The following is a 57,671-nucleotide window of genomic DNA, read 5'->3' as shown; positions in this document are numbered from 1 at the left end:
TGGTCAGCGCGACCAGGAAGAACACGGTCGCGGCGAGCTTGGCCGGCAACTTCAGGTACCACGGCTTTGCTGGCTGCTGTCCGGACACGGCGGGCCCCCGGGCTTATCGGCTGCGCGCCGGCGCGGCTTCGACGGCCGCCTTGCCGACCGGATTGCGCGGGTCGCTGCCGCCCTCGAGTTCGTCGGTCTTGCGATCCCACGCGACCGTCTGCAGGTTGCCCCAGACGTGGCTGGAGGCACGCCCGTCGGGCTCGGCCTTCGGCAGGTCGACCACGTGCCCCATCGCCTGCAGCGCGCGCGCGACTTCAGGGGTGAACGTACCGGTCTCGGCCGAGATCCGGTCCGGCATCCACTGGTGGTGGTAGCGCGGCAGACCGGCGACGTCCTGCGCTGACAGCCCCGCGTCGTAGCCGAGCATGCCGAGCAGCACCATGGTGATGATGCGCGTGCCGCCGGGCGTGCCGAGCACCGCGATGCGCTCGTCGGAGACCATGAAGGTCGGTGTCATCGAGCTCAGCATGCGCTTGCCGGGCTTCGGCGCGTTGGCGTCGTAACCCATCACGCCGAAGGCGTTGGGCGTGCCCGGCATGAGCGCGAAATCGTCCATCTCGTTGTTGAGCAGCACGCCGGTACCCGGCGCCACCAGCCCGGAGCCGTACAGCAGGTTCACCGTCTGCGTCGCGCCGACGCGGTTGCCTTCCGCGTCGATGATCGAGAAGTGCGTGGTCTCCTCGTCTTCCAGCGGCGTGGGTGCGCCGGACAGCAGTTCGCTGGGCGTCGCCTTGTCGGGATGGATGGTGGCGCGCAGGCCGGCGGCGTAATCCGGGCTGGTGAGCAGGCGCTGCGGCACCTTCACGAAGTCCGGGTCCCCCAGGTAGAAGGTGCGGTCGCGGAACGCGCGGCGCATCGACTCCACCACCAGGTGCGTTGCCTGCGCCTCGGGCAGCGCATCGAGGTCGTACGGCGCCAGGATCTGCAGCATCTGCGCCAGCGCGATGCCACCCGACGACGGCGGCGGCGCGGTCACTACTTCCCAGTCGTGGTAGCGGAAGCGGATCGGCTCGCGCACGCGCACGCGGTAGGCGGCGAGCTCTTCGGCCGTCCATTCGCCGCCGGCGTCGCGCACGCCGGCCACGAGCTTTTCCGCCACGTCGCCGCGATAGAAGCCGTCGAAGCCGCCGTCGGCCAGCGCCTGCAGCGTCCGCGCCAGGTCCGGTTGACGGAACACGTCGCCTTCGGCGATCGGGCGGCCACCGGCCAGGTACACCTCGCGTGTGCCGGGATAACGCTCCATCACCTCGCGCCGCGCCTGGTAGCCGCGCGCCATGCGCGCATACACCGGGAAGCCCTCGCGGGCGATGCGGATCGCCGGTGCCAGGCTGCGCGAAAGCGGCAGCCGGCCATGTTCGGCCTGCAGGTGCACGAACGCGGCCGGCAGGCCGGGGATGCCGGCCGACCATGCGCCGTTGGTGGCGCGGTCGCGGTCGAAGCCGCCGTCGGCCAGCACATAGCGCTCTGGCGTGGCCGCGGCCGGCGCGGTCTCGCGCGCGTCCACGAACAGGTCCTGGCCGCTGGCGGCATCGTGCAGCAGGAAGAATCCGCCGCCGCCGATGCCGGAGCTGATCGGCTCGACCACAGACAGCACCGCCGACACCGCGATCGCGGCGTCAAAGGCGTTGCCGCCGTCGGCCAGGATCTCGAGGCCCGCATCGGTGGCCAGCGCGTGCGCCGAGGCCACGGCGACGCCCGGCGGCCTGGCCGCAGGCGCGCCGGAGGTCGCGGTGGCGGCAACGGCTTCGCCATCGGCCACGCTGGCGCACGCCGGCACAAGGGCCAACAGCAGCGACAGCGCGCCAAGGTGCAGCAGGTTGCGAAGGCTCATGCAGCGTTCTCCCGCAGCCGCATGAGCTTGGCAAGCAGCTGGTCGTGGGTTTCAGGGATGTCGGGATCGGGGTCGATGCACTCGACAGGACAGACGACGACGCACTGCGGCTCGTCGAAATGCCCCACGCACTCGGTACAGCGCGCAGGATCGATCACATAGATGGTCTCGCCCTGCGATATCGCATCGTTCGGGCATGCCGGCTCGCAGACGTCGCAGTTGACGCAGAGCTCATTGATACGCAGGGCCATGGGCTCATTGTAGACCTAGCCCGCAAGGACCGCCGCCGGGGATGCCGGCGGCGGCGCCTGGATCACTTCGCTTCGATGAAGACGTAGTCGACGCCGGCGGGGGCAACCGCGGCCGCGACGCGCTCGTTGTCGGCGGCAGCACCGATGAACAGCACGCGCACGCCCTTCATGGTGTCGGCCGGCACGTCGGCGAACGACTGCACCACGATGTCACCCATGCGGGTGGAATCAGCCGAGGCGTAGGCCAGCAGGTTGCCCTTGACGATGCCGCGGGCCACGTCGCCCTTGGCCTTGTCGAGCAGGCGCTCGTAGGCGCCGGTCTGGTCCTCGGCACCGGCCGTGGACGGCAGGAAATACACGTAGGGCTGGTTGCTGATGCCCTCCATGTTGCGCGTCACCACGTCGGAGACGTAGGCGCGCCACGCCGAGTCGTCGGAGCCGGCGGCAGGTGCGGTCAGCGCGGCCTGGACGGCGACCGGCGCGGCTTCTTCCTTCTTGCACGCGGCCAGCAGCGGGAGTACGAGGCAGGCGGTCAGGATCAGGCGGGACATCGTGTTCATTGCAGGTTCCCCATGTTTTCTGGAAGGCCGGAACGCGTGGTTCCGGAGGTCAAAGCTTGGTGCGCCGCCATTCGGCCTGCAGCGCATCGGCCACTGCCGCCGGCACGAATCCCGAGACATCGCCGCCAAGGCGTGAGATCTCGCGTACCAGCGATGATGAGATGAAGCCATATTGTTCCGCGGGGGTCAGGAACAGCGTCTCGACTTCGGGAATCAGGTGGCGGTTCATGCTGGCCAGCTGGAATTCGTACTCGAAATCCGACACCGCGCGCAGGCCGCGCAGCAGCACCCCGCCGCCGACCTCGGCAACGAAGTGCGCCAGCAACGAGCCGAAGCCCAGCACTTCCACATTGGGGTGCGCGGCCAGCGCTTCGCGGGCCAGCTCGACGCGCAGCGCCAGCGGCAGTGCCGGACCCTTGCCCGGGCTTTCGGCAACGCCGACGATCAGTTTCTCGAACAGCGGCGCCGCCCGGTCCACCAGGTCGACGTGGCCGTTGGTGATCGGATCGAAGGTGCCGGGATAGACGGCGATCCTGTTGCGTGCTGTGGTCATCGCGTCGCTGCGCCGGGTCGGGTGGCTTGGGCCGCGGCGAGTGTAGCAGCGCGGCGGCAGGCCGGGCTCAAGCGGGTCCGTTCCCGGCGGCGTCGGCAGTCGCGTGGCGATAGAGCGCGTGGCGCGCATCGCGCGTTGCGGACTCGCGGTGCAGGCGCCAGCCCGCACCGGGATCGGGTGCCACGCCGGCGGGCGATTCCAGGTACAGCCACGCGTCGCGCGCGAGCCACGGCGGCAGGCGCTGCAGCGCCGCGGCCCAGGCGCCGTCGGCGAACGGCGGGTCGACGAACACCAGGTCGAAGCGGCCGTGCACGGGCAGTCGCAGCCATTCCAGCGCGTCGGCACGCACCACCTTAGCGGCGTCGCCTGCGTGCAGGCGTTCGCAGCTTTCGTACAGCGCCTGCACCAGCGCCGGATCGCGTTCGACCAGCAGCGCTTCGGCGGCACCGCGCGACAGCGCTTCAAACCCGAGCGCACCGCTGCCGGCGAACAGGTCGAGCACGCGCGCACCGTGCAGCATCGGCTGCAGCCAGTTGAACAGGGTCTCGCGCGCGCGGTCGGACGTCGGGCGCAGGCCCGGCGCGTCGGCCACCGGCAGCTTCGACCCACGCCACTGGCCGCCGATGATGCGCACGCTGCCCGCGGGCCTGGCGCGTGGCGAAAGGGTCGGAATGTGGGCCGGTGGTACCATGCCGCGTCATTGTCCGCGCTCGCGCGGCCATGTGCACCCCCTCCCCCACACGGTCCGGTTGCCATCGCAATGGTCAGCTTTTTCCGCCGCAAGAAACCCGAAGCAGGCACCGGCGGAGGGCATGCCGGCAGGCCGAAACTGGACATCGAGGCGCTGGCGGCGGCGTTTCCGAACGCCCCCGGTACAGAGCCGTCGGGTTCCGATGCAGGCGACCACACCGACGACGCGCGCGCCGCGCCGGTCGCCGATGCGATCGACGCGACCGCCGGTACTTCGCCGTCGACGGAAGCCGAGGCAGCAGCCGAAGCCAAGGTGCAGGCGTTCATGGATGCGGCGGTCGCCGCGCCTGTTGCCGCCCCGTTGCCACCCGCGCAGGTCCCGATCGAAGCGCCGATACCGGCCACGCCCGGGTCATCCGGAACCCAGGAAAAGCCGGCCGCGGCACCCGGCAAGTCGGGCTGGCGCGAACGGCTGAAGGGCAGCGGCTTCGCCCGCGGGCTTGGCGGCCTGTTCTCGCGCAATCCGCGCCTCGACGACGACCTGCTCGACGAGATCGAAACCGCGCTGCTGACCGCCGACGTCGGCGTCACCGCCACCACCCAGCTGGTCGAGTCGCTGCGCAAGCGCATGAAGGCCCGCGAGTTCGCCGATGCCAACGCGATGCTCGGCGCGCTGCGCGGCGACCTGATCGCCATGCTCGAGCCGGTCGCGCGGCCGCTGGTGATCGACCCGGCGGTGCGCCCGTTCGTGATCCTCACCGTGGGCGTCAACGGCGTCGGCAAGACCACCACCATCGGCAAGCTGGCGCGGCGCTACAAGGACGAAGGCCGCAGCCTGATGCTGGCCGCCGGCGACACCTTCCGCGCCGCGGCGGTCGCTCAGCTGCAGGCCTGGGGCGAGCGCAACGGCGTGCCGGTGATCGCGCAGGGCCAGAACGCCGACGCCGCCTCGGTGGCGTTCGACGCGCTGCAGGCCGCGCGCGCGCGCGGCACCGAGATCCTGATCGCCGACACCGCCGGGCGCCTGCACACCCAGCAGGGACTGATGAACGAGCTCGGCAAGATCAAGCGCGTGCTCGGCAAGCTCGACAACGCCGCGCCGCACGAAGTGCTGCTGGTCATCGACGGCACCACCGGCCAGAACGCGCTGTCGCAGCTGCGCCAGTTCCACGCCGCGGCCGGCGTGACCGGGCTGGTGGTCACCAAGCTCGACGGCACCGCCAAGGGCGGCGTGGTGTTCGCGCTGGCGCGCGAGTTCGGCATTCCGATCCGCTACGCCGGCATCGGCGAGCGCCCCGAAGACCTGCGCGTGTTCGACGCCGAGGCCTTCGTCGACGCACTGCTGCCGGAAGCGCTGGGCGCGTGACGCGGCGCCGCGTTGCCGCCTGGCTGGCGGGGACGCTTGCGCTCCTGCTGCTTGCCGCCGCCATCGTGCTGTCGCTGCTGGCACAGCCGCAGCGACTTTCGCGGCTCGCGCTGGACACGGTGGGCGGCATCCTCGGGCTGGAGATCAGCGCTTCGGGCGAAGCGCGCTACCGCCTGCGCGGCACGCCCATGCTCGAAGTGCGCGACGTCGTCGCGCGCCAGCCTGGTGCCGCCACGCCACTCTTGCGCGCAGAGCGTGTGTTCCTTTCCCTGCCATGGTCCACGCTGCGCAACCGCGCCGCGCCGCTCGAGCTCGACCGCATCGAACTCGACGCGCCCCGGCTTGATGTCGCTGCGCTCACGGCCTGGCTTGCCACGCGGCCACCCGGCGACGGCCGGATCCCCACGCTGCGCAATGGCCTGCTGGTCAACGACGGTCGCATCGACGGCGACGGCTGGCACGTCGAAGCGCTCGGGCTGTCCCTGGACGCGCTGCGCGCCGGCGCGCCGCTGGCCGCGAAGGCACGCGGTCGCCTCGTGCTTGCGCCGCCCACGGCGGTCCAGTTCGACCTGCGCATCGCTGCCGAACGGGTCGAGAACGGCAGCGGCGCCGCCGTCACCGGCCGCGCCACGCTGGACAACGGCAGCTGGCGGCTGCCCGCCTACGTCACCGCCTCCGGGCCGCTGCGCTACGACGCCGGCACGCTCCGCGTGCAGCCGCTGCGCTTCGGCGCAAGCGCGCGCTACGACGGCGGCGACAGCGCGCTGCCATTCACGCTCGGGCTGCATGGGCCGCTGCGGCTGCGCAACGGTGCGTGGTCGCTCGCGCCGGCCGACGTGGTGTTGCAGGGTGAAGGCGTGGTGCCCACGCTCGATGCGCGCGGCCGGATCGCACTGTCGCGCGCACTGCTGCTGGAGCTGTCCGGGCGCATGGCAGCATGGCCGCAGGCCTGGCCGGCGCTGCCGCCGCCGCTGGACGCACCGGACACCCCGCTGCCGTTTTCCATCGCCTACGCCGGCAAGGCGACGCTTGGCGACCCCGTGGCCGTGCAGCTTGCGCGTGGCGACGCGCGCGCCGAAGCCGTGTTGCGCATCGCCGAAATCCTCGCCTGGTCGCAGTCCGCCGCGGACGACTCACCGCTGCCGCCGCTGCGTGCGCGCGCCACCGCGCCGCGCATCGAAGTGCCGGGTGGCGTGCTCGAAGGCGTGGAAGTGACGATCGAAGAATCGCCGTGAGCGAAGTTGCCGACAGCGGCTTCGCGCCGCGGCTCCTCGCGTGGTTCGACATCCACGGCCGCCATGACCTGCCCTGGCAGCACCCGCGCTCGCCGTATCGGGTGTGGCTGTCGGAAATCATGCTGCAGCAGACCCAGGTGCGCGTGGTGGTGCCCTACTTCGAGCGCTTCGTGGCCGCCCTGCCCGACCTGCCGGCGTTGGCCGCCGCGCCGCTGGACGACGTGCTCGGGCTCTGGTCGGGTCTGGGCTACTACGCGCGCGCGCGCAACCTGCACGCCGCGGCGCGCGCCTGCGTCGAACGCCACGACGGCGAACTGCCGCGCGACTTCGACGCACTGCTGGCGCTGCCGGGCATCGGCCGCAGCACCGCCGGCGCGATCCTGTCGCAGGCCTGGGGCGACCGCCACGCGATCCTCGATGGCAACGTCAAGCGCGTGCTGGCACGCGTCCACGGCGTCAGCGGCTGGCCGGGCCTGCCCAAGGTCGAGAAACAGCTCTGGCAGCACGCCGAGGCGCAGCTGCCCGACGCGCGCCTGGCCGACTACACCCAGGCGCAGATGGATCTCGGCGCCACCCTGTGCACGCGCCACGACCCGGCGTGCATCCTCTGCCCGCTGCACGACGGCTGCGTCGCACGCATCCAAGGTCGCGTCACCGAGCTGCCCACGCCGAAACCCGGCAAGGCGCTGCCGCAGCGCGAAGCCGTTCTGCTGCTGCTTCGCGACAGCGAAGGCCGCGTGCTGCTGCGCCGCCGCCCGCCGGCCGGCGTCTGGGCCCAGCTCTGGTCGCTGCCGGAGGCCGACGACCATGACACCGCGCGTGCGCTTTTCCACGCCCATGTCGACGGTGACTACGCGCAGGGCGAGGCCCTCGAGCCGATTGCCCACGCTTTCAGCCACTACCGGCTGAGGCTGCTGACGCTGCGCTGGCGCGCAGTCGCCCCCGCCGCCGCGGTGGGCGACAATGACGACCTGCGCTGGGTATCGCTAGACGCGATCGATGCCCTCGGGATCCCGGCGCCCGTCAGGACACTGCTCGACGCGCAGTTCGCCGAGCAGCAGGAGGATCCGCCGCCATGAGCCGCACCGTGTACTGCGAATACCAGAAACAGGACGCCGAAGGCCTCGCCTTCGTACCGTGGCCGGGCGAACTGGGCAAGCGCGTCTTCGCGCACATCGGCAAGGCCGGTTGGGCGGCATGGCTGGCGCACCAGACCATGCTGATCAACGAGAACCGGCTGTCGCCGCTGGATCCCGCGCACCGCGCCTTCCTCGAAGGCGAGATGGAGAAGTTCCTGTTCGGCGGCGGCGCCGAAACGCCCGCCGGCTACGTGCCCGAAGACGCTTCCTGATCTTCGCGGGCCGCCTTCTCGGCGGCCTTGACCTTGCTGGTGTCGAGCGGACGGATCTCGCTGATGCGGCACGGGATCTGCATCGAACCCTGGCCGCTTGCCAGCACCTTGTCGAAGCGCGCCGAAACGCGCCCGGCCTGGCTGCTGGTGACCGCGATCACCGGGGTGAATTCGATATCCGGGCAAGGCCCGTCCAGGTCCAGCAACCAGGCGCGCCTCGGGCTGGTCCACAGCGCGATCGCGCCGTCGCCCAGCGGCGTCCAGCCGGTGATGCTCCCGTGGAACGGGAAGCTGTTGACCGGCAAACCCGCCGCGGCGCGATAGATCGCGAGCTTTTCCGCGGCGCCGACTCTGCCACCCGTCGCACAACCCGACACCAGCAATACCGCCGCCAGGGCCATGCCCATCCGGGCAATCGTTTTCGTGGACATCGTCGCCTCCCGCCGCAGTGCGGCATCTACATCCGTAACGCCATCATGCAACGCGCGGAATGCGCCCGGAGCGACACCCCACAAGCAGGTTCAGCTGCCGTGATGCTTGCCGCACGCGCCCCGCCGCCGTATCATTCCGCGCTCGCCAGTGGCCGGGTAGCTCAGTTGGTAGAGCAGGGGATTGAAAATCCCCGTGTCGGGGGTTCGATTCCCTCCCCGGCCACCATTTGCGGTGGACAGTGAAGCGAGACAGGACAAGGGCTGCGAGCAATCGCGGCCTTTTTTCTTGTCTGTCGTCCGCGTATCCCTCTCCGATCCATACCCTTCGGATATCCCTCAACGGGCCGGTGCGTTCGTCCGCACAGGACGCGCTCAGGGACGCGGCAACCTTCCCGGACAGGGGACGATCCCCCTCGACGATCAACCGGGCTCCTGGGCGACTGGGGAGCGATCCCGGACGCCTCTGGGGGACAGGATCGAGGGGGAGCTCCCGGACGTTACGGGGGCGGATCGTCTAACCCTGCGTGGGGGCTCTTCCTACCCGACGACGCGGCCCGTCGCAGCGGGCGCGACCGCAGAGGCGCAGGCTTCAACACCGGCAAACTGGCCCTACAGGCGCGAGTGTGATGAAGTCGACCCCTACGTTGATGCAGGGGAGGCATCGAATGCGGACAGACCTACGTGGCCTTGTGGAGCGCATCGACCTAAGCGCGCCACGCGGTCTGATCCCGCTGTTCGAGGCAATCTCCAATTCCATTGATGCCATCGAGGAGCGAAAGCTAACGCCTTCAGATGGACGAATCCGAATTCGCTTGATTGAGCGCCATGACCTCGCCACCGAGGGACATGACCCCACGATCCTGTTTGATGGGTTCGAGATTTCCGATAACGGCATCGGCTTCACCCAGCGGAACATCACATCCTTCGGCGAGGCCTACACCCTTAGCAAGGTGAAACTTGGCGGCAAGGGTGTTGGCCGCTTCATGTACCTCAAGGTCTTCCAGCAGGTGGAAGTCAGGAGTGTGTTCGAGGCCGAAGCCGGAGGCCTCCTGCGCGCGTTCCGGTTCAACATCGACGATGAAATGGCGGGCTCAGATACGACGAGCCCAACAGACGAGCCAGTAGGAACGACCATCGTCATGCAGGGCTTGGACCAGAAGTACCAAGCCGCTTGGCCGCGCGACCCAGAAACGATAGCCAAGCGCATCATCGAGCACTTCCTAATCCGGTTCGCTGCGCGGCTTTGCCCCCGCATCATCCTTGAGGCGTCTGGCTTCGAGGCAGTCAACGTTAATGACCTGTACGACCAGACGGTTCAACCCCATATCCAAGAACGCTTCTTCACCGTAGGGAAGAACACTTTTGCTGTTCAGGCCTTCCGGAACAAGGATGGGCGCGCCAAGCATGAGTACCACCTCTGCGCTAACGGTCGCGAGGTCACCACGGCTCGACTACGCGATCTCATGCCCGAGCTGCCGGAGAAGCTGACCGACGACCAGCAGGCTTCTTATGCGCTCATCGTTCTCGTCACCGGCGAGTACCTTGATGACCACGCGAATCGCGAACGAACGAGCATCCTGTTCCAGTCGGATGATGCACTCGATCTTGACCGCACGCTGCTCTCGAAGGCCGAGCTTACGAAAGCGTTGGCAGAATCACTCCGAGAAGTCTTGGTCGAAGACCTAAAGACGACCAACACGGAGAAGGTGGCGCAGATCGAACGCTTCGTTGAGAAGGCACCGGAGTATCGCGTGCTGATGCGCGAGCGGTACCGGACTCTCATTCAGAAAAAAATTCAACCTGGGCTTAGTGATGAAAAACTCGATGAGGCTCTGCTACACCTCCGCCGCGAAATAGAGGATGGCGTAAGGAAGGAAGAGCGGCACGTCGCAGCTCGAATGGAGACCGAATCGTTTGATGCCTATGAGCAGCAGATCAAGAAGCTCATGGAAGACATGAACGATGTTGGCAAAAGCAAGCTAGCGGACTACATCGCGCATCGCCGCGTCATCCTCGACCTCATCGGGCATAGCCTGAAGCGCGCCTATGAGGACGACAAGTACCCGCTCGAACGGGTGCTACACAAGATGATTTTCCCAATGGGCGCTACATCGAAGGACATTTTCTTCGAGCAGCAGAACCTGTGGCTGATTGATGAACGCCTCTGCTTCCATACGCTTCTCACCTCGGACAAGAAACTCAACAGCGTGCGCGGATTGGAGGGTACTTCAGGAAAAGAGCCGGACATCTTCTCGTTCTTCTACGACACTCCTGTTGGTGTTTCGGAACCGGGTGATGGCTCTGGCGGCGTGGTCATCATCGAGTTCAAGCGACCCGGCAGGGACGATTACAGATCAGACCCAACGGAGCAGATCACGCAACGGTTCTATGAGATCAGCAACGGCGGGGTCAAAGACGTGGATGGGCGCCCGATCAATCCGACCAATTTGCGCTACGTCGGGTATCTAATAGCCGACATTACCCCGACCATGCAGCGGCAGGTAGACATGCTCTACAACAAGACCGCTGACGGCGAAGGCTACTTCAAGACGCTGGCCGGCGGTCGCGGCTATGTCGAGATCATTTCGTATGACCGACTGGTTAAGGACGCGATGCGTCGAAACCGCGTGCTGTTCGACAAGCTTGGTGTTCATAAGGATTGAGCTCGCCGTCTGGGGGCAGTTCATCGCGATAGGAAAGGAGAATTGGATGGTTCCGGGTGACGATGACGATGATGGCCCCATGCTCAAGCCGCGCGTGGCTGGTCGAAAGAAGACCGCAAAATCTGCTGCCAAGAAGGCAGCCAGGAAAGTTGTAGTCGTTATCAAGAAAGCTCCAGCCAAGAAAGCTGCTAAGAAAGCAGCAGCGAAGAAGGCTGCGAAGAAGCCTGCTGCAAAGAAGGCTGCGAAGAAGCCTGCTGCAAAGAAGGCAGCCAAGAAAGCTGCAAAGAAGCGTGCCTAATGCCCAGCCTTGATGATGCCAAGAAGAAGCTAGACGAGCTCTCCGCTCAAGTCTCGACCATTGTCAGGACTGTAGCCGCAGGCGTCCTCGCGATCGTCTGGCTATTCCTATCCGGCGACTCGGACAGCCCTCCATTGCTGTCAGCCGTTCCCGCATGGCTAATGGCCTTGATTGCGTTACTCGCGATCAGCTCCATTACCTTTGACTTGCTTCAATACGTCACTGCTTACGAGCAGGTGAGCAAGGCGCGAACGGCCGCAAAGAAGGCCGGGTTGCAGGAGGTTGACTACTCCGATTCGCCACTGAAGGACTGGCGTTACCGGTTCTATGCATGGAAGTACTACGCCGCAATCGCCTCCGCCGTACTTCTGATCGCGTCCGTTGGGTGGGCGGTGGTTGATGACTTGTTCTTCTAACTTGTTTGCGGCTCTTAAACCCCAAAGAGGCGCTTGTTGAGGAACAACAGATCTGCCGACCTGGCCGCGTCCGTCTCCGACAGACCGAAGACAGCGATGGCGAGGGCCAACACCAGGTCATCGTGCTCCCCTTCGCGGGCATTGAACGTCGCGTTGCCCGCGTCCGTGTATTTGACCCGGAACTCCTGCAACTCGCGGGTCAGCACGGCTGCATCGGGTAGCGCGCGCGGGATGCGGAGGTCGCCGGAATGCAGCAGCGCCTGTAGACGGCTGACCAGCGTCACCTTCGACACCGAGAACCCGAACTCCGTCTCCGTCGTCTCCCGACCGCCAGTGATGGTGATGGCTTCGCCCCGGAGTAATCCGGCGCACGTCTTCCGCGCCGCTGCGCTTCCTTTTGGCATGCTCGGCGATGTACTTCTCAGAGAGCTGGGGAACGGTGATTTCCCGCTTGTCGCGCTCGCGGGCCTCTTCGGCATCCTTCCGGGCCTTCACCTTCGCCGCGGCAGGGTCGCCCCCTAGCTCGATCTCTTTCCGGAGCTTCAGAAAGACCTCACGGGCGGCCGCGGCCGACAATGCGGGCCAATGGCCGAAGACGTAGCGACGGGATTCCTTCGTCTTGGTGGTGTAGACGCAGCGGAAGGAAATGCTCCCTTTGGCAGTCACGCAAATAGCGAACCCCGGTAGAGGGGGTTCGTCTCGTAATCCAGACGGCTGCACCCTGGCGGCGGGAGGGGAACGCTCTTTAGGTACTTCTCTGTGATGCGGAATTGCTCGGCAGATTTCGTGGCCATTGCCTGTTCCTCTGTGGTCTAGGGTCATATCCCTCGCGTATCCCTGAAGGACACGGACGGGACGCGAATGCATCATCCTTCAAACGGACGGGGAACGCATCATTTTTCCCTTATTAATCAGTATCTTATAGCAACTTTACAGAGGAATTTTCAGGCAAAGCAAGGTTAGGGAGTGCCCGTGGACTCCTTGAAAATCCCCGTGTCTGCACGGCATTCGCCCTGCGGGGCTTTTCGTTGGTGGACGTGGGAAAATCCACGACATGAATGATTCCGGGCCGCAGCCCACGGCCCAACAGGCCACCGCCACCACGCGCGTCCTCACCGAAGCACTGAAGACCGACATCCGCGCCGCCTACAGCAGCCTGCAGGACAACACGCCCGGCTTCAGCACGCGGCGTGCGCAGAGCCACATGATCGGCGTGGTCTCGCGGGCTCTGGCTACCAGCGGCGGCATCGGCATTGCCGAAGCGCCGACCGGCGTCGGCAAGAGCCTCGCCTACCTGACCGCCGGCGTGCCGATCGCGCTGGCCACCGGCAAGAAGCTGATCATCAGCACCGGCACCGTCGCCCTGCAGTCGCAGCTGGTCGAGCGTGACATTCCGGCGTTCCTCGCCGCGACCGGGTTGCAGGCACGCGTGGCGCTGGCCAAGGGCCGCACGCGCTACCTGTGCACGCGCAACGCCGCCGAAATGCAGGGCGGATCGAGCCAGGATGCGATGTTCCCCGACGAGGAGCCGCTGTACGACCGTCCGCTGTCCCCGTTCGAGATCGAAGCCGCGACGCGCCTCCTCGAGGCATATACCGATCGCCTGTGGGACGGCGACCTGGATGCCGCGCCGGAAGTCGTCAGCCCTGCCCTGCGCAGCCAGATCACCACGCCGGCATCGGCCTGCGCGGGACGTCGCTGCGGCTATGCCGCGCAGTGCCCGGTGCTGACCGCGCGCACCACCGTGCGCGAGGCGCAGATCGTGGTCACCAACCACGCCCTCCTGCTGTCGTCGCTGTCGCTGGGGGATGCGGAAAACAGCCAGCCCTTGCTGGCGGCGCCCGCGGACATGCTGCTGGTGCTCGATGAAGGCCACCACGTTGCCAGCGTCGCCATCGACCAGGGCGCGGCGCGCCTGCCGCTGGGCGACATGGCCAAGCGCGTGGCGCGGATGCAGGGCCTGGTGACCGCCAGCTACCGTCTGGTCGGCAAGGAGACGATCGGCACGCTGCTGCCGAGCGACGCCGTCGAGCTGGCGGCGCGCGTCGCCAAGGCGCTCAAGGCGTTCCGCGTCGAACTCGAACACGCCTGGACTCCCGAACCCGGCGATCGCGATCCGATGTGGCGCGCGCCGCACGGCCGCCTGCCGGTGGACTGGATGCCCGCCGTGGAAGAGCTCGGCGACGACACCCGCAGCCTGTTCAACTGGGTGCACGCCGCGCAGCAGATGGTCGCCAAGTCGAAGCAGGATGATCCGGCCAAGGAGCGCCTGCAGCGCAACCTGGGCATGGCCCTGGAGATGGTCGAGGAACAGCACGCGCTGTGGTCGGGCTGGCGCCGCGAAGACCGCGAGGGTTCGCCGCCCATGGCGCGCTGGCTGACCCAGGCCCGCGACGGCGACCTGGTCTGCCACTGCTCGCCGGTCTCGGCCGCGCAGGTGCTGCGCCAGCTGCTGTGGAAGGACGTCGACTCGGTGGTGATGACATCGGCAACGCTCACCGGCGGCGGCGATTTCCAGGCGTTCGCCATCGATACCGGGCTGCCGGATCACGCCGAGATGGTGAGCCTGCCCTCGCCGTTCGACCTGCCGCGCCAGGCGCAGTTGATCATCCCGAAGTTTCCGGCCACGCCCGATGACCGCGAAGGCCATCCCGCGGCCGTCGCCGACTACCTCGAGCGCGAGCTGGACTGGGGCAAGGGCAGCATGGTGCTGTTCACCTCGCGCTGGAAAATGGAAAAAGTCGCGGAGCTGATGTCGGATGCGCGCCGCAGGCAGATCCTCGTCCAAGGCATGGGCAACAAGTCGCAGACGGTTGCCGACCACGTGGCACGGATCGCCGCCGGCAAGGGTTCCGTGCTGTTCGGCCTGAACTCGTTCGGCGAGGGCCTCGACCTGCCGGGAGAGGCGTGCACCACGGTGGTGATCACCCAGGTGCCGTTCTCGGTGCCGACCGACCCGCAGACCGCCACCTTGAGCGAATGGCTGGAGAGCCGCGGCCACAACGCCTTCAACCTGATCGCGGTGCCGCACGCGCTGCGCACGCTGACCCAGTTCGCCGGGCGGCTGATCCGCACGTCCACCGATACCGGGCGCGTGATCATCCTCGACTCGCGGCTCCTCACCCGGCGTTACGGCAAGCGCATCATCGACGCGTTGCCGCCGTTCGAGCGCGTGATCGGCTGAGACGCCGGCTAGGGCTTGGCGGGTCCGCGCGGCTTCGGATCGGATTCGGTCGTGCGTTGCGTGCCGCCGTGGAAGTTGCGATCCACATCGTCCGGCGCTTCCGGCGATACCGTGTTGCGGTCGCCGGACCCGTGCGGGTATTCGCGCTGTTCGCGGTGTGCGTCCTCGCCTGCGGGACGGTCCTTGCGGACGTCGGGCTTCTTGTCACCGTGGGTCATGAGATTGGCCTCGCTTGCGGGGTATCCGATGCTCGTCCAAGGCGCGTGCGCTGCGCGTCAATTCCACGACACGAGCGCGTGTACGCGCCTCAACCACGCGGCCCGCCCATCACCGGCAGGATCACGCCGTTGACGTACGACGACATCACCGGTGATGCCAGGAACACATACGCCGGTGACACTTCCTCGGGCTGCGCCGGGCGTTTCATGTCGCTGTCCTTGCCGAACTCGGCGACGTCCTCGGGCGCCTTGTCGGCCGGGTTGAGCGGTGTCCACACGGGACCTGGGGCGACGCAGTTAACGCGGATGCCGCGCTCCAGCAGGTTGGACGCCAGCGACATCGTGAATGCGTGGATGGCGCCCTTGGTGGCCGAGTAATCCAGAAGCTTTGGGCTGCCGAAGATGCCGGTCTCCGAGCCGGTGTTGATGATGCTGGCGCCGCGCTCCATGTGCGGCAGCGCGGCGCGCGCCATGTGGAAGTAGCCGGCGATGTTGGTCTGCAGCGTTTCCTGCAGATGACGGTTGCCCAGGTCTTCCAGGCGCTCGACGTGCTGCTGGAAGGCGGCATTGTTGACCAGCACGTCCAGCCGGCCGAATGCCTTCACCGCCTTGCGCACCGCCTTCTTGCAGAACTTCGGGTCGCGCACGTCGCCTGCGATGACCAGGCAGCGCCGGCCTTCGGCCTCGACGTGGCGCTTGGTGAGCGCGGCGTCTTCGTCTTCGTCCAGGTGCATCACCGCGACATCGGCGCCTTCGCGCGCGAACAGCACCGCCACCGCGCGACCGATGCCGGAATCGCCGCCGGTGATGATGGCCGCCATGCCCTCGAGCTTCCCGCTGCCGACGTAGTCGGGCGCCTCGAACCGCGGCGCGAGCGCCAGCGCATGCTCGTGACCCGGCTTGGGCAAGTGCTGCGCGGGCATCGGATTCTCGGGCTGTCGACGCGTGCCGGCCTGTGTCGCTTTTTTGGCGGCCTTTTTGCCCGCCTTCTTCGACACGCGCCTGGAGGCGGCGTCGGCCTTCGACTGGATGTCGCGCTGGCGCGCCACCGTGGCGCTGGTGCCGTCGTCGCTCGCCACCGTCGCAGCCGTGGCTGCCTTGCGCTTGGTCGTCTTCTTCGCCATGTCCTTGCTTCCAGGTCCGCTGGTGGCCCGAGACTGCCACCACCTCCGTGGTCACTCCGTCATGCAGGCCCTCACCGCAGGCACGCGTCACGCCGCGCGCGTCACTCCCAGCTCGGCAGTTCCTGCTCAAGCGTTGCGAATCCTTCCCACGGATCCTTGCGCAAGCGCGCGGCCCGCTGCTTCGCCTTGGCGAGGTCGAACGCCGCGGGCCCGGCCACCTTGCCCAGCTCGTCCCAGCGGATCGGCGCCGCCACCGGCGCGCCCTTGCGCGCGCGCAGCGACCACGACGCCACGCTGGTGGCGCCGCGGGCGTTGCGCAGCCAGTCGATGAACATCTTTCCGGAGCGCTTGGCCTTGGACATGGTGGCCACGTAGCGGTCCGGTGCCTGCAAGGCCATCGCTTCGGCAAAGCCACCGCAGAACGCGCGCACGTCGTCCCAGTCCGGGCCGCGCGTGATCGGCGCCACCACGTGCGCGCCCTTGCCGCCCGACAGCCGCACGAAGCTCTCGAGGCCGGCTTCGGCGAGCCGCGCGCGCACATCGCGCGCCGAACGCACCACGTCCGCCCAGCCCAGCCCTTCGCCGGGGTCGAGGTCGAACACCAGCCGGTCCGGCAACTCGGGATCGTCGACCCGCGAACCCCAGGGATGGAACTCCAGCGTGTTCATCTGCACCAGGTCGATCACGCCGGCGATATCGTCGATGTAGAGGTACGGTTCCTTGCCGCTCTTCTGCTTCAGCACGATCGAGCGCACGTCGTCGCCGAGACTCTCGGCGTGGTGCTTCTGGAAGAAGCACTGGCCCTTGGTGCCGTCAGGGCAGCGCAACAGCGAAAGCGGGCGCCCGGCCAGTTCCGGCAGCATCCAGTCGGCGACGCTGCGGTAGTACTCGGCCACGTCGCCCTTGGTGTACTTGGCGCCTTCGAACACCACCCGGTCCGGGCTGGTGATGCGCCCAGCCGTCACTTCGTCCCTCGCCACCTGCGGTTCCTCCACGTCTCGCGCCGCCTTGTCGATGCGCAGGCGCTTGAAGGCCGCCTGGCGCAGCAGGCCCTCCTTGGCCCAGCCGCGGAACGCCACTTCGGCCACGAGCTCGGGGCGCACCCAGTGCACGGTGCGCAGCGGCAGCGCGATATGGCCGGGCAGCTCCACCGTCGCCTGCTTCTGCTCCAGCTTGCGCAACCGCACGGTGAGGTCACGCAGCATGGCGTCGTCGAAGCCGGTGCCCACGCGCCCCACGTAGCGCAGCCCGCCGCGCTCGCGCGTGGCCATCAGCAGCGAGCCGAAGCCGGTGCGGCTGCGCTTGGGATCGGTGTAGCCGACTACCACGAACTCGTCGGCCGACTCGTGCTTCACCTTCAGCCAGTCGTTGCCGCGGCCACCTCGGTAGAGACTGTCGGCACGCTTGCAGATGACGCCCTCGATGCCTTGGCGTCCGGTCTCGGCGAACACCTCGGCACCATGGCCGACGACGTGGTCGCTGTAGGCCAGCAGGTGCGGCGCCGCGGGCAGCAGCGACTTCAGCAGCGTCTTGCGCTCGGTCAGCGGCGAGTCGCGCAGGTCGATGCCGGCCAGGCCGACGAGATCGAATACCAGGTAGCGCAGCGCGGCCTTCGAGGTGCCGTCGATCACCCGCTGCAGCTCGGAGAAATCGCTGTGGCCGTCGGGGCCGAGCACCACCAGCTCGCCATCCAGGCAGGCGTCGGACACCGGCAGCGCGGCGACGGCTTCGGCGACTTCGGGGAAGGTCTTGTCCCAGTCCAAACCACCGCGAGAGCGCAGGCGCGCCACGCCATCGACCATGTCGACCATCAGCCTGTAGCCGTCCCATTTGATCTCGTGCAGCCAGTCGTCGCCCGGCGGTGCCGCACCCCGCAGCGTGCAAAGCTGCGGCTCGAAGCCGGCGGGAACGCCCGTGCCCTTCGCGCCCGAAAGCGCCAGCGCGGCCTTGCGCCAGCGCGCGTCGGCCTTGCGCGGGGCGCGGGGCTTGGCGGGCTTGGCGGGCTTGGCGGCCTTCGCGGCCTTGGTGGTCTTCGCGACGGGGCGCGGTTTCGACGGCGCCTCCACCAGGTCGTCGGCCTCCATGTCCGCGGCATGCGCGTCGCTGCGCTTCATCAGCAGCCATTGCGCCTGGCGCCCCGCCTTCTTCGTGCGCACCAGCTTCCACGCACCCTTCAGCTTGCTGCCACTGAGGGTGAAGTCGAGCTTGCCCGCGGCGATGCCCTCGAGCGGGTCGCCGTCGCAGGCCCAATGGCCATGGTCGAAGACATCCACGTGGCCGGCGCCGTAATGCCCTTCGGGGATGTCGCCGGCAAAGCTGGCGTAGGACAGCGGATGATCTTCCACCTCCACCGCCAGGCGCTTTTCCCCGGCGCGCAGCGAAGGGCCTTTCGGCACGGCCCAACTCTTCAGCGCGCCATCGGCCTCGAGGCGGAAATCGTAGTGGCGGCTGCTGGCGTGGTGCAGCTGCACCACGAAGATCGGGCGGTGGCCGACGCTGGTCGGGGCTTCACCCGACGGCTCGGGGGTCCCGTCGAAGCGCCGCTTGCGGGCGTATTCGCGCAGGCTCACGGCGCAGCCTCACCCGGCCTTGAGGGCAGGACCCTTCTCGGCCTTGCGCGCAGCCGCCTTCTTCGTGGCCACGGCCTTCTTCGCGGGAGCCTTCTTCGACGCGGCCTTTTTCGCCGCCTTCTTCGCAGGCGCCTTTGTCGCGGCGGCCTTCTTCGCGGCTGGCTTGCCGTCGTCGACCGCGGCCTTCTTCGCGGGCGTGCGCTTGTTGCTGCCGATGCTCTTCTGCAGCAGCGCCATGAAATCCACGACGTTCGTCGCCGCGCCCTCGGGCGCCTCGAACTCGCTTTCAGGCGGCTTCGCCACCGTGCCGTCGGCCTTCATCTTGTCGCGGATGACCTTTTCCAGCCGCTCGCGGAACTCGTCCTTGTAGCCCGCCGGATCCCACTCGCCGCTCATCGACGCGATCAGCTGCTTGGCCATCTCCAGCTCCTTGGGGCTGATCCGGTAGTCGGCGGACTTGCCCTCCGGCAGGCGGTAGTCCGCCGGTTCCACCAGCTCCTGCGGGTAGCGCAGCAGCATCAGCATCAGCGCGTCGTCGCGCGGCAGCACCGCGGCCAGGTATTCGCGGGTGCGGATCACCACCCGCGCGATGCCCGCCTGCGCGGTGGCCTTGAGGGTCTCGCGCAGCAGTACGTAGCCTTTCTCGGCCTTCTTGGCCGGTACCAGGATGTAGGGCTTCTCGTAGTACTCCGGCGGGATGGCGGAGGCGTCGACGAAGGTCTCGACCTCCACCGTCTCATGGCTCTCCGGCGCGGCGGACTTGATGTCTTCCTGCTCCAGCACGACGTAGCTGCCCTTGTCGTACTCGAAGGCCTTGACGATGTCCTTCCAGGGCACTTCCTCGCCGGTCTCGGCGTTGACCCGCTCGTAGCGCACCGGATTCTTGTCGCGCGAATCCAGCATGCGGAAATGCAGGTCGATACGGCGCTCGCCGGACATCAGCGACACCGGGACGTTGAGCAGGCCGAACGACAGGGTTCCGGTCCAGATCGGGCGCGCCATGGCGTGCCTCGCGAGAGTGTGGGGTTGTCGACGCTAGGACGGGCGCGGTGAGACACGGGTGAAGCCTGCCGCGGCCATTGCGGGCCGTATTGCCACGCCCGGACCCTTGCCATGCACCGCGGGTGCTGCTGTATACTTGCCAGCTCTTTCGGGCGGTTAGCTCAGCGGTAGAGCATTGCCTTCACACGGCAAGGGTCACAGGTTCGATCCCTGTACCGCCCACCAGATTCGCGATTGCAAAAACCCCCGGTTTCCCGGGGGTTTTTTGTTGGCCGCGACCTCAGCTGCCGAGCACGCCCTCGCGCAGGCGCGGCCAGGCGTCCAGCCATTCCGCCACGTCGCCGGCCGGCATCGGCTCCGCCACCAGGAAGCCCTGGAACATGCCGCAACCCAGCGCGCGCAGGCAGGCCAGATCCTCGGCGTTGTCCACGCCTTCGGCCACCGTGTCGACATCGAGCTCGCGCGCCAGCGCCAGCGCGGCCTGCACGACCGCGCGCCGCGAGGCGTCCCCGGCCACGCCCTGCACGAATGCCCGGTCGATCTTCAGCTCCGAGAACGGCATGTCGCGGAGTTGCGCGAGCTTGGTGAAGCCGTTGCCGAAGTCATCCAGCGCCAGGCGCACGCCCTTCAGCCGCAGCCGGCTCAGGATATCGAGCTGCGCGCGCGGCTCCGTCGGCAGGCGCGATTCCGACAGCTCCAGCACCAGGCGCTCCAACGGAAAACCGGCCTCGTCGGCCAGGGCCGCCAGGCGATCGGGGAAGTCCAACCTGCCGAGGCTGGCGAGCGACACGTTCACGGCCACATCCAGCCCGCCGGGCACCTTCCAGGAGCGTGCGTGGTCCAGCGCATTGACCAGCACCGTCCGCGTCAGCGGGGTCACGAGGCCGGCGCTCTCGGCCAGCGGCAGGAACTCCGCTGGCGGGACGACGCCGCGCACCGGGTGCTGCCAGCGCGCCAACGCCTCCACGCCCACGACCGCGCCGGTGCGCAGGTCGATCTTGGGCTGGTAGTGATTGAAGATATCGCCCGCGAGGATGGCCGCTTCCAGCTCGGCGGCGTCCGCGGACGAGGTGGATTGCGTGGGGCCATCCGTCCACGCCGCGCCGACGCCGGCGACCTCGCGTGCCTGCAGCAGCGTGCGCAGGCTGCCAGGGGTGACCGGCTTGGCCAGGCTGCCGAGCACGTCGAGGCCCTGCTGGCGGGCAAGCTGCTCGACCACCTGCAGCACGCGCGGCTCCGCGCCGCTGATCAGCACAAGCCCGCCCCGGAATTCCGTGTCGGCCAGGTGGCGCACGAATTCCACACCGTCCATCCCCGGCATGCGCAGGTCGCAGAACACCAGACCGAAGTCGGCGGGCGCCTGCGCCAACCGTGCAATCGCGTCCGCACCACTCGAACTCAGTTCGATGCCGGCGTAGCCGCTGTCCTTCAGGCCCATCGCGCGCAGCTGGATCTGCAGCAGGCGGGTGGTGAAATCGTCGTCGTCGACTATCAGGATCTTCAAGCGTTGCTCCTTCCCTGCCACGGCGACGCAGGCGGCTGCGCCGCACGCCAATGCCGCATCGCCGCAAGCGCGGCATCAAGTTCCCCCACCACCGCGGTGACCGCGGGTTTGATCCGGGCGAGGCGGCCGGCCCCCCCGTACGCCTCGAGTTCGGCGCACAGTTCTCCCAGCACCATCGCGCCCAGCGCGCGGGACGAGGATTTCAGCGAATGGGCGAGCATGGCCGCCTGTCCGGCATCGCCGTCCGCTGCGGCCTGCAGCAGGCCCGCACGCATCCCGGTCGCGACCTCGTCGAAGCATTCGACGAGTTCCACCATGGCTTGTGGCTCGTCACCCGAAATATCACGCAGCACCCGCACGTCGAATGGCATGCCCCCTCCCTGGAGCAGCTGGATCACGACGATTGCTGCCTTGCAACATGCTACCGGGAGCGCCTCTGGCGGCCCGTGCGGGCTGTCACACACCCGGGTTACAAGTTCAAACCGGAACTGGCCTACCGCACGGGGAAATCGTGGAAGGTCGCCGGCGCCGGCTCCGGCTCCAGCGTGTAGTGCCACCACTCCATCGGATAATTGGCGAAGCCCGCCTCTTCCATCGCGGTGCGCAGCAGCTCGCGGTTGCGGCGCACCTCCGGCTCGGTGCCCGGATGGTCGGTATTGGCACGCGCGTCGAAGAAATCGAACGGCGTGCCCATGTCGAGTGCCTCGCAGCGGTCGGCCTCACAGCGCAGCAGCGTCAGGTCGACGGTCGCGCCCCGGCTGTGGCCGGAGCGTTCGGAGATGTAGCCGCCGAGCAACGCGTGCTTGTCGATGTCCGGGTAGTACGCCGCCTTGGTGGACTGGTCGGTCGGGTCGGACGCCCAGCGCACGAAGCTGCGCACGGCGCGCATCGGCCGGTAGCAGTCGAAGATCCGCAGGCGGCGACCATCGCGCCGCAGGGCAAGCTCGACCCGCGCCAGCGCCTCTGCCGCCGGTCGCAGCAGGTAGCAGCGCGGCGCTTCATAGCCGTCCACCGGCGCCCCGGTGAAGTTGTGGCTGCCCGAATAGCGGATGTCGAGGTCGATGCCCGGTGCCAGCGTGGCGATGTCGACCATGCCTGCGGCTGCGGCTTCGCCGCTCGCCACAGCACAATCGCCGACGCGCATGAATGCCAGGTCCTCAAAGTCGTAGCTGAAGTCCGCGTCGGGATCGACCTTGGCCATCGCAAGCCGGGCCGGGCCGTCGCCCTCGCCTGCGCGGAAGTCGAGCCAGGCGTGCGCGTCGGTGTCCAACGTGTCCCACTCGACCAGCATGCGATCGCCGGACGCCAACACGCGGCCGGCAAGCCTGGGCGACTTCGCGGCCACCATGCGGACCTCGCCGCCGCGCTCGCACACCGACGCTTCGCCGAACCATGGATCGCGATAGATGCCCAGCCAGCGCGCCATCGCGGTCGGCGCCACAGGCATGCGTGATGCCGGGGCGGTCTCCGCAACGGCGCCGTCAAGCGCGCCTGCGGCAGGGGCCGCTTCACGCGCCGCGGCCAGCGCTTCGGCGTAGTACGCCACCGTGCGCGCTTCCTGCGGCGCGGTGAACTGCTTCACCAGCACCTGGTTGAGCACCGTGCGCGCCTCGTCCGCGTCGCCATTGATCAGCAGTACGAAACCAACGCCCTTCTCCGGCAGCAGCGTGAGCGCCGAGTACATGCCCGACAGCGTGCCCGTGTGCGAAACCTTCCACGTGCCGTCGACGTCGGTCAGCCGCCAGCCGTAGCCGTACGCGGAAAAATGACTGCCATCCCATTCGCGCATGCGCCGCGACAGCGGCATCGGCATGTGCGCCACCCACGCGGCCTCGCGTTGGCCCTGCGAAAGCCAGGGCTTGCCATCGACCAGCCCGTGCCGATCCGGCTGCAGCCACATCCGCGCCCAGGCCAGCATGTCGTCCAGGCTGCAGCGGATGCCGCCGGCCGCGGCCATCGGCATGTTCGCGATCACGTCGCCATCGCTACGCACCGCGACATTGCGCCCATCGCGGCGCGCGTGCGGCAACGCCACATTGCCGGCCTCGACGGCGTTCCACTCGCCAACGCGGCAGCGCTCGAGGCCGAGTGGTGCAAACACCTCGCGCCGCATCAGTTCTTCGTACGACGCCCCGCCTGCCGCCGCCGCGACCTCCCCGGCTACGATGTACAGCGTGTTGTCATACGCATAGCGCGAACGGAAGCTCCAGCGCGGCTTGAGGTGCGCAAGGCCTGCGACCACTTCGTCACGCGTGAAATCGTTGGGCTCCGGCCACAGCATCAGGTCGCCCGCGCCTGGCCCCAGGCCACTGTTGTGGATCAGCAGGTCGCGCACCTGGATCTCGCGCGTCACCCAGTCCTCGTGCATGCGGAAGCCCGGCAGGTGCTTCACCACCGGGTCGTCCTATGCGAGCTTGCCGGCGTCGACCAGCCGCGCGAGAAGCGCCGCGGTCATCGCCTTGGAATTGGATGCGATCTTGAAGATCGTATTCCGGTCTATGGCCTCCCCGCTCCCGGCCGCGACTTCTCCACGCACCTCGACCTGCCGCACCTCGCCATCGACGATCACGCCGACTGCGATGCCGGGCAGCTGGTATCGCGCAACCGCGTCGTCCACGGCGGCGACGATCGCAGGCGTTGCCGGTCCGGCAGCGAGTGCCTGGCCTGCAGCACAAAAAAAAGCAGCCGCCAGGGCGGCTGTTGAAACACGGTTCGTGCGTATTGCCAATGCGGTCTCCCTTCTCCGAAGACGCCACCCCTCGCCACCGGCATGCACCGGCGGCGAGGGTCACGTGATCAGAAGTTGTAAGTCACGACCAGCTGCGCATAACGCGGCGCCTGCCATGCCGTGCCTTGACCGAAGTGCGGCATCCGGACACCCGGCTGCGCCTCATAGCGCGAGTGCACGTTGATGACCGCCTGGTTGTTGAACAGGTTGTAGACCGACAGACGCGCCTTGAGATCGATACCCTCCACCGGCAGGGTCCAGGTCACGTTGGCGCCCATGTCCCACATCCACGGCATGCGGCCGAATGCGCCACGCTCCGTATAGACCAGTTCCCGCGTGGCCAGGCTGGAACAGTTGGCCACGCACAGCCAACCCGAACCACCGCCGCTGAACTCGCCGGGACCCATGGCGCGGTTGTCGTTGGGCCAGACCACGCCGAACGCAGTGATCGGTCCACCGGAACGCGCCGAGAGCGTCGAGCCGAAGCTCCACATCTCGTTGACCTTGTAGCTGCCGCGCAGCTTGATCTGGTGGCGGAAATCGTTGAACAGCACGCCGTAGCGTTCATTGACGGCCGGGTGGTCGTAATGCTGCACCAGGTTGGTGTCGGCATATCCGGTATCCGAGTTCACCGGGCCTTCGATGTTGCCCTCGCTCTTGGACCAGAGATAGCTGGCGTTGAACGCCCACTTGTCGTCCCAGGCGCGGTCAAGCTGGAATTCGACCGCCTTGTAGGTGCGCCTCGGCTTCTTGTAACCCATCAGGGCATTGCTGCCGGTCGCCCGGTAACCTTCCTGGGAGCTGTCGAACTCGAACCACTCGTCGGTCGACTCGCACCAGAGCGTCGCGGAATCACCGGCGTTGATGATCGGGAAACTGGAGTAGCCGGGGCACGCAGCGACCGCGTTGATGCGCACGTCTTCGACCGCACGCGTCACCTTGCGATAGGTGGCGTTGACGCCATACGACCACTCCTGGTTCAGCGCCTGCTGGAAGCCCAGGATGAATTCGTCCTGGAAGACCATCTTGAGGTCGCGGGCGACTTCGGTGCGCAGGTCATCAGGCGCGGGAATCGTGCCGTCGGTGTTGACCGGGCCGATCTGCGGGCCCAGGTCCGGGGCAAGGTAGGGAGCACCGGTGATCGGGTGCGGTGCCTCGACCCAGCCATTGAGCACGTAGTAGGTGTGTTCGTCCGTGGTCCCGCCACCGAAGTAGTCCGCCAGCTTGTTGGTCAGCGGCAGGTAGTAGCGGCCCGCGTTGCCGAACAGCTTGGTCGTGCCATCGCCCTTCATGTCCCAGCTGAAGCCGACGCGTGGCGCGATCATGTCGCCGAAGCTGGCCTCGGCAAAGGTCGATCCGGACGCGAGCTTGTTATGGAACTTGTCGGCGCGCAGGCCGAGGTTCAGGAGCAGGTTCGGGGTGACGTTCCAGTTGTCCTCCACGTAGAACGCCTGCGCCTCGGTCGTAACCGGGGAACCGGTGATGTAACGGCGCGCATCGATGATGCGAGTGACTCCAACAGGAATGATTGCACCATTGGGAAGCAGGCCACCCGGGGTTGCCGCTTGCGCCTGGTAGCTGACGCCGTCACCGGGGTAGACCACCGAACTGTCGGAGTCCATCACCTCCTGATCGACGCCGAAGCGCAGCAAGTGGTCGCCGACCGTCCACTCGAAATCGAGCCGGGTGGCCTCGCGCTTGTCGTACCGGCTGCTGATGCTGGCATTGGTCGGATGGCAGCCTTCCTGCATGGTGCGCGGGCCGAAGGCGGTGGTGTAGTTGCCTGCCCGCGTCACGATGCTGCAATCGCCATCGAGCGGGGTACCGGCGAGGGCGCTACGCTCGTTCACGCCGAACATCGCCTTGGCGAGGAAGTTGTCGGTGAAGTGGCCGGTGTAGGTGACCGACCAGTTGTCGCCGCCCGAGCCTGCGGTACTGCCTCCCCGCCAGACGCCCCGCTCCCCGGTTTCCCAGTCGTACGCGTAGTTGGTGGTGTTCGAGTCCGCCTTGTCGGAGAACGCGAGCAGTTCCACGAGGTGGTTGTCGTTGATCCGCCAATCGACTTTGGCGCCCCAGAAGTCGTTGTCATTCTTGGTGTACCAGGCCTGGCCGGTATCGATGTCCCGCGGGTTGCTGTCGCGTTTTTCGTACATGGCAAAGAAGAACAGCGTGTCCTGGACGATGGCGCCGGAGGCCCATACGTTGGTCTTGTAGAACGAGCTGTCGTCACGGCTCCGGCGATCGCGCTCGTCGAGGCTGCCGTCCCTGTGGAAGCGGTCCTCCCGCGCGGATGACCAGGCCGACGGCTCCATCGTGACCTCGGCACCGGCCTTGAACTCGTTGCTGCCGGACCGCGTGACCGCATTGATAACGCCGCCGGTCGTACGCCCGAACTCCGCCGAATAGCCGCCGGTCTTGACCTGGAACTCCTCGTAGAAGCCGAAGGGGACCGATGAAAATCCCTGGCGCCGGTACGGGTCGGTCACATTCAGGCCGTTGATATAGACGCCGTTCTCCGCCACCGACGAGCCGCCAAAGGTCAGGCCTCCGAAAGTGGCGCCCGAGGAAACCACGCCCGGCGCCAGCAGTGCCACCGAAGCCAGGCTCTGGTCGACCGGCAGGCGCGCAAGCTCCTCGCGCCGGATATTGGTGGCCGACTCCGTCGATTGCACGTCCACCCGGTTCAACACGCGCGACCCGAGCACCTGGATCCCCGCAAGGTTTGCAATGGTGCCATCACTGGCCAGGTTCACCGTGGTGGTGCCACCCAGCGCCACATTGACCGGGATGGGATCGCCAACCTGCTGTCCCCCGCGCGTGACCTGGATGTCGTAGTCGCCCACCTGCAGCTGACCAAGGCGGTAGCTGCCGTCGCCACTTGCCGTCACCGTTCGCGTCAGGCCCGTGCTGGTGCTGGTGATGGTGATCTGGTCGCCGGCGCTGGCGCGGCCCGCCACCGAGCCGGTTGCGCTCTGCGCCATCACCATCGGCGTCATGGTGGACATGCACGCTCCCAGCGCGATGCTGAGTGCGGCGCGACGGAATCTGGTACGGCTGGCCTTCATTGCTGTTCTCCCCGGAACATGTGCGTGATGGTTGGCTCTGGTCAGGTACGTTCATCGGCATCGCGTGGCAGCAACTGCCACTCGAAGCCGTAATCCCACTGGTCGAAATACAGGTTGCCCCCTGCCCACTCGGCTTCCCCGCGCTGCAGGTCGACGGTTTCCGAGCGGACGTGCTGCTTGGCCGGCACGAGTTCGCGCGACCAGTCGTCGTTGAAGGCGATGCGGTACGCGTCCATGCCGCCGAAATAGAACCCTGCGAGCGCATCGCCGGCGCCCGGCAGTCGGCCGAAAGTGACATCCATCGGCACCCAGCCATACGGGGCCAGGTACATCCAGCCCCAGTCGTGCATGTTGTTGTAGTCGCCGTCGGAGAAGATCCAGCCCGACTGCCAACGCGCGGGAATGCCGTTCATGCGCAGCAGGGTGATCAGCAGCAGCGTCTGCTGGCCGCAATCTGCATGGCCTTGCTCGAGCGCGTGCTGGCCGATGTTGCTGATGGTGGAATACTCGCGCGCGCCAGCCCACGGCAGCGCGTCCACCGCAGCGAACAGCTTCTGCGCGATGCGATACGGATTGGTCTCGCCAGCCACGACCTGTGCGGACTTCAGCCGCATCGCATCGTTGAACACGACGTGCGGCGCGCGTTCGGCCACGAACGGCGCGAGCTCCGGCGTGATCTCCGCCTGCACCACCTTGTCGGGATCGATGTCGGCGTACTGGCCGAACGTGGTCAGTTCGTAGCTGATCGAGAACGCGGTCGGCTTGCCGGCAACGGCGGGGGCCTCGAGGTACACGGTCCGCTGCAGCGTGCTTTCCGGCGCGATGCGGTGTGCGCCAGGCTCGCTCGACAGGAACCGGATGTCCTCCTGCTGCCCCGCAAGCGCGCGCGGATACGGTATCCACACACGTACGGTCTCACCGGCCGGCACCGCATCGGCATCCACGGTCAGCGACTGGGTCACGCGCACACGACGCGGCGCCGCGGCCAGCGCGCCACTGGCCAGCGCGGCCTCGCGCACCTCGGCGTGGTGCGGATGGGCGGCCTCCAGCGGGCTGTCGTTGAACTTCGGCGGCGTGGTCCGGCGCTGCCGTGCCTCCCCGCTCAGGCGATACAGGTTGGAAGGCCCGCGGTTGAACCAGCGGCGCTCGCTATCGATCACCCGCGCTTCGATCAATCCGGCCGCGTCCCATCGCGCGAACTCCGCATCGTCGAGGTCGGGAATATCGCGGCGCAGGCGCGCCTTGGCTGAATCTTCGTCAAGGCTGAAGTCGATCAGGATGCGGCGCATGCGCTCGCGCTGGAATTCAAGCGCCATGCGCTGGCCGGAGGTGGGTCCCTCCTGCGCGAGTGCGGCGGCGATCAGCTTGTCGGCGCCGGCAAAATCGCCGGCATCCACCAGCTCCACGATCGCCACAGGTGCCGCGAGCCGCGCGCCGATGTCGGCGTTGGCAGTGCTGGCGTGCGAAGCCGGCGGCGACTGGCCGGCGCTCGCCTGCATGGCAGTCGCAAGCAGCAGCACGCACGCTCCCCATCGCAGCAGGCTGTGGCCCGCACGTCGTGGCATCCGGTCGGAAAAAACGCCCGCGATCTGCACCCCTGACCCACTCCTCGCCCCTGGGGACGGCTTCGATGGCTGTGTAACATGGCGTTCACAGGTCGTCAATAATTTATTCTTTTGTATTGATTTCCGCGAATGATGTATTCCATGATCAAGCCCGGCCTCGACATTCCGGGGAGGGGACGACCCATGCGATTCGCAGCCCTGCTGCTCTGCCTGCTGTTCGCCGCGCCCGCGCTGTCCGCGCGTGAACCGGTCTCCACGCCTGCGCACGACGTGCCGGGCATCGTCGAGGCGCAGCTCGCGCCGGACTACTGGATTGCGCGCCTGCGCCAGCCCGACCGCGTGATCCTCAGCCGCGACCAGATCGCGCAGCAGAACGTGCGCATGCACGACGAAGATCCCTCACTGCACGACATCGCTGCCCTGCCCGGCACGCTGGAGGCCGACCAGGTCACGGCGTGGATCACCGCGCTGTCGGTGATGCCCGAACGCGAGCTCTACGACGAGACCGGCGCCGTGGGCACCAAGCGGCAGATGGCTCGCATCGAAGCCAACCTCGCGCTGAAGTCCATCCCGCAGACCCAGGTCACCCGTTACGGCATGGCGGTGCGCCGCGCGGCCCTGCGCACCTTCCCCACCCGCCTGCGCGTGTTCAATTCGCCCGGCGACACCGACATCGATCGCTTCCAGGAAAGCGCGCTGTTCCCCGGCGACCCGGTGGCCATCGTGCATGAGAGCCGCGACCGCGCCTGGTACTTCGTGGTCAGCCAGCGCTACGCCGCGTGGGTCGAGAAGGACGCCATCGCGCAGGGCGACAAGCAGGCGGTGCTGGAATACGGCCGCCGCGCGCCCTATCTGGTGGTCACCGGCGCCACCGCGCGCACCGTCTACACCCCCGAGCGGCCCGAGGTCTCCGATGTGCAGCTCGACATGGGCGTGCGCGTGCCGGTGCTGGCCGACTGGCCGGGCGACCGCGAGGTCAACGGCCAGCATCCTTATGCCGGACACGTCGTCGAACTCCCTGTGCGTGCCGCCGACGGCACGCTCGAATTCGCGCCGGCACTGATCCCGCGTTCGGCCGACGTCGCCAACGACTACCTGCCGCTGACCGAAGCCAACCTCATCCGCCAGGCGTTCAAGTTCCTCGGCGAACGCTACGGCTGGGGCCACTCGTACAACGCGCGCGACTGCAGCGGCTTCGTGTCCGAGGTCTACCGCAGCTTCGGCGTGCTGGTGCCGCGCAACACCCGCGACCAGTCGGTCAGCCCCGCGCTGAACCGCCTCCCGCTCACCGCGGAGGACGATCACGACAAGCGCCGCAAGGTACTGCGCGAGGCGCGCGTCGGCGACCTGGTCTACATCCCCGGCCACGTGATGATGATGCTCGGCCATGTCGATGGCGCGCCCTACGCCATCCACGACACCAGCGGCATGACCTACCGCCGCGACGACGGCGAGCTGCGCCGCCTGGACCTCAACGGTGTGGTGGTGACGCCGATCCTGCCGATGCTGTCGAACGCGGACACGCCGACCATCGATCGCATCACCAGCATCCAGCGCATCCGGCCCTGATGCCCACACGCGTGCCCCCCAACGAGCGCAGCCGCCCATGAAGATCACCGAAATCCGCCTCGGCATGCTGCGCGTGCCGTTGAAGACGCCGTTCAAGACCGCGCTGCGCACGGTCGACACCGTCGAGGACATCGTGGTCGAGGTCCACACCGACAGCGGCCATGTCGGCTACGGCGAGGCCGCGCCCACCGCGGTGATCACCGGCGACACGCACGGCTCGATCATCGAAGCCATCCGCCGCGTGATCGGCCCGCGGCTGATCGGGCGCGAAGTCGCCGATCTCAACCGCAACGTCGCGCTGGTGCAGTCGGCCATGGAGCGCAACACCAGCGCCAAGGCGGCGGTCGAGATCGCGCTGTACGACCTGTTCGCGCAGCTGTACGGCGCTCCGCTCTACCGCGTGCTCGGCGGCGGCGGCGACCCCGTTGTCACCACCGACATCACCATCAGCGTCGACTACATCGACAAGATGGTGGCCGACTCGCTGGCCGCGGTGGAGCGCGGCTTCGAATCGCTGAAGATCAAGGTGGGCAAGGACATCGGCGTCGACATCGAGCGCGTCAAGGCCATCCATTCCGCGGTCGACGGCCGCGCCCTGCTGCGCCTGGATGCCAACCAGGGCTGGACGCCGAAGCAGGCGGTGCGCGCCGTCAGCACGCTCGAGGACGCCGGCGTGGCGCTGGAACTGCTGGAGCAGCCGGTGCACGCGCGCGACATCGAGGGCCTGAAGTACGTCACCGAACGCGTGCTGACGCCGGTGATGGCCGATGAAAGCGTGTTCGGCCCGGCGGAAGTCATCGACCTGATCCAGCGCCGCGCCGCGGACATCATCAACATCAAGCTCATGAAGACCGGCGGCATCTCCAACGCCGTGCGCATCGCCGACATCGCCGCGGTGTACGGCGTGGAGTGCATGATCGGCTGCATGATCGAATCCAGCATCAGCGTGGCCGCCGCCGTGCACCTGGCCATCGCCAAGGGCGGCGCCATCACCAAGGTCGACCTCGACGGTCCGTCGCTGTGCCGCTTCAACCCGGTCGATGGCGGCGTGGAGTTCAACGAATCCGAGATCTCGGTGGGCGACGCGCCCGGGCTTGGCATTCGCGGCATCCGCGGCCTGGAAGCCATCCCGGCCTGACCGGCGGCGCACATGCCTCCCCTGCTCAGGATCCGTGGCGAACGCGACCGCATGTCGGCCATCGAGCGGCGCATCGCCGACTTCATGCTCGAGAACGCCCACCTGCTGCGCGACTACTCCTCTCAGCAGCTGGCCAACGCGCTCGGCATCAGCCAGTCGAGCGTGGTGAAGTTCAGCCAGAAACTCGGCTTCAAGGGCTATCCGGACCTCAAGTATTCGATCGGCGAATCGCTGGCGCGCCATGACGGCGAGGATGACGGCTCCGGCATCGAACCCGGCGCGGACATCGGCGATCCCTACTCCGCCCTGGCCGACACCCTGTGGCGCGCCAAGTCGCAGGCCGAACAGGCCACGCGCGTGCTCAACCCGCACGAGCGCATCGATGCCGTGGCCGCGGCCATCCGCGGCGCCGACAAGGTCTACTCGGTCGGGCTGGGCCACGACGGCCTCAACGCGCGCGCGTTCGCGATCAAGCTGGCGCTGCTCGGGCGCACCGCGATCCACCTGTTCGATCCGTCGCTGATGGGCATCGGCACCTCGTCGGCCGCGCCCGGCGACGTGCTGCTGGTGTTCTCCGAACACGGCGAGGAGGGCGCGCTGTGCCATACCGCGCGCCTGTTCCGCGCGCGCGGCGGCAAGGTGGTCACCATCACCCGCCACACCGCGAACGCGCTGCGCGCGAGCGCCGATGTCGGCCTGCTGGTGTCGGCGCATGACCCGCGCGGCCATGTCGAGCTGCTGCTCTACCAGGCGGCACTGCAGCACCTGCTGGACCTCGTGTTCCTGCTGCTGTGCGAGGACGACGCGCACCTGCGGCGGCTGGTGGCCAACTTCGCCGAAAGCCTGCAGGCACCCGGCACATGACGCGCCATCCTGGCGCTACCTTTCCATCTGACGCACAGGCGATGATCCAAGCATGAAGCGAATGTCCACCGCCGCCCGCGTCCTGCTCGCACTCGTCCTCGGTGCCGTCGTCGGGCTTGCCCTCGCCTTCCATGACGCAGCGCTCGCCGCCAATGTGGCCGACGCCGTGCAGCCCGTCGGCCGGCTGTGGCTCAACGCCCTGCAGATGACCGTGGTGCCGCTGGTCGCGGCGCTGGTGGTGCTGGGCGTCAACACGGCAGCGGATGCCGCGGCATCGGGCCGCACCGCGCGCCGCGCGATGCTGGTGTTCGCGGTATTGCTGATCGCGTCGGGCACGTTCACCGCGGTGATGGCACCGACGTTGCTGTCGCTGGTACCACGCGATGCGTCACTGGTGGAGGCGTTCCGCGCCGCGATCGGGGCCGAAGCCACCCAGCCCGGCCGCGCCGCGAGCTTCGGCGAATGGATCGCCACCGTGATCCCCAACAACGCGCTGGCTGCGGCGGCGGCCAACGCCATGCTGCCGCTGGTGGTGTTCTCGCTGTTCTTCGGTTTCGCCGCCACGCGCATCCTGCCCGAGCGGCGTGCGCAACTGCTGGCGCTGGTGCAGTCCATCGCCGACACCATGATCGTGATCGTGCGCTGGGTGCTGTGGGCGGCGCCGGTAGGCGTGTTCGCGCTGGTGCTGGCGGTGTGCGCTCGGGTCGGCGCGGGCGTGCTCGGCGCGCTCGGCTGGTACGTGCTGCTGCTGTGCACGCTGTACATCATGGTCACCGTGCTGCTGTACGTGGTGGCGGCGGTGGTGGCGCGCGAGCCGGTGCGGCGTTTCGGCGTCGGCATCGCGCCCGCGCAGGCGATCGCGGCCAGCACGCAGTCGTCGCTGGCGTCGCTGCCGGCCATGGTCGACTGCGCGCGCGAACGCCTCGGCTATCCGCTGCACGTCACGTCGCTGGTGCTGCCGATGGCGGTGTCGCTGTTCCGCATCACAAGCCCGGTGCAGTACATCGGCGTGGTCAGCTTCATCGCCTGGATGTACGGCATCGAGCTCGGCAGCGTGCAGGTCGGCACCGCGATCGTGCTGTCGGCGCTGATCAGCATGGGCTCGGTGGGCCTGCCCGGGCAGGTGAGCTTCATGACCAACAACCTGCCGGTCACCCAGGCCATGGGCCTGCCGGTGGAGCCGCTGGCGCTGCTGCTGGCGGTGGACAACATCCCCGACGTCTTCTCCACCGTCGGCAACGTCACCGGCGACCTCACCGCCACGAGCATCGTCGCGCGCCAGGACGCGTAGCGCGTAGCGCGCCACGCGCTGCGGCGCGGCGGCGCGGCGGCGCGGCGGCCTGCAGCGTCAGCTCTCCTTCGAGGCCCGCATCGCCATCACCCGCCCGGGTGCCGCGAACGTATCACTGCGCGACGCTGCCCAGAACGCCTGGAACACCGCGTGGTCGGGCACCTCGCCGCTCAGCAACTGGCCGGGCTTGAGGTAGTTGTAGATGCCGGCCAGCGAGCGTACCTGCACCTTCGACATGCGCCGCAGGATGTGTTCCGGCCCCAGTTCTCCCGGGCCCTGCAGGCCTGCGGCGCACAGCAGGTCGCGCAGCGCCTTGAGGGTGTTCTGGTGGTAGTTGGCGACTCGCGTCGCCTTGTTCTCCACATCCAGGCGCGTCCAGCGCGACGGGTCCTGGGTGGCGATGCCGGTCGGGCACTTGTCGTTGTGGCAGCTGCGCGCCTGGATGCAGCCCAGCGAAAACATGAACGCGCGGCCGGCGTTGCACCAGTCCGCACCCAGCGCCAGGGTGCGCGCGATCCCGAACGCGCTGGTGAGCTTGCCCGCCGCAGCCACCTTCACCCGGTCGCGCAGGTCCAGGCCCACCAGCGTGTTGTGCACCAGCATCAGCGCCTCGTTCATGGGCACGCCGATGTGGTTGATGAACTCCACCGGCGACGCACCGGTGCCGCCCTCGGCGCCGTCCACCACGATGAAGTCCGGCAGGATCCCGGTTTCGTGCATCGCCTTGGCCACCGCGAACCATTCCCAGGGGTGGCCGATGGCCAGCTTGAAACCCACGGGCTTGCCGCCCGACAGCTCGCGCAGCCTGGCCACGAACTCCAGCAGCCCGCGGGGCGTGGTGAAGGCCGAATGCTGCGACGGCGAGATGCAGTCCACGCCCGCCGGCACGCCGCGCGCCAGCGCGATCTCCTCCGTCACCTTGGCCGCCGGCAGCATGCCGCCCTTGCCGGGCTTGGCACCCTGCGACAGCTTGATCTCGATCATCTTCACCTGCGGATCCACGGCGTTGGCCGCAAAGCGCCCGGCATCGAACGCGCCACGGTCGTCGCGGCAGCCAAAGTAGCCCGAGCCGATCTCCCACACCAGGTCGCCGCCGAACTCGCGGTGGTACGACGAGATCGAACCCTCGCCGGTGTCGTGGTAGAAGCCCCCGCGTTTTGCGCCCAGGTTCAGCGCGCGGATGGCATTCGCCGACAGCGAGCCGAAGCTCATCGCCGAAATATTGAATACGCTCACGTCGTACGGCGCCGCGGACGACTCGCCCACGCGCACCCGGAAATCGTGGTTGTGCAGGTGGGTCGGCACCAGCGAGTGGTTGATCCACTCGTAGTCGTCACCGTAGACATCGTGGACGGTGCCGAAGGGCACCGTGTCCTGCTCGTGCTTGGCACGCTGGTAGATCAGCGCCCGCTGCTCGCGCGAGAACGGCACCTCCTCGGTGTCGCGTTCAATGAAGTACTGCCGGATCTCCGGCCCGATGCCTTCCAGCCCGTAGCGGAAGTGCGCCAGCACCGGATAGCAGCGCCGCAGCGTGCTGGTGCGTTGCAGCACGTCCGCCGTGCCGAGTGCCGCTGCCGCGCCGAACACCACCACCGCCGCCCACCAGCCGGGCGACCAGGTGATCGCGGCGACGAGGGACAGCACCGTCAAGGCGATGCTGAGGGCGTAGGCGGAATAGCGATGCATGGCAGGTCGGCGACAGAAGCGCGCACGGCGCGGGGGCCGCATGATCCCACAGACGCCGCAGGTCACGCCGCCACAACGCGCGAAGCGCTACACCATGGGCCCCACATCCACCCGGTGCGCCCCCGTGACACGCGACCGCAAAGACCTGCCCAACGACTCGTGCAAACCCGACCTGCCGGAAGACCCGCAGCACCGCCGCGAGCGCAAGCAGCATGAAAGCGAGAACCAGGACGAAGCCCTGGACGAAACCTTCCCGGCCAGCGATCCGGTCTCGCCGTTCGTGCCGGCCAAGACGCGCGAATGATGCTGGCGTGGTGCCCGGGGCGGGGATCGAACCCGCATGGCCTTGCGGCCGAGCGATTTTAAGTCGCTTGCGTATACCAGTTTCGCCACCCGGGCAGATCAAGCATCGGGACGCGTTGCGCGGCCCCAGCAGGCATAACGCAGCAAGCGCCGGCCAACGGCCTTGCGTGGCGTTCGAGTGGCGCGAGGCGCCCGGGTTCAGGCGCCGTCGGACTCGACGATGTCCACGCCCGGCCGCGGCTTTGGCCGCTGCGGCGGCATGCCGAACACGGGTAATCGACGCAGCGTGGCAAAGAACGCCAGCGCGCGCAGGCGGTCGGCACTCACCCAGTACCAGCCCGCGCACAGCAGCAGGAACATCGCCAGGATCACCGGATGCGGGATGTCCAGGCGCATCGCCTGTCCCGCGGCCAGGCCGCAGGCCACGCTGAAAGCCGCAAGCAACAGCGCCGCCTGGGTCGGGCCGAAGCCGCCGTCCTGCATGAAGTGGTGGATGTGGTCGCGGCCGGCCGAGAACGGCGAACGGCCTTCGCGCGAACGGCGCACGGTCAGCACCAGGCAATCCATCACCGGCACCGGGATCAGCCACAGCGCCAGCACAGGGTTCACCGGATGGCTGGTGTTCTGCGTCAGGCGGAATACCACCCACGCCACCACCAGGCCCAGGAACGCGCTGCCGGCGTTGCCCATGAACGCCTTGGCGCGCGGCTGCCACGGGAAGCGCATGTTGTAGAGCAGGAACGCCCCCACTGCGCCGGCGATCGTCAGTGCCAGCCGCGACAGCCAGGTGTTGCCGGCATACAGTGCCGCTGCCGCCAGCATGGTCAGGCACGCGGCCACCAGCAGGCCGGCCAGGCCATCCGCGCCGTCGATCATGTTGATCGCGTTGATGATGCCGATGGTCGCGAACACCGTGAACGGCACTGACAGCCAGCCCAGCGCCAGGTCGTCCATGCCGAATACCGCCCCCAGCTGCTCCACGCGCACGCCGGCGCCGTAGATCATGATCAGCGACGCGATGACCTGCGCCAGGATCCGCCAGTACCAGCGCAGGTCGTTGCGGTCGTCGTACAGGCCCACGGCCACCAGCAGCACCGAGGCGCTGGTGAACGAGATCATCGATGCCATCGCATACGCGTCGAGCGTGGTCAGCACCACGGCGATGAACGCCACCGCCATTGCCAGCCCGCCGGTGATCGCGGTGGGGTGTGCGTGGTCCTTGCGGCCCTTGGGGAAGTCCAGCAGGTTCAGGCGGGGTGCGAAGGGATGCAGCACCTTCATCATCAGCCAAGTCAGGGCCGCGGCAGCGATCCCCTGGAACAATCCGGTGTCAATCAAAAAATCCATGTCTCGACTGCGCTCTCCGATGCGCTACAACCTTCCAGTGGCGGAATAGTAGAAGCAATTTCCGCGCCAATATTTCCGCACTGCATTTTACGCCGCCGTGCGCGAGCGCGGGGCTTGAACGATCACAAAGTCGGGCAGTCCGCGAGAAACACCGCAACCCGTTCATTTACATGATGGTGCAGTGCACATCGCAGCGTCATGACAGGCACCTGGCCGACGTCTGTCGCGCGCTTCCCGCGCCGCTGATAACGCGACAACGGTCACGCTTCAGGAAGCGCTTCAGGCGGAGCGATAGCCCGCGGGGTTCGCCGACTGCCAGCGCCACGCGTCCTCGCACATGCGCTGCAGATCCAGTCGTGCACGCCAGCCGAGCACTTCAGCGGCACGCGACGGGTCGGCCCAGCACATGGCCACGTCACCGGGGCGGCGCGCGATGACCCGATACGGCACTTTGCGCCCCGAGGCTTCCTCGAACGCGCGCACGAGTTCCAGCACGCTCACGCCCTGCCCCGTGCCCAGGTTCACCGCCTGGCAGCCGAAGCCCGGGCGCAGCGTCTCCACCGCGCGCACGTGCGCCTCGGCGAGGTCCATCACGTGGATGTAGTCGCGCACGCCGGTGCCGTCGGGCGTCGGATAGTCGCCACCGAACACGCTCAGGCATTCGCGCGCGCCCACCGCCACCTGGCTGATGTACGGCATCAGGTTGTTGGGGATGCCGCCGGGGTCTTCGCCGATGCGCCCGCTGGGGTGCGCGCCCACCGGGTTGAAGTAACGCAGCAGCAGCGCGTTGAAGCCCGGCCGTGCCGCGCACAGGTCGCCGATCAGCTCCTCCACCACCAGCTTGGTGCGGCCGTAGGGGTTGGTGACGCGTAGCGGCGCGTCCTCGTTGATCGGCACGCTGTCCGGGTCGCCATACACGGTGGCCGACGAGCTGAAGACCAGGTTGGCCACGCCCGCGGCTTCCATCGCCTGCAGGAGCGTCACGCTGCCGCCGATGTTGTTCTCGAAATACGCCAGCGGCTGCTCGCAGCTCTCACCCACCGCCTTGAACGCGGCGAAATGGATCACGGCGTCCACGCCTTCCAACGCCGCGGCAAGCTGCGCCGCGTCGCGGATGTCGCCCTCCAGCAGCGCCACCGGGCGCTCGGCCAGTTCGGCGATGCGCTCGACGGCGATCCGCGCGCTGTTGGAGAAGTTGTCGTAGATCACCGCATCGTGGCCACGCGCGGCCAGCGCCACGCAGGTGTGGCTGCCGATGTAGCCCGCGCCGCCGCAGACCAGGATCTTCATGCGCCGTGGTACTCGCGGTACCAGCGCACGAAGTTCGCCACGCCTTCCTCCACGCCCACCTGCGGCCGGTAACCCACGTCGGCCACCAGCGCGGACACGTCGGCCTCGGTATCGGGCACGTCGCCTGCCTGCAGCGGCAGCAGCTCCATCACCGCCTTGCGGCCCAGGCACTTCTCGAGCACCTCGATGTAGCGCAGCAGTTCCACCGGCTCTTCGTTGCCGATGTTGTAGATGCGGTACGGCGCCACGCCGCTGGTGCCAGGATCCGGCGCCTCGCCCTTCCATGCAGCGTCGACGGTGGGCACGCGGTCGAGCGCACGCACCACGCCTTCCACGATGTCGTCCACGTAGGTGAAGCTGCGCCGGTGGTGGCCGTTGTTGAAGACCTTGATCGGCTCGCCGGCAAGGATGGCGCGGGTGAACAGGAACAACGCCATGTCCGGCCGGCCCCACGGCCCGTACACGGTGAAGAACCGCAGCCCGGTGGTAGCGGTGCCGTAGAGGTGCGCATACGAGTGCGCCATCATCTCGTTGGCCTTCTTGGTGGCCGCGTACAGCGTCAGCGGGTGCTCGGTGCCCTGGTGCTCGTTGAACGGCATGGCGCGGTTGGCGCCATACACCGAACTCGTGGACGCGAACACCAGGTGCTCCACGCCGTGGTGGCGGCAACCTTCCAGCACGTGCAGGAATCCGGTGACGTTGCTGGCCACGTACACGTGCGGGTTTTCCGCCGCATAGCGCACGCCTGCCTGCGCCGCCAGGTTCACCACGCGCTGTGGCTTGTGCTTCGCGAACACGTCTTCCACCGCCGCACGGTCGGCCAGATCCGCCTGCACGTGGGTGTAGCCCGGGTGGTCCATGAAGCGCGCCAGGCGCGCCTTCTTCAGGTTGACGTCGTAGTAGTCGTTGAGGCTGTCGAAGCCGATGACCTCGTCGCCGCGCGCAAGGAGCTTGAGGGCGACATGGCTGCCGATGAAGCCGGCAGTGCCGGTGACGAGGACTTTCATGCAGGGGCTCCGGTGGGAGGGGGAATGATAACCCCCGCCCACCTGCACGCCCCTCGCTGTGCCGCCGTGCGGCCTAGCTTTCGCCCATGCCCGCCGCCGGTTCCGGCGCGCTGCCGGCGCGCACCTTCTCCTCGATGCGCCGGCCCACGTCGGCATCGATCGACGTCCAGTAGGCGAACGCGCGCTCCAGCACCGGGCTGCGCACGCCGCCCAGCAGCGCACCGGACACCGTTTCCACCAGGCCGTCGCGGTCGGCATCGCTGAACACCTCGCGCACCAGGATCCCCGGCTGGGTGAAGTCGTCATCGTCGGCTCGCAGGGTGTAGGCGCTGCGCACCATCGTGCCGTCGGCCTCCCAGCCGTTGTCGACCGCGCCGGTCTCGTCAGACCACGCGCGACCGCCGCTGTTGGTCGCGTATACCGGCGCACTGCCACTGTGCTGGTAGGCCATTTGCCCGTCGAACATGTAGGTGTTCACCGGCACCTTCGGCTGGTTCACCGGCAGCTGGTGGAAATTGGTGCCGATGCGGTTGCGCTGCGCATCCGCGTAGGCGAACGAACGCGCCAGCAGCATCTTGTCGGGCGACAGGCCGATGCCCGGCACCGTGTTGCCCGGCGAGAACGCCGCCTGTTCGATCTGCGCGAAGAAGTTCTCCGGGTTGCGGTCCAGCGTCATGGTGCCGACCTCGATCAACGGATAGTCCGCGTGCGGCCACACCTTGGTCAGGTCGAAGGGATTGATGCGGTAGGTCTTCGCATCCGCATACGGCATCACCTGCACGGACATCACCCACTGCGGGTGCTCGCCGCGCGCGATGGCGTTGAACAGGTCGCGGCGATGGAATTCCGCGTCGGCGCCGGCCATGTCCCGGGCCTCGCCGTTGTTGAAGAAGCCCATGCCCTGGCGGGTGTGGAAGTGGTACTTGACCCAGGACTTCTCGCCGGCCGCGTTGACCCACAGGTAGGTATGCGAGCCGTAACCGTTCATGTGCCGCCAGGTGCGCGGCAGGCCGCGCGGGCCCATCAGGTAGGTCACCTGGTGCGCGGTCTCGGGGTTGTTGGTCCAGAAGTCCCACTGCATGTGGTTGTCGCGCAGGCCGGAATCGGGCAGGCGCTTCTGGCTGCGGATGAAGTGCGGGAACTTCATCGGGTCGCGCACGAAGAACACCGGCGTGTTGTTGCCCACCAGGTCGTAGTTGCCCTCGCTGGTATAGAACTTCAGCGAGAAGCCGCGCACGTCGCGCCAGGTGTCCGGGCTGCCCATCTCGCCGGCCACGGTGGAAAAGCGGATCAGCAGCTCGGTCTTCGCGCCCGGCTGGAACAGCGCGGCCTTGGTGTAGCGCGACACGTCCTGCGTGGTCTCGAACGTGCCGAACGCGCCCGCGCCCTTCGCGTGCGGCTGGCGCTCCGGCACCTTCTCGCGGTTGAAGTGCGCCATCTGCTCGAGGAAGTGCACGTCGTGCAGCACGATCGGACCGTCCGGCCCGATGGTCAGCGAGTTGCGGTCGCTCACGGCGGGCGCGCCTGCGCCGGTGGTGGAGGGCGGGTGCGCCTTGTCGGCTGGATTGCTCATCTGGCTGGGTCCTTTTGCTTGGAGGAATCGCTGCAAGCGCCGCAGCGCGGGTGCAGACGATCATCGCCCCGGCGTGGACCTGAATACCAATGAATTGAGCGGGCGCATTCGATAGCCGCCCCCTATCACGGCAGCGATCAGCTCACACCGCGTGGCGAGCCAGCTCCGTCGCATCGCTCACCGCTCGCACCCGCGCGATGCCCAGCGCCTCGGCGAGGTAGCGGGCATTCGCACCGCCCACGCAGATCGCCACGCCTGGCGGCAGCGCGTCGTGCAGCGTCTGCAGTTCGTGCAGAGCGGTGCGTGCCTGGCCCGGATCGACCGAGCTGATCGCCACCGCCGCCGCGCCCAGGCGCTCCGCCACGCGCGCCAGCTCGCGCGCGGGCAACTCGGTGCCCAGGTACAGCACGGGCGCGCCGGCCTCGTACGCATGCAGCGCCGCACCGATCAGGCCCAGCTCGTGGCGCTCGCCCGGCAGCGTGGCGAACAGCACGCGCGGTCGGCCGCCGCGCGGCTGCTGGTTGAGCACCGACAGCAGGCGTGCGCGCAACATGCTGCTCACCAGCCTTTCCTGCGCAATGGCCAGGCGCCCGTCGGACCAGCGCACGCCCACTTCGCGCAGCAACGGCGTGACCACGCGCGCCATCAGCACCGGCAGCGGCAGCGTGGTGATGGCCACCGCCAGGTCACGGTCGAACACATCCACCTGGTAGTCGGCGATCGCATCGAGCATGCGTTCGGGCAGCGTTTCCACGCCGCCGTAGCCCGCGTGTCGGCCCTCTTCGAGCAACTGGTCGAGCGCAGCGTCGTCGAGCGCGGCAAGGTCGCGGATCGGATGGCCGCGGTCGGTCAGCCGGTGCAGGCGCGTGAGGCGCTCCACCATCGCGCCGTCGTACAGGCGCCGGCCCTTTTCGTCGCGGTGCGGCAGCACGGCCGCGTGGCGGCGCTCCCACGCTCGCAGGGTTTCGGGGGTGAGCCCGCTGAGCTCGGCGGCGGCCTTGACGGGGAACATGCCACGCAATGTACAACACATGTACAGCCTTGGCTTGTACAACCGATTAACGGCCTGTTGCGGACACTGGCGCCACACCCCAACAAGGACATCTCCGATGACCAGCACCAACTCCATCCGCCAGGCGTCCACCCTCCGCACCCTGACCGTCGCCCTCGCCCTCGGCCTGTCCGCGCCGCTGGCCTTCGCCGGCTCCAGCGGCACCGCCGCCGCCAAGCCCGCGCAGGCCCAGGCCGACATCGTCGACACCGCGGTTGCCGCCGGCCAGTTCAAGACCCTGGCCGCGGCCCTCACCGCCGCGGATCTCGTTGACACGCTCAAGGGCAAGGGCCCGTTCACCGTGTTCGCGCCTACCGATGCCGCGTTCGCCGCGCTGCCGGCCGGCACCGTCGACGAACTGCTCAAGCCCGAGAACAAGGCCAAGCTGGTCGCCATCCTCACCTACCACGTGGTCCCCGGCCGCTACCCCGCCGCGCGCGTGTCCGGCCTGGACACGGCGGCCACCGTCAATGGCGATTCGGTCGACATCGCCGCCGCCAACGGTGGCGTCACGATCGATGGCGCCAAGGTCGTCAAGGCCGACGTCAACGCCACCAACGGCGTCATCCATGTCATCGACAAGGTCCTGATGCCCGGCGGTTGATCGCCACCCCTGCCCCGAGCAACCTGGAGACAACCATGAAAGTCCTCAACATCGTGACACTCGCGCTGGTGATCGTAGGCGGCATCAACTGGGGCCTGGTGGGCGCAGCCCAATTCGACCTGGTGGCGACCCTCTTCGGCGGCCAGGACGCCATGCTGGCGCGGCTGGTGTATGTGCTGGTCGGCCTGTCCGCGCTGTGGCAGATCCTGCCGCTGATGCAGGCAAGCGTCGCCACCGACGACGGCCGCGCGGAGATGCGCCGCTGATGCCAGCCCCCGCAGCGCTGGTCTGGTTCCGCAACGACCTGCGCCTGCGGGACAACCCGGCCCTGCAGGCCGCGCTGGGCACCGGGCTCACCCCGGTGCCGGTGTACGTCCACGCGCCACATGAGGAAGGCGCGTGGACGCCCGGCGCGGCGTCGGATGCATGGCGCCACCGCGCTCTCGTCGCACTTGATGGACAGCTCCGCGAGCGTGGCTCGCGCCTGCATGTGTTTTGCAGCGATACCCTCCCCTCGCTGCTGGCCGCGGCCGCCTCCTCCGGGGCGTCCGCGGTGTTCTGGAACCGCCGCCACGAGCCCGCGATCGACGCGCGCGACACCCACGTGCGCCGCGAGTTGCGTCGTGCCGGCCTGCGCGCGGACGCGTACAACGGCAGCCTGCTCTTCGAACCCTGGCAGGTGGAAACCCGCCTCGGCGATCCGTACCGCGTGTTCACCCCGTACTGGAAAGCCGCGCTCGCCAACTGGAATCCGCCGCGCCTGCTGGACGCGCCGGATCAGCTTCCATCGTTCGACGACGCGCTGCCCGGCGAAGTCACCCTCGACTCCCTCGGCCTGCAGCCATCGCCGCGCTGGGATGCCGGCTTCTGGGACACATGGAATCCCGGCGAGCACGGCGCCGATGCCGCGCTACGCACCTTCGCCAGCGAAGGCCTGCACGACTACCGCGACGGCCGCGACCGCCCCGACCGCTCGCTCACCTCACGCATGTCGCCGCACCTGCACTTCGGCGAGATCGCCCCCTGGCGCATCGCCGACGCGCTCGCCAACGCCGGCCCCGAAGACGAACGCGCCGCCTACGTGCGCGAGCTCGGCTGGCGCGAGTTCGCGCACCACGTGCTGCACCACTTTCCGCACACCCCCGATACCGACTTCAACCCGCGCTTCGCCGACTTCGCCTGGGCCGAACCCGCGCCCGACCTGTTGCGTGACTGGCAACGCGGCCGCACCGGCGTGCCGATCATCGATGCCGGCATGCGCGAGCTCTGGGCCACCGGCTGGATGCACAACCGCGTGCGCATGATCGTCGCCAGCTTCCTCACCAAGAACCTGCGCATCCACTGGCGCCACGGCGCCCGCTGGTTCTGGGACACCCTGGTCGATGCCGACCTCGCCAACAACACGCTCGGCTGGCAGTGGGTGGCGGGTACCGGCGTGGATGCCGCGCCCTACTTCCGCGTGTTCAATCCGGTGCTGCAAGCGCAGAAGTTCGACCCCAAGGGCGAGTACATCGCGCAGTGGGTGCCGGAGTTGCGGGGATTGCCGGCGAAGGGGCGGCATGCGCCGTGGGAGGTGGCGGGACGGGAAGCGGCGCTGGCGTACCCGCGGCGGCCGATCGTGGATCTGGCGGAGAGCCGGCGGGATGCGCTCGCTGCATTTACGCAGCTGTCCGGAAGCAGGTCGGACGATTCACAACCTTGAGGGCTGCGGCTATCTCGCGCGCCATGCGGATCGAGCTTGCGGTGGCTTGAGCGGTCAGCCGGGGGCCAACCGTCGCACCATCTCCTGGATCACCGTGTAGGTGATCGTGCGCAGGCAACGGGCTTCGCCGGCAAGCGTGGGCCCGATGTGCACATCCGTGGGGAGTCGGGCGTTTTCCACTTCGACTGCCAACAACAGCGCCTCCGCCTGGTCCATGATGCGATCCCGCATCCACACCAGTTGATCCCGGGCGCGCTTTTCCGTGAGCCCGATCCCCATGCCGGCCTGCACCACCAAGGGAAAGTCCAAGTCGGCGAACTTCGTGACACCCAGGACCGGCCAAGCCAACGTGGACTGCGAAGGCCACCCCTCCCGGTCGTAGGCCGGGGACTCGTAGCACACCGTGCTGAGCAGGTCGTAGTGCGGAGCCAAGGCCACACCCCCGTGACCAATCAGGAAGCTGATATTCTTGAGGTGGGCATCGCTGTTGCCCGTCAGCAGATTGAAAACCAGCCAGTCGAAGAGCCGCCAGCGCGTCTGCAACCGGGCCCGGCACAGACCCGAGATCCGGGCCAGCACTTCGATGCTGCCCTGCTGGTACTTGAACTGGCGATCGAGGTTGAGCAACTGGCAAGCGTCGATCGCGTGCAGCCGTTGCACGCCCTCGCCTGACACCGCGCGGTCGAAGCGCTCGATCAGATAGACCGGCTCGGGCACGTAACGGCGCTCGACCCGCGGCACATCCAGTCCCATCCGCCTGGCCAGCTGCATCACGAACGACTCGTTCGCAACGCTATGCGGGTAATCGGCTTCCGGGTGGTCCGGCTTCAGAATGTACGTCGACGCCTCCGACCCGACGGGCTGCAGCAGCTGCCCGTCCACCATGACGAGCGCCAGCTTGTGCTGGGCACCGGCAAGCGACATCCGCTTTTGCGCTCCCGGCGGCCAGCGACTGCCGTGGCAGCGCACGGATGCGCGCCGAAAGTTCGGTGTCCGACAGTGCAACCGTCCCGCCAGCTGCCTTTGGTGTGCCGGGTGGCAGCAACGTCAAGGAGCCGGCGAGCGGATCACGCGGGACGCGGGAGTGACAGGTCGACCTCGATCCCGAGCCCTTCGCGGTTGAAGTAATCAAGCACGTTGAACAGCCGGAAGCTGAGTCCGTCGCTGAGCTGGTCGTGCATGAAGTCCATCGACCAGACCTCATTGATCGCCTCAGGCACCGCCAGCGGCTCGGGCTTCTCCCGCACCAAGCGCTTCTTCGGCTTGATCCGCAGGTTCAATTCCAGCTCCCGGTAGATGCGGTAGACCCGCTTGTGGTTCCAGCCAAAGCCTTTGACGTTGCGCAGGTGCAGGAAGCACAAGCCAAAGCCCCAGTCGCGATACGTCGTGGTCAGCCGTACCAGCCAGTCGGCAATCCGGGCGTTCTCCTCGCAGGCTTTCGCCTGGAGCCGGTAGCAGGTTTCACTGACCTCGAAGGTCTGACAGGCATGCCGAATGCTGGTACGTCCGCCTTCCACTGCTGTTCTGGCCATCTCCCGGCGCCGAGATGGCCTCACCATTTTGTTGCGAGCGCTTCCTTGAGCAGGTCGGTGCTGAGCTGGGCCTCGGCGTACATCTTCTTCAGCCGACGGTTCTCCTCCTCCAGCTCCTTCATCCGGGCCACCATGGACACCTCCACGCCGCCGAACTTGCTGCGCCACTTGTCGAACGTCGCCGAGCTGATGCCGTGTTCGCGGCACAGCTCAGGCACCGGCATGCCGGCTTCGGCCTGCTTGAGCACGGCGATGATCTGGCTGTCGGTGAAGCGGGACTTCTTCATCGAACCTGCCCAGGAAAGCGCAAGAGAAAATTCCACTTCTGACGTCAGCTAACCTGTGGGGGGATTATCCAATGACCCGGTGGCCGCTTACCGCGCGCTGCCTCGTTGCACTCATACAACCAGCCACAAATTCCAACAGTGGAGCAGTACAAGGGCAAACATATGTCGTTGGTGACTAGTTGGGAGCAGTGGCGCGATGCGCTGGGACGTCAGGGAAGTAGACAGCGAAAGAACGTGCACTGATTCCTGAGCGAACATCCGGCCACCCTCTACTTGGGAGACTCGTGGTTCAGCACACTCCTACGGCGCACAAATTCAGTACACGTCACGCAGGAGGCACCCACGCTGCTCATGGATCTCGGGCTTACGAGCCCCATCCAAACGCCATGCTATGAGCAGCAATCGAAAATGATCAACAAGGAAAATACGATGTCGGAGAATAACGCATCGGTTGGGGACAAGCGGCCACTGAGACTGGTGCTTGTGCACGGCACATGGAGTGACGGATCAAGATGGACAGACAGGGACACCACATTCTATCAGCGACTCACTCGCAGACTAGAGGATCGAGGTTACGACGTCTCGAATCCAGAGCGCGTGATATGGCACTCATGGAACCGATCGAAAGCAAGAGAGAAAGCAAAGCAGGCTCTCTTGGAGGCATTTCAAAGAGATTCCGACTCCAACCAGACCACTCCAATGCTAATTGTCGCCCACAGTCACGGCGGGAATTTTTCGACAAGCGCTTTCAGAGAAGCCGCTTGGACCCCTGGCCCCTTCCCTGTTCGGGGCATCGTGTGCCTTAACACGCCGTTCCTGACACAGGAACTGAGAGCGTCAACAAGTTTCTTAAAATTCTGGTTGTTGCTCGCGATCACTCTTTTGCTCCTTCCCGCAATCGTGGAGTCTAGATACCTTGCACGCGCCACTTCAATCGAGCGAGCGATAGATCTCTTATTACATCCACAATCACCCCTACCCGATCTTTTCTGGCCGCTTAATCAGATCTCCCCAAGCATGATGGTTGCCGCCTTTCTCGCAATCTCTGCAACGCTACTACTTATGATCGCCCTAACTCGAAAATATCGCTCGTCCCAACAAATAGCGTTCAAGCGCAAGCCGAGAGTACTCTGCCTTTCCTGTTGTGACGATGAAGCAATATCTCTCCTAGGGCTAGGGGAAGGACTTGCAAACCTAACCCACCTCGCCTTCCACCCGGTGGCATTGATTCTCTACGCAATAATCGGGACTGCCATATCTTATCTTAGCCTAGAAGATATGACGCTGACTTCCTGGGTTTATGTGATGCGACACTTCTTCATAATATGGACGTTAACCGCGCTCGTTCTTTCAACGATCTCTTCAGTCTGGGTCAGCATACTTTTCGGTCATGGACCTTCTGACGCGGTCAGATCACTTGTTTCGCGCACCTTGGTTTCTTATGTCCCCCTACGGCCTTCAAAGTCGGAATTCAGAGCAGTGTCGGATCTTGTGACACCTTGGTGGAGACCAGGGCTGTTCCACTCGTCCATTTATGAGAGCGAACAGACTATTGATGAGATTGATCTCTGGCTAGACGACATTCTTCCTAGACGAGACGCGTCTGGAAGCGCCTTGGAAACAGCACTACCTGACGTCTAACGCTTCATCGCGCTCGCGGTGTCATCGCATGCTCCCGCATCGAACAGACCCTAGAATTGGAACCTGCGGCGACTTGACGATACTCGACTGGCGTAAGGTCGCCAAGCTAGTCATGCGGATGCTACTCGTTGGGCTCGAGTACCTGCCAGTACAGGCCTCGCGCGCACCGTCGCCGCCGGTGAATAGATGCTGGTACTGGAACCTCCTCGCCGACAGTCCGGTTGAAGCGTTTGAGCTAGCCGTTCCTGTTGGGTTTGCCAGGTTGGATGTACCGGATCGCCATACCGTCGAGCTTGGCCCACGGCACGAAGATTCCGCCCACCAACGAGGGGCCGTTGTCGGTGCACAGGATCTGCAGTGGGCCGTGGTCGCGCTTGAGCTGTTCAAAGATGCGGATCAATCGTGCAGACGAGATCGAGGTGTAGACCTCAATGTTCAATGCCTCGCGGTTGAAGTCGTCGACTACGTTGAACGTACGTTATCGACGGCCACGGGTGCGCCTGTTGGCCATGAAGTCCTCTGAAGAGACGTTGTCTGGCAGGCGCGGCACGCGCAGCGGTACGCGTTCGCGCTTGTTCAGCCGCTGCTTGGCCTTCCGGCGCAGGTTGAGCTTCCGTCATGAATCGCCGACGCATGAGTGATGCAGTTGCGCAACCAACCGAGCAGCAGCAAGTTGAGGCACAAATTGAGGAATCACGTTTGTCGAGCTACGTCTTCTTGGTCCGGAGAAGGACGTGTGACGACAATGCGCCGCAATCTGGCCGATCCGCTTCCGCAAGCCCGTTTGCCCGATATGGACCTAGGCATGAGATCCGGGTAGGGGAGGCGATGAGCGACCACATGTCATGGGTCACCAGCTGGGAACTCTGGCGCAAAGCGATTGGTCCGCACGGCAGCAGGCAGCGGCAGAACGTCGACGCGTTCCTCGAAACGCACCCCGCCATCCTCTACTGGGGCGATTCCTGGTTCAGCACCCCGCTCTACCTCAACCTCGCGCGCCAGAGCGCACGCCGGATCAACGGCTTCAGCATGATCATCGGCAAGCCCGGCGCGCTGGCCACTAACCTCTTCAGCTCACGCGAAGTCGATCGCGTCGGCGACCGCGTGGCCAACAACCCCTTCGACCTGGTGTGCCTGAGCGCCGGCGGCAACGACTGCCTCTCCGAACGCCTCACCGCCGCCTTCCGCGCGTGGACCACCGCGCCCGGTACGAAGCCGCCCAGGATCGATGCTCCGGCGGCCTTCGCCATCTTCCGCGACGCCAGGCTGCTCGATCGCGTAAGCGACGCCTACGTGCGCGTGCTCGGCCGCCTGCAGGCAATCCAGGCCAAGCGCCCGCTGCTTCGTGTCCTTGGCCATCCCTACGTGCCCATCGTCGACGTCGGCCGTCCGGCAAAGCTGACGCCCTCCAACATCGGCCTCATCGCCTGGGTGAAGGACGACGTCGGTCCCTGGCTCTGGGAACCGATGCGGCACGTCCTGAAGAACAAGGACGAAGGCCGCGAGTTCGCCCGCATGATCCTCGAGGACGGCTTCCGCGACTCGGTCCTCAAGCCCCTGGCCCAACGCTACGACGGACTTTTCAGCATCGTCGACTTCGGCGGCGTGGACCCCATGGCCGAAGGCTTCTGGAACGACGAGATCCACCCGGGCGAAACCGGCTTCGATGCCCTCGCCACGCGCTTCAACGACGCGGTGCGCACCGCACTCCCGGCGCGCAAGCGCCACGCCGTGAAACCCTGAGACAGCCCGCATGCAACCAGGACAGGATCCCCGCGTCTTCGGCACCGACGCGGGCAGGGACGCGCGCCGCGAGTTCGAAGACCATGTCGGCGGCCGCAGGGCGAAGGCCGGCGTCAGCAACGACCCGCCTGGCCCCTGGGGCCTGGCACTGTCGGGCGGGGGCATCCGCAGCGCGACCTTCTGCCTGGGCCTGGTCCGGGGCCTCGCGCGCGCGGGCCTGCTCAAGCACTTCGACTATCTTTCGACGGTGTCCGGCGGCGGCTATCTCGGCGCCAGCCTGGGGCGCCTGTACAGCAGCCAGACCGGTGCGGCGCAGGTCGAACAAGGCGTCGCCAGCGACCATTCGATGTGGCTGTGGTGGCTGCGCAACAACGGCCGCTACCTGACGCCCGCCGGCGCGAAAGACCTCGGCTTCGCCACCGCGTCCATCGTGCGCGGCGTCATCTCGACCCACCTGGAGATCGGCATCCTGATCCTCGCGATGGCCGCGCTGGTGCTGCTGCCGCACTTCCTGGTCTCGCTGTTCCCGCCCTTCCACGCCGGCACCTTCTGGAACCACGAACTGGCCAGCACCATGCCCAGCGTCTGGGGCTGGCTGCTGCTGCTGCCGCTGTTCGCCTGCGTGCACCAGGTCTGCGCCTACTGGTACACGCGCGACCCGCACACGGTGACCAGCATCGGGCTCATCACCGTCGTCGTGGCCGCATGCATCGTCTTCTCGGGCAAGGCCGCCATGGATGCCGCCGCGGCCGTCAACACCAGTACGCATGCCGCGGCGAAGCTCATCTTCGCCTTCCTGGTGCTGGCGCCGGTCACCGCCGCCATCGCGCACGCCAGGGAGCAGCTGCGCGGCATACCGGCCTCGACCCAGCGCCTGCTGCGGACCAAGCGCCTGGCCTACGGCCTCTGGGCGCTCGCGATCGCCATCGCGCTGCTGCTGCTGGACTGGGCCACCTGGCAGCTGACCCGGCTGTTCTGGAGCGGCGACGTGCAACACGCGGTCACCCGGCTCGGCGGCACCATCCTGGTGGTCGCGGCGGTCGGCCGGCTGGTGCTGCCCGAGCTCCAGCGCTGGATGGCGACCAGCAAGGGGCCGAGCCTCAACCTCGAACGCATCCTCAACCTCACCGGCATCGCCCTGGGCCTGCTGGTCGCCGTGCTCTGGACCGCGCTGCTCAGCGTGCTGATCTTTCCGGCGGACATGCGGCTGGCCTACTGGGGCCCGGGCGCGGAATGGCACCAGCTCTGGCGCGAGTCGCCGCTTCCCCATTTCGTCCTGGCCTGCGCGGTCTGCGTGCTCTACATCCTGGCGACCCTGCGCAGCTACGACCTGCTCAACCTCGCCTCGCTGCACAACTTCTACCGCGCCCGCATCGAGCGCGCCTATGTGTCGTCGGGCAACTGCGGCCCGGACGGCGGCGGGCGCTTCGGCGGATGCGCGCTGGATCCGCTCAGCCCCGAACGCACCAGCCGCATCGCGCCGCTCACCGAAGCCGTGCCGGGCGACGACATCGACCTTGGCGAATACCGTCCGCACGAATACGGCGGTCCCATCCATCTCGTGAACTGCTGCATCAACCAGTCCGTCGACGACCGTACCGGCCTCTACAACGCCGACCGCAAGGGCGTGGCCATCGCGGTCAGTTCGCTCGGCGTGGAACTGGGCACGAACTTCCCGGACGGCGACACGGGCGCCGCGCGGCGCGCGAAGCTCTCGCAATGGATCGCCATCTCGGGCGCGGCCGCCAGCACCGGCATGGGCTCGCGCACCTCCACGGGCTTCGCCGCGCTGCTGTTCATGTCGGGCATCCGCCTCGGCTACTGGATGCCATCGCTGGTGAAGCAGGCCGCCAAGGGCCCCATGGACTGGCTGCTGGCCAAGGCGCCCAAGCCCGTCGCGGTGGTGGCCGAATCGCTCGCCCGCTTCCCCGGCCTCGCCTCCCCGGTGTGGTACCTCTCCGACGGCGGGCATTTCGACAACACCGGCATCCACGCCCTGCTGAAGCGCCGTGCGCCCGTCATCGTGGCCGCCGACTGCGGCGCCGACCCGAAGTACCTCTTCGCCGACCTCGAATCCCTGGTGCGCAAGGCCAAGATCGACTACTGCGCCAGGATCGAGTTCATCCGCCCGGGCGCCGGCGCGCTGCCCGAGCCGCTGGACGTCATCCTCGGCACGCCGGAAACCATCCAGCCCGGGCTCGGCGCGCAGTGGCTCGTGCTGGGGCGGATCTCCTATGACGACGGCAGCACCGGCGCTCTGCTGGTGGTGAAGCCGCGCCGCCTGGACGCCATGCCCTTCGACATGGTCGCCTATGCCGACCGCGCCCCCGACTTCCCGCAGCAGACCACCGGCGACCAGTTCTTCGACGAAGCGCAGTGGGAGAGCTACCACCAGCTCGGCCTGCTCATGGGCGAAGCGGTCACCCCGGCGCTGATCGCCGACGCGCTGGCCGTCGTGCGCTCCAACAAGCTCGCCACGTCAAGCCTGGAAGACGCCGAAAAGCAGTCCACCGCGTCGGCGCTGGCCCTGGCGAAAAGCGATCGCAGCAAGCGCGCCGGCCTGACCGTTCGCGCCACCCTGGGCGCCGGCCTGTCGCTCAGCCTGCTGGTGGCGGCGTGGCAGGGCGTCGAGCAGTACCGCGAAGCCAATCGCAGCGCCCAGCGGCTGTACGAGGAACAGGCGCTCGCGCTCAGCCAGAAGATCCAGCGCGAACCGGTGGAAGCGCTGCTTGAAGAGGAATTCGCCCAGGTCGCAAACGGTTCCGCGCTGCGCGAAGACGGTCGCTACCAGGTGGTGCTTGACCGGCTCGCTGCGCGCTGCGATTCGCTGGCGGATGCCGGTGACGCCTCGCAGTGCCTGGCCCTGCACCGCAAGGTCGCGCCGCTGGTGAAGTACAGGCCCGAGCCGTATTACGACTACTGGTTCGCGGACAAGCGCTTCGCCTATGACGAGCGGGTGGCCGCGCGCAATGCCGCGCGCGTGGCTGAGATGGCGCCTGCAGGGGCGGCGGCCGTCGAGGCATCCGCGGCCGCGGCGGCTGCAGTGGCGGCGGCGCAGGCGGCACAGACGGCCGAGATGCAGGCAGCCGCGCAGGCGGCGGCCCAGGCGGAAGATCAAGCCGCAGTTGCGGCGGCATATGCTGCCGCGCCCCAGGCTGCGGACAACGCTTCCACTCAAGCCTGGGAGGACCGTGTAGCAGCCGCTCCCGCGCCACCGCCGCCCGCTCCGACAGATACGCTCGCCGCCGCGCCGGCCGCACCGCGCGCACCGCTTTCCCGCTGCGCCGACAACGTCCGCCTGTTCCTGCACGCCTACGACGCCGAAAGCATCCCGTACGCGCAGGCCGAAGGCGCACGCCTGGCCCGGGAGCTGGGCGCGCCGCCGCGCACGGTCGACAACGTGGTCGATACCGCCAGCCGCAAGGGCACCGCCCCACCCTTCGTCTGGACGCGCACGGCCGTCGTTTATCCCGCCAGCACCAGCCCGGCCTGCGTGGCGCGTGCCCGGGCCGCCATGGGCGACGCCGTGCGCATGCAGCCGATCGACTTCGGCACCCCCGACACCTTCGAACTCTGGATTCCCCCGCGCACCGTGGCATCGCCCGGGACCGCAGCCACACGAGCGAGGTAGCCACCATGCCCTTCAACTCCCTTCCCCCGGGATGGACCTCGCGTCCGGCTTTTCCGGGACGCGTGATCAAGGCCGGCGAAGCCGACAGCGCCATCGTCAAGCTGGTACAGGAGCGGCTCAACTTCACCGGCTGCGGCCCGCTGCGCATCAACGGCACCTTCGACCGCGACCACACCGAGCGCGCGGCCAAGCTGTTCCAGGCCCGCTACACCGATGCCACCGGCCAACCGCTGGTGGTCGACGGCAAGATCGGCAGCCTCACCTGGGGCGCGATGTTCGGCGAAGACACCACGCCCGCAAACGCCCTCCCGCCGTCGCGCCTCCTGGGCGAGGTGCTGGACGTGGCACGCCGGCAGATCGGCGTGCTCGAAAAACCGCTGGGTTCGAACCGCGGCCCCGAAGTCGACCTCTACCTGCAGGCCGTGGGCCTGCGACCCGGCCGCGGCAGCTACGCCTGGTGCGTGGCGTTCACGTACTTCTGCTTCGACACCGCCGCGCGGCGGCTTGGCTGTGCGAATCCCCACGTGCGCACGGCTGGCGTACTCGATCACTGGAACCGCGCCCGGGACAACCGCGGGGCGAAGCGAATCACCCACGCGGCCGCAGTCAACGACCCGGGCCTTGTGCAGCCGGGCCAGCTGTTCGTGATGGATTACGGCGGCGGGAAAGGCCACACCGGGCTGGTGCTGGAAGTCGCGAACGGCCGGCTGACGACGATCGAGGGCAATACCAACGACGGCGGCTCGCGGGATGGCATCGGCGTGTTCCAGCGGGACGCGCGGAAGATCGCGGGGGTCAACAAGGGGTTTATTGATTACAGCGCGGTGTGAGGGGGACGGGGCGCGCCATATCGCCGCCACGCACGAACGCGCGTTCCGTTCGCGGACCAAAGCCCCCGCTGGACTGGCACAAGTTCTGCTTCCCTGCAGAAGGAAGCAAGGACTCTGGGAACGGGGAGTCCTCAGGGAAGCCAGACGAAACTCCAGGGAAAATCATTGCGCGGTCTTCATTGGCCCCAGTGCGGGGAAAAGAATTGACGCTATTGGACGTGGCGCGGCACAAGCAGCCGAGCCCGCGCACGCGCACGCGCGTGCTCGTGCATGTCGCGGCTTGCGGCGCTCGAGGTTGCATCCGGGCTGCGTGCGGCCACAAACCACCAACCGCGTTGACTCGCCCGGGCGACAAGTTCCGGCGACAGGCATTGCAATCAAACAGGGGGATACATGACACAGGATGTTCGCGGCACTTACACACGATTCGTTACAGCACTACAGACGCTGCTGGCCGAATCACCTGTCCAAGTGGAGGGTCTAGACACCCTCGGGGACGAAATCCAAGGGGCGCAACTGCTGGTCCCGGTTATCGGTCCTTTCAGCGCCGGCAAGAGCAATCTCCTCAATTCCTTCATGGGGGAGTCAGTACTGGGCGTCGGAATCACTCCTGAGACCGAACTGGCGACAGAGATTCGCTATGGCGAGGAGAATGTCCTGCTCGCTTTCCGGCCTGACGGCCGCAGCGAGCAACTGGAAATCGGGGACCTGAAGAGCATCAAGTCGCGGGCCGGGGAGTTCACCCACCTGCAGCTCTACCTGGACAACCCCAGGCTGAAGTCCATCGCACCGCTCACGCTGGTCGACATGCCGGGTTTCGACTCGACCCTGGCGCGACACAACCAGGCGATCTCCTACTACCTGCCCCGAGGAGCCCACTTCGTTGTCCTTACCAACAGCGAAAGCGGAACCATCACGCAATCGGTGATGCGTCACCTCGACGACCTGCATACCTACGACCGGGGCTTAACCTTCGTCCTGAGCAAGACCAATCTGCGTTCAATCGAAGAGGTTAACTCGGTAGCGGCGCTTGTCCAAGAACAGATCAACGCCAGCTTCGGCGATCGCCATCGACTCGTCCAGGCCGGCATCGATGGTTACGAAGCGCTCGCCCCCGTGCTGGAACGCCTGGATCCGGACCTCATCATCACCAATCTCTACGAAAGCCGTCTCAAAGGCATCGTTTACGACGCACTGGAGCAGATCAATGTGGCCGAAGCCTCGCTGCAGCGGGATGAGGCAGAGAATCGCCGCGTGGTCAGGGAACTCGAGGCCGGTCTGAGAAAGCTCGAAGCCCGGCGCAACGAAATGGTCGAAGACCTAAGGGAGCGACGACTTGATCCGATCGTCGACCGGTGCCTCTCCGAGGTGGCGGGCGACCTCAGGAATGCACAGGACGAGCTGATCCATGCAGCCCAGAATGGCGAAGAGCCATTCTCCAAGTGCGTCAGCGAGATCATCCGCAGCGCCGCCAGCAGGGTTGTCAAACGCGAGGTCAATGACTTCAGCCGCGACATCGTCGACGAGTTCGCGAGGAGCCTGGAGAAGCTGGATATTCCGTCCGTAGGCGACGGCGCGGACGGCGACTGGGTGCAGTCGATATCCACCCGTGTCACCGATTCGATGCAGAGCGCCACTTCGACTCTGAACCGCTGGAGTGAGTCGCTGGCTGAGCACAATGCCCGACAACTCGAAGACAGGACAGATCGCGAGAAGGCTCCAAGTACGACCAAGATCAACGCCTATCGCGGCCTCGCCACCGTGCTTGCCGTCACGACAAACGTTGTTGCCCCCTTGGTGGAACTTGCGATCATCTTCCTGCCTGAGGTGCTCTCGTTCATTCGTTCCCACCAACAGAAGACTCGCATTCGGGACATGGTGATTCATGAGGTCATTCCGTCGGTCCAGAGGCAGCTTCGGATGCAGCTGGGCGACCTGCTGAAGCAACAGCTCGACAGCCTGGTCAGCCAGGTATGCGAGACGTTTGAAGGGAACATCGCCCGGCAGAAGGAGGTGATTGATGCGCACACGTGCAGACACCAGTCCGACAGCGAGCGAGTTGGGCTCCGGCTGCAGTCGCTGGAAGAGATCAGGCGTGAGCTGGGGCGGCTCAGCAGCGGCGCACTGTTTCGGGCGACCTGACCATGAATCTCGAAGATCTTGTTGCGATCAATCGCGCCATCGAACAGTGCGTCGATAGAAACTCGGACCTGGTCGGTCGGGATGCGAACCTGCTGCTTTCCAGGCTCGGGGTGAGCCGCAGCACCGAACTCTCCCATGCTTTCGCCCAGCTTGTGGATGAGAACAGACTGCTACAGATCGGGATCGTCGGACGGGTCAAGGCTGGCAAATCGTCACTGTTGAACGCATTGATCTTCAACGGGCAGAGCATCCTTCCCAAGGCCGCCACCCCGATGACTGCAGCCCTGACCACGCTCACGCATGGCGATACGTTCAGCGCCCAGGTCCAGTTCTATACCCCCGCAGATCGCAAGGACATCAGCGAGAAGGCAGCGCAATTCGATGCCTTGTTGAAAGACACGTGTGAGCGCACAGCGAAAACGCTACGGGACCGCCAACAGCGAACAGGACAGGTGGTCGACGAACAACGCTTCTCAGAACAGGTCGAGCGGGAGGCCTTGCGCGCCATGCGGGCGGATGCCGCGCTTATGGCAGCCCATGATCAACACGAGCGAATGCGCAAGACGCGCGTCAGCGAAAAAGCGCTGGCCGAATTGGCAACCATCCACGCGGCGAATCTCGAGGATCTGTCGGAGCAGCTCAAGGACTTCGTCGGCGCCGACGGCCGTTACACGGCACTGACCAAGAGCGTCGACATCTTTCTGCCCCTGGATTCCCTCCGTGACATTCGCATCACGGACACCCCGGGACTTAACGACCCGGTCCAATCGCGCGAAGAGCGCACCACCGCGCTTCTTTCCGAGTGTGATGTGGTCTTCATCGTGAGCCCTGCCGGCCAGTTCCTCAGCGAGCAGGATCTGCAAATGATGGGGCGCATCACGCGCAGTGAAGGCATCCAGGAAATTGCAGTCATTGCCAGCCAGATCGACAGCCAGATGCACGGTGAAGACACCCGCCGGGACACGCCCAGGCAGTCGCTCGAGTCCATCAATGCACACTTGGCCGAGCATATGGTGTCAACGCTCCGCAGGCTGAAGACCACCAATCCGGAAGTGGGCAGCACCTTCGACAAGCTCATCGAGCAAGGGGGCAAGCGCGTCCTTCACACGTCGGGCATCTGCCACAGCCTGGCTGCAAAACTTGCCGGCCCCGAACGCTGGGACGGGTCCGAGCAGGCCGCCTGGAACAACCTTCACGGCACTTACCGCGAGTTCTTCGACCTGGAAGATCCCGACCGCTCTCGTGCGCAACTCGAGTTGTTGGCCAATACCGCTGAAGTTAGGGCACTGATCGAAGAAGTCCGCTACCGCAAGCAGTCCATCGTCGAGAGTCGGATCGAACAACTGACAGCAGCCAAGAGGCAAGCCCTTGATGAGCTGGGTGTCGCCCTGATTCAACTCGCCAGGCAGAAACGGGAGCAGATCACGGCGACAGACCTGGCATCCCTCAGGAAACAAAAGCGGAGCTTGTCCGACAAGGCGACTACGTTTGAGTACGACCTGGACTCGTGCCTGGAAGAATGGAAGTTGGAGTACCGGAAGGCACAGAGCTCGGCACTCAAGAAGGCACTGAGCAATGCCTTGAAAGTTGCATACGGGGCGGTCGCGTACAATCCAGAAGACAAGACTCAAGAGATCACCACCGAAACGCCCGGTGCGTTCAACTGGGTGGCGCGCAACCTCTGGAACGGCGGCCGTCAAACGACACGCAAGAGTATCAAATGGCTTTATCCGAACCAGATCAAGGGCGATATCATCAACTTCGCACGGACTACGAAGGAGGCG

45 protein-coding genes, 3 tRNA genes and 3 pseudogenes (2 of these 51 running past the window's edge) are annotated in these 57,671 nt (G+C 66.9%); 23 read left to right on the top strand and 28 right to left on the bottom strand.

From position 1 onward, the window contains the following. From JGR64_RS05910 to rsmD, 6 genes are all read right to left on the bottom strand, one after another. On the bottom strand, nt 1-88 hold the 5' portion of the coding sequence (locus JGR64_RS05910) for a hypothetical protein (RefSeq protein ID WP_199372475.1). The gene continues 530 nt to the left of window position 1, outside the view; the window shows 88 of its 618 coding nt (coding positions 1-88); its start codon is at nt 86-88; the stop codon falls past the left edge of the window. 15 nt (nt 89-103) lie between these two features. Further along, nucleotides 104-1,882, bottom strand: a complete 1,779-nt coding sequence (ggt, locus tag JGR64_RS05905; RefSeq protein ID WP_199372474.1) for a gamma-glutamyltransferase — start codon at nt 1,880-1,882, stop codon at nt 104-106. After that, entirely contained in the window at nt 1,879-2,133 is a 255-nt protein-coding gene (locus tag JGR64_RS05900) for a YfhL family 4Fe-4S dicluster ferredoxin (RefSeq protein WP_199372473.1), read from the bottom strand. The genes ggt and JGR64_RS05900 overlap by 4 nt, the downstream gene beginning before the upstream one ends. A gap of 62 nt (nt 2,134-2,195) precedes the next feature. After that, a complete protein-coding gene (locus tag JGR64_RS05895; RefSeq protein ID WP_199372472.1) occupies nt 2,196-2,693 on the bottom strand; it encodes a hypothetical protein in 498 nt (165 codons plus the stop codon). A 49-nt stretch (nt 2,694-2,742) separates the two neighbouring features. After that, entirely contained in the window at nt 2,743-3,246 is a 504-nt protein-coding gene (gene coaD, locus JGR64_RS05890) for a pantetheine-phosphate adenylyltransferase (RefSeq protein ID WP_199372471.1), read from the bottom strand. 67 nt (nt 3,247-3,313) lie between these two features. Then, on the bottom strand, nt 3,314-3,937 hold the full coding sequence (gene rsmD / locus JGR64_RS05885; RefSeq protein ID WP_199372470.1) for a 16S rRNA (guanine(966)-N(2))-methyltransferase RsmD: 624 nt from the start codon (nt 3,935-3,937) through the stop codon (nt 3,314-3,316). Nucleotides 3,938-4,006: 69 nt separating this feature from the next. Here rsmD and ftsY point away from each other — a divergent pair, with 69 nt between their 5' ends. The 4 genes from ftsY to JGR64_RS05870 are packed head-to-tail and all read left to right on the top strand — an operon-like array spanning nt 4,007 to nt 7,888. After that, on the top strand, nt 4,007-5,302 hold the full coding sequence (gene ftsY / locus JGR64_RS05880; RefSeq protein ID WP_199372469.1) for a signal recognition particle-docking protein FtsY: 1,296 nt from the start codon (nt 4,007-4,009) through the stop codon (nt 5,300-5,302). Then, nucleotides 5,299-6,537 (top strand): hypothetical protein, encoded by a 1,239-nt coding sequence (locus JGR64_RS13880; protein ID WP_233347988.1) that lies wholly within the window; start codon nt 5,299-5,301, stop codon nt 6,535-6,537. Before ftsY ends, JGR64_RS13880 begins: the two co-directional genes overlap by 4 nt. Next, complete coding sequence (gene mutY / locus JGR64_RS05875) at nt 6,534-7,616, top strand: A/G-specific adenine glycosylase (RefSeq protein WP_234447008.1); 1,083 nt, start codon at nt 6,534-6,536, stop codon at nt 7,614-7,616. Before JGR64_RS13880 ends, mutY begins: the two co-directional genes overlap by 4 nt. Then, nucleotides 7,613-7,888 carry an oxidative damage protection protein gene (locus tag JGR64_RS05870; protein ID WP_199372467.1) on the top strand — a complete coding sequence of 92 codons (276 nt, stop codon included), beginning with the start codon at nt 7,613-7,615 and terminating at the stop codon, nt 7,886-7,888. The genes mutY and JGR64_RS05870 overlap by 4 nt, the downstream gene beginning before the upstream one ends. On the opposite strand, the gene JGR64_RS05865 is transcribed toward JGR64_RS05870, so the two are convergent. Then, nucleotides 7,864-8,319 (bottom strand): DUF6491 family protein, encoded by a 456-nt coding sequence (locus JGR64_RS05865; RefSeq protein ID WP_199372466.1) that lies wholly within the window; start codon nt 8,317-8,319, stop codon nt 7,864-7,866. The genes JGR64_RS05870 and JGR64_RS05865 overlap by 25 nt on opposite strands. Before the next feature lie 150 nt (nt 8,320-8,469). Here JGR64_RS05865 and JGR64_RS05860 point away from each other — a divergent pair. From JGR64_RS05860 to JGR64_RS05845, 4 genes are all read left to right on the top strand, one after another. Beyond that, nucleotides 8,470-8,545: transfer RNA gene (locus tag JGR64_RS05860), tRNA-Phe, on the top strand. A gap of 463 nt (nt 8,546-9,008) precedes the next feature. Continuing rightward, the gene (locus JGR64_RS05855) at nt 9,009-10,982 is read left to right on the top strand and encodes an ATP-binding protein (RefSeq protein WP_199372465.1); all 1,974 of its coding nucleotides are present in this window, start codon (nt 9,009-9,011) and stop codon (nt 10,980-10,982) included. 46 nt (nt 10,983-11,028) lie between these two features. Then, nucleotides 11,029-11,280 carry a hypothetical protein gene (locus JGR64_RS05850; protein WP_199372464.1) on the top strand — a complete coding sequence of 84 codons (252 nt, stop codon included), beginning with the start codon at nt 11,029-11,031 and terminating at the stop codon, nt 11,278-11,280. Further along, a complete protein-coding gene (locus tag JGR64_RS05845) occupies nt 11,280-11,696 on the top strand; it encodes a hypothetical protein (protein ID WP_199372463.1) in 417 nt (138 codons plus the stop codon). The genes JGR64_RS05850 and JGR64_RS05845 overlap by 1 nt, the downstream gene beginning before the upstream one ends. Nucleotides 11,697-11,710: 14 nt before the next feature. Here the strand turns inward: JGR64_RS05845 and JGR64_RS13875 are convergent, their stop codons facing one another. Further along, the gene (locus JGR64_RS13875) at nt 11,711-12,100 is read right to left on the bottom strand and encodes a hypothetical protein (protein WP_233347986.1); all 390 of its coding nucleotides are present in this window, start codon (nt 12,098-12,100) and stop codon (nt 11,711-11,713) included. A gap of 650 nt (nt 12,101-12,750) precedes the next feature. Here JGR64_RS13875 and dinG point away from each other — a divergent pair. Next, complete coding sequence (dinG, locus tag JGR64_RS05835) at nt 12,751-14,880, top strand: ATP-dependent DNA helicase DinG (protein ID WP_199372461.1); 2,130 nt, start codon at nt 12,751-12,753, stop codon at nt 14,878-14,880. A gap of 8 nt (nt 14,881-14,888) precedes the next feature. Here the strand turns inward: dinG and JGR64_RS05830 are convergent, their stop codons facing one another. From JGR64_RS05830 to JGR64_RS05815, 4 genes are all read right to left on the bottom strand, one after another. Continuing rightward, nucleotides 14,889-15,098 (bottom strand): hypothetical protein, encoded by a 210-nt coding sequence (locus tag JGR64_RS05830; protein ID WP_199372460.1) that lies wholly within the window; start codon nt 15,096-15,098, stop codon nt 14,889-14,891. Between the two features lie 89 nt (nt 15,099-15,187). Next, nucleotides 15,188-16,222 (bottom strand): SDR family oxidoreductase, encoded by a 1,035-nt coding sequence (locus tag JGR64_RS05825; RefSeq protein ID WP_199372459.1) that lies wholly within the window; start codon nt 16,220-16,222, stop codon nt 15,188-15,190. A 101-nt stretch (nt 16,223-16,323) separates the two neighbouring features. Continuing rightward, nucleotides 16,324-18,792, bottom strand: coding sequence for a DNA ligase D (gene ligD / locus JGR64_RS05820; protein ID WP_199372458.1), 2,469 nt, complete (start codon nt 18,790-18,792; stop codon nt 16,324-16,326). A gap of 9 nt (nt 18,793-18,801) precedes the next feature. Then, nucleotides 18,802-19,794: a Ku protein gene (locus tag JGR64_RS05815; protein WP_199372457.1), complete on the bottom strand. Its 993-nt coding sequence runs from the start codon at nt 19,792-19,794 to the stop codon at nt 18,802-18,804. A gap of 150 nt (nt 19,795-19,944) precedes the next feature. Here JGR64_RS05815 and JGR64_RS05810 point away from each other — a divergent pair. Next, a tRNA-Val gene (locus JGR64_RS05810) sits at nt 19,945-20,019 on the top strand. A gap of 55 nt (nt 20,020-20,074) precedes the next feature. Here JGR64_RS05810 and JGR64_RS05805 read toward each other — a convergent pair. The 6 genes and pseudogenes from JGR64_RS05805 to JGR64_RS05780 all read right to left on the bottom strand — a co-directional run bounded on the left by JGR64_RS05805 (nt 20,075) and on the right by JGR64_RS05780 (nt 28,656). Continuing rightward, entirely contained in the window at nt 20,075-21,298 is a 1,224-nt protein-coding gene (locus tag JGR64_RS05805) for an EAL domain-containing response regulator (protein WP_199372456.1), read from the bottom strand. Further along, on the bottom strand, nt 21,295-21,669 hold the full coding sequence (locus JGR64_RS05800) for an Hpt domain-containing protein (RefSeq protein WP_199372455.1): 375 nt from the start codon (nt 21,667-21,669) through the stop codon (nt 21,295-21,297). Before JGR64_RS05800 ends, JGR64_RS05805 begins: the two co-directional genes overlap by 4 nt. 122 nt (nt 21,670-21,791) lie before the next feature. Continuing rightward, nucleotides 21,792-22,442, bottom strand: coding sequence for a M15 family metallopeptidase (locus JGR64_RS05795; protein ID WP_233348055.1), 651 nt, complete (start codon nt 22,440-22,442; stop codon nt 21,792-21,794). A gap of 6 nt (nt 22,443-22,448) precedes the next feature. Continuing rightward, nucleotides 22,449-23,915, bottom strand: a pseudogene (locus JGR64_RS05790) (serine hydrolase); the annotation flags it as partial. A gap of 179 nt (nt 23,916-24,094) precedes the next feature. Beyond that, nucleotides 24,095-27,031, bottom strand: coding sequence for a TonB-dependent receptor (locus JGR64_RS05785; protein WP_233347985.1), 2,937 nt, complete (start codon nt 27,029-27,031; stop codon nt 24,095-24,097). A gap of 101 nt (nt 27,032-27,132) precedes the next feature. Further along, nucleotides 27,133-28,656, bottom strand: a complete 1,524-nt coding sequence (locus JGR64_RS05780) for a transglutaminase domain-containing protein (RefSeq protein ID WP_233347984.1) — start codon at nt 28,654-28,656, stop codon at nt 27,133-27,135. 183 nt (nt 28,657-28,839) lie between these two features. Here JGR64_RS05780 and JGR64_RS05775 point away from each other — a divergent pair, with 183 nt between their 5' ends. The 4 genes from JGR64_RS05775 (at nt 28,840) to JGR64_RS05760 (ending at nt 33,518) form a co-directional block, all read left to right on the top strand. Further along, nucleotides 28,840-30,225 (top strand): SH3 domain-containing protein, encoded by a 1,386-nt coding sequence (locus JGR64_RS05775; RefSeq protein WP_199372453.1) that lies wholly within the window; start codon nt 28,840-28,842, stop codon nt 30,223-30,225. A gap of 37 nt (nt 30,226-30,262) precedes the next feature. Next, a complete protein-coding gene (locus JGR64_RS05770; RefSeq protein ID WP_199372452.1) occupies nt 30,263-31,363 on the top strand; it encodes a dipeptide epimerase in 1,101 nt (366 codons plus the stop codon). A gap of 12 nt (nt 31,364-31,375) precedes the next feature. After that, nucleotides 31,376-32,227: a MurR/RpiR family transcriptional regulator gene (locus JGR64_RS05765; RefSeq protein ID WP_199372451.1), complete on the top strand. Its 852-nt coding sequence runs from the start codon at nt 31,376-31,378 to the stop codon at nt 32,225-32,227. A 61-nt stretch (nt 32,228-32,288) separates the two neighbouring features. Further along, complete coding sequence (locus tag JGR64_RS05760; protein WP_199372450.1) at nt 32,289-33,518, top strand: cation:dicarboxylase symporter family transporter; 1,230 nt, start codon at nt 32,289-32,291, stop codon at nt 33,516-33,518. 57 nt (nt 33,519-33,575) lie between these two features. On the opposite strand, the gene JGR64_RS05755 is transcribed toward JGR64_RS05760, so the two are convergent. Then, on the bottom strand, nt 33,576-35,204 hold the full coding sequence (locus JGR64_RS05755) for an FMN-binding glutamate synthase family protein (RefSeq protein ID WP_199372449.1): 1,629 nt from the start codon (nt 35,202-35,204) through the stop codon (nt 33,576-33,578). A 124-nt stretch (nt 35,205-35,328) separates the two neighbouring features. On the opposite strand from JGR64_RS05755, the gene JGR64_RS05750 reads away from it, so the two are divergent. Further along, nucleotides 35,329-35,508 carry a hypothetical protein gene (locus JGR64_RS05750; protein ID WP_199373275.1) on the top strand — a complete coding sequence of 60 codons (180 nt, stop codon included), beginning with the start codon at nt 35,329-35,331 and terminating at the stop codon, nt 35,506-35,508. Nucleotides 35,509-35,516: 8 nt separating this feature from the next. Here the strand turns inward: JGR64_RS05750 and JGR64_RS05745 are convergent. The 6 genes from JGR64_RS05745 to JGR64_RS05720 form a co-directional block, all read right to left on the bottom strand. Continuing rightward, nucleotides 35,517-35,603 (bottom strand) — tRNA-Leu (locus tag JGR64_RS05745). Nucleotides 35,604-35,705: 102 nt separating this feature from the next. After that, nucleotides 35,706-36,854, bottom strand: coding sequence for an MraY family glycosyltransferase (locus JGR64_RS05740; RefSeq protein ID WP_199372448.1), 1,149 nt, complete (start codon nt 36,852-36,854; stop codon nt 35,706-35,708). A gap of 279 nt (nt 36,855-37,133) precedes the next feature. Further along, on the bottom strand, nt 37,134-38,144 hold the full coding sequence (gene galE / locus JGR64_RS05735) for a UDP-glucose 4-epimerase GalE (RefSeq protein ID WP_199372447.1): 1,011 nt from the start codon (nt 38,142-38,144) through the stop codon (nt 37,134-37,136). Next, nucleotides 38,141-39,151 (bottom strand): NAD-dependent epimerase, encoded by a 1,011-nt coding sequence (locus tag JGR64_RS05730; RefSeq protein ID WP_199372446.1) that lies wholly within the window; start codon nt 39,149-39,151, stop codon nt 38,141-38,143. The genes galE and JGR64_RS05730 overlap by 4 nt, the downstream gene beginning before the upstream one ends. 73 nt (nt 39,152-39,224) lie before the next feature. After that, on the bottom strand, nt 39,225-40,724 hold the full coding sequence (locus JGR64_RS05725) for a catalase (RefSeq protein ID WP_199372445.1): 1,500 nt from the start codon (nt 40,722-40,724) through the stop codon (nt 39,225-39,227). A 142-nt stretch (nt 40,725-40,866) separates the two neighbouring features. After that, complete coding sequence (locus JGR64_RS05720; protein ID WP_199372444.1) at nt 40,867-41,736, bottom strand: MerR family transcriptional regulator; 870 nt, start codon at nt 41,734-41,736, stop codon at nt 40,867-40,869. A gap of 97 nt (nt 41,737-41,833) precedes the next feature. On the opposite strand from JGR64_RS05720, the gene JGR64_RS05715 reads away from it, so the two are divergent. From JGR64_RS05715 to JGR64_RS05705, 3 genes are read left to right on the top strand one after another with little or no spacing between them, the layout of a single operon-like run. Further along, nucleotides 41,834-42,379 (top strand): fasciclin domain-containing protein, encoded by a 546-nt coding sequence (locus JGR64_RS05715; protein WP_199372443.1) that lies wholly within the window; start codon nt 41,834-41,836, stop codon nt 42,377-42,379. 35 nt (nt 42,380-42,414) lie between these two features. Then, the gene (locus JGR64_RS05710; RefSeq protein ID WP_199372442.1) at nt 42,415-42,645 is read left to right on the top strand and encodes a DUF378 domain-containing protein; all 231 of its coding nucleotides are present in this window, start codon (nt 42,415-42,417) and stop codon (nt 42,643-42,645) included. Then, a complete protein-coding gene (locus JGR64_RS05705; protein ID WP_199372441.1) occupies nt 42,645-44,081 on the top strand; it encodes a deoxyribodipyrimidine photo-lyase in 1,437 nt (478 codons plus the stop codon). The genes JGR64_RS05710 and JGR64_RS05705 overlap by 1 nt, the downstream gene beginning before the upstream one ends. A 54-nt stretch (nt 44,082-44,135) precedes the next feature. Here JGR64_RS05705 and JGR64_RS05700 read toward each other — a convergent pair whose 3' ends face one another. The 3 genes and pseudogenes from JGR64_RS05700 to JGR64_RS05685 all read right to left on the bottom strand — a co-directional run. Further along, nucleotides 44,136-45,005, bottom strand: a complete 870-nt coding sequence (locus JGR64_RS05700; RefSeq protein ID WP_233347983.1) for a HipA domain-containing protein — start codon at nt 45,003-45,005, stop codon at nt 44,136-44,138. 155 nt (nt 45,006-45,160) lie between these two features. Beyond that, nucleotides 45,161-45,900 (bottom strand): annotated as a pseudogene (locus JGR64_RS05695) (transposase); the annotation flags it as partial. Nucleotides 45,901-47,776: 1,876 nt separating this feature from the next. After that, nucleotides 47,777-48,004: pseudogene (locus JGR64_RS05685) on the bottom strand (IS3 family transposase); the annotation flags it as partial. A 377-nt stretch (nt 48,005-48,381) separates the two neighbouring features. Between JGR64_RS05685 and JGR64_RS05680 the strand changes: the two are divergent. From JGR64_RS05680 to JGR64_RS05660, 5 genes are all read left to right on the top strand, one after another. Then, on the top strand, nt 48,382-49,284 hold the full coding sequence (locus JGR64_RS05680) for a hypothetical protein (RefSeq protein ID WP_199372438.1): 903 nt from the start codon (nt 48,382-48,384) through the stop codon (nt 49,282-49,284). A gap of 10 nt (nt 49,285-49,294) precedes the next feature. Continuing rightward, entirely contained in the window at nt 49,295-52,915 is a 3,621-nt protein-coding gene (locus JGR64_RS13985; protein ID WP_199372437.1) for a patatin-like phospholipase family protein, read from the top strand. Nucleotides 52,916-52,920: 5 nt separating this feature from the next. Further along, the gene (locus JGR64_RS05670) at nt 52,921-53,745 is read left to right on the top strand and encodes a CHAP domain-containing protein (RefSeq protein ID WP_199372436.1); all 825 of its coding nucleotides are present in this window, start codon (nt 52,921-52,923) and stop codon (nt 53,743-53,745) included. A 393-nt stretch (nt 53,746-54,138) separates the two neighbouring features. Further along, on the top strand, nt 54,139-55,887 hold the full coding sequence (locus tag JGR64_RS05665) for a dynamin family protein (RefSeq protein ID WP_199372435.1): 1,749 nt from the start codon (nt 54,139-54,141) through the stop codon (nt 55,885-55,887). Nucleotides 55,888-55,889: 2 nt separating this feature from the next. After that, on the top strand, nt 55,890-57,671 hold the 5' portion of the coding sequence (locus JGR64_RS05660) for a dynamin family protein (RefSeq protein WP_199372434.1). 453 nt of this gene lie beyond the right edge of the window; the window shows 1,782 of its 2,235 coding nt (coding positions 1-1,782); the start codon lies at nt 55,890-55,892; its stop codon lies beyond the right edge, outside the window.

It is taken from the genome of Luteimonas sp. MC1572, from assembly GCF_016615815.1.
In the GTDB taxonomy this organism is placed as follows: domain Bacteria; phylum Pseudomonadota; class Gammaproteobacteria; order Xanthomonadales; family Xanthomonadaceae; genus Luteimonas.
The sequence above is the reverse complement of the archived record's forward strand: the minus strand, read 5'-3'. Positions and strand labels throughout refer to the sequence as shown.

Coding starts and splice junctions, on each gene's coding strand:
- ggt (WP_199372474.1), bottom strand. CDS start 1,882: ATGAGCCTTCGCAACCTGCTGCACCTTGGCGCGCTGTCGCTGCTGTTG.
- JGR64_RS05900 (WP_199372473.1), bottom strand. CDS start 2,133: ATGGCCCTGCGTATCAATGAGCTCTGCGTCAACTGCGACGTCTGCGAG.
- JGR64_RS05895 (WP_199372472.1), bottom strand. CDS start 2,693: ATGAACACGATGTCCCGCCTGATCCTGACCGCCTGCCTCGTACTCCCG.
- coaD (WP_199372471.1), bottom strand. CDS start 3,246: ATGACCACAGCACGCAACAGGATCGCCGTCTATCCCGGCACCTTCGAT.
- rsmD (WP_199372470.1), bottom strand. CDS start 3,937: ATGGTACCACCGGCCCACATTCCGACCCTTTCGCCACGCGCCAGGCCC.
- ftsY (WP_199372469.1), top strand. CDS start 4,007: ATGGTCAGCTTTTTCCGCCGCAAGAAACCCGAAGCAGGCACCGGCGGA.
- JGR64_RS05870 (WP_199372467.1), top strand. CDS start 7,613: ATGAGCCGCACCGTGTACTGCGAATACCAGAAACAGGACGCCGAAGGC.
- JGR64_RS05865 (WP_199372466.1), bottom strand. CDS start 8,319: ATGTCCACGAAAACGATTGCCCGGATGGGCATGGCCCTGGCGGCGGTA.
- JGR64_RS05850 (WP_199372464.1), top strand. CDS start 11,029: ATGGTTCCGGGTGACGATGACGATGATGGCCCCATGCTCAAGCCGCGC.
- JGR64_RS05845 (WP_199372463.1), top strand. CDS start 11,280: ATGCCCAGCCTTGATGATGCCAAGAAGAAGCTAGACGAGCTCTCCGCT.
- JGR64_RS13875 (WP_233347986.1), bottom strand. CDS start 12,100: ATGCCAAAAGGAAGCGCAGCGGCGCGGAAGACGTGCGCCGGATTACTC.
- dinG (WP_199372461.1), top strand. CDS start 12,751: ATGAATGATTCCGGGCCGCAGCCCACGGCCCAACAGGCCACCGCCACC.
- JGR64_RS05830 (WP_199372460.1), bottom strand. CDS start 15,098: ATGACCCACGGTGACAAGAAGCCCGACGTCCGCAAGGACCGTCCCGCA.
- JGR64_RS05825 (WP_199372459.1), bottom strand. CDS start 16,222: ATGGCGAAGAAGACGACCAAGCGCAAGGCAGCCACGGCTGCGACGGTG.
- JGR64_RS05815 (WP_199372457.1), bottom strand. CDS start 19,794: ATGGCGCGCCCGATCTGGACCGGAACCCTGTCGTTCGGCCTGCTCAAC.
- JGR64_RS05800 (WP_199372455.1), bottom strand. CDS start 21,669: ATGCCATTCGACGTGCGGGTGCTGCGTGATATTTCGGGTGACGAGCCA.
- JGR64_RS05795 (WP_233348055.1), bottom strand. CDS start 22,442: ATGCGCGTCGGCGATTGTGCTGTGGCGAGCGGCGAAGCCGCAGCCGCA.
- JGR64_RS05785 (WP_233347985.1), bottom strand. CDS start 27,031: ATGTCCACCATGACGCCGATGGTGATGGCGCAGAGCGCAACCGGCTCG.
- JGR64_RS05780 (WP_233347984.1), bottom strand. CDS start 28,656: ATGCCACGACGTGCGGGCCACAGCCTGCTGCGATGGGGAGCGTGCGTG.
- JGR64_RS05775 (WP_199372453.1), top strand. CDS start 28,840: ATGCGATTCGCAGCCCTGCTGCTCTGCCTGCTGTTCGCCGCGCCCGCG.
- JGR64_RS05770 (WP_199372452.1), top strand. CDS start 30,263: ATGAAGATCACCGAAATCCGCCTCGGCATGCTGCGCGTGCCGTTGAAG.
- JGR64_RS05765 (WP_199372451.1), top strand. CDS start 31,376: ATGCCTCCCCTGCTCAGGATCCGTGGCGAACGCGACCGCATGTCGGCC.
- JGR64_RS05760 (WP_199372450.1), top strand. CDS start 32,289: ATGTCCACCGCCGCCCGCGTCCTGCTCGCACTCGTCCTCGGTGCCGTC.
- JGR64_RS05755 (WP_199372449.1), bottom strand. CDS start 35,204: ATGCATCGCTATTCCGCCTACGCCCTCAGCATCGCCTTGACGGTGCTG.
- JGR64_RS05740 (WP_199372448.1), bottom strand. CDS start 36,854: ATGGATTTTTTGATTGACACCGGATTGTTCCAGGGGATCGCTGCCGCG.
- galE (WP_199372447.1), bottom strand. CDS start 38,144: ATGAAGATCCTGGTCTGCGGCGGCGCGGGCTACATCGGCAGCCACACC.
- JGR64_RS05730 (WP_199372446.1), bottom strand. CDS start 39,151: ATGAAAGTCCTCGTCACCGGCACTGCCGGCTTCATCGGCAGCCATGTC.
- JGR64_RS05725 (WP_199372445.1), bottom strand. CDS start 40,724: ATGAGCAATCCAGCCGACAAGGCGCACCCGCCCTCCACCACCGGCGCA.
- JGR64_RS05720 (WP_199372444.1), bottom strand. CDS start 41,736: ATGTTCCCCGTCAAGGCCGCCGCCGAGCTCAGCGGGCTCACCCCCGAA.
- JGR64_RS05715 (WP_199372443.1), top strand. CDS start 41,834: ATGACCAGCACCAACTCCATCCGCCAGGCGTCCACCCTCCGCACCCTG.
- JGR64_RS05710 (WP_199372442.1), top strand. CDS start 42,415: ATGAAAGTCCTCAACATCGTGACACTCGCGCTGGTGATCGTAGGCGGC.
- JGR64_RS05705 (WP_199372441.1), top strand. CDS start 42,645: ATGCCAGCCCCCGCAGCGCTGGTCTGGTTCCGCAACGACCTGCGCCTG.
- JGR64_RS05700 (WP_233347983.1), bottom strand. CDS start 45,005: ATGTCGCTTGCCGGTGCCCAGCACAAGCTGGCGCTCGTCATGGTGGAC.
- JGR64_RS05680 (WP_199372438.1), top strand. CDS start 48,382: ATGTCATGGGTCACCAGCTGGGAACTCTGGCGCAAAGCGATTGGTCCG.
- JGR64_RS13985 (WP_199372437.1), top strand. CDS start 49,295: ATGCAACCAGGACAGGATCCCCGCGTCTTCGGCACCGACGCGGGCAGG.
- JGR64_RS05670 (WP_199372436.1), top strand. CDS start 52,921: ATGCCCTTCAACTCCCTTCCCCCGGGATGGACCTCGCGTCCGGCTTTT.
- JGR64_RS05665 (WP_199372435.1), top strand. CDS start 54,139: ATGACACAGGATGTTCGCGGCACTTACACACGATTCGTTACAGCACTA.